Source organism: Acinetobacter sp. CIP 64.2 (genome assembly GCF_000369645.1).
Lineage (GTDB): Bacteria > Pseudomonadota > Gammaproteobacteria > Pseudomonadales > Moraxellaceae > Acinetobacter.
Genome location: NZ_KB850122.1, coordinates 736,405 through 790,213 on the forward strand (window position 1 = coordinate 736,405; position 53,809 = coordinate 790,213).

The 53,809-nt window shown below is 41.2% G+C and carries 53 protein-coding genes, 1 tRNA gene, 1 pseudogene and 1 riboswitch (1 of these 56 cut by a window edge); of the genes and pseudogenes, 30 read left to right on the forward strand and 25 right to left on the reverse strand.

Annotated elements, in window-relative coordinates; translation table 11 throughout:
• Both F895_RS07620 and F895_RS07615 read right to left on the reverse strand, forming a co-directional pair.
• A protein-coding gene (locus tag F895_RS07620) for a hypothetical protein (protein WP_005241976.1) crosses the window boundary here: on the reverse strand, positions 1-398 show its 5' portion. It extends 175 nt beyond the left edge of the window; only the first 398 of its 573 coding nucleotides appear in the window; the start codon lies at positions 396-398; its stop codon lies off the left edge, out of view.
• Between the two features lie 149 nt (positions 399-547).
• Positions 548-1,318 carry an SDR family NAD(P)-dependent oxidoreductase gene (locus F895_RS07615; protein WP_005241977.1) on the reverse strand — a complete coding sequence of 257 codons (771 nt, stop codon included), beginning with the start codon at positions 1,316-1,318 and terminating at the stop codon, positions 548-550.
• Between the two features lie 143 nt (positions 1,319-1,461).
• Between F895_RS07615 and F895_RS07610 the strand changes: the two genes are divergently transcribed.
• Positions 1,462-2,532, forward strand: a complete 1,071-nt coding sequence (locus tag F895_RS07610) for an AraC family transcriptional regulator (RefSeq protein ID WP_005241978.1) — start codon at positions 1,462-1,464, stop codon at positions 2,530-2,532.
• A gap of 3 nt (positions 2,533-2,535) precedes the next feature.
• Positions 2,536-3,168 carry an FMN-binding negative transcriptional regulator gene (locus F895_RS07605; RefSeq protein WP_005241979.1) on the forward strand — a complete coding sequence of 211 codons (633 nt, stop codon included), beginning with the start codon at positions 2,536-2,538 and terminating at the stop codon, positions 3,166-3,168.
• Here the strand turns inward: F895_RS07605 and prmC are convergent.
• Positions 3,165-3,983 (reverse strand): peptide chain release factor N(5)-glutamine methyltransferase, encoded by an 819-nt coding sequence (gene prmC, locus F895_RS07600; RefSeq protein ID WP_005241980.1) that lies wholly within the window; start codon positions 3,981-3,983, stop codon positions 3,165-3,167. The genes F895_RS07605 and prmC overlap by 4 nt on opposite strands.
• Positions 3,983-5,071: a peptide chain release factor 1 gene (prfA, locus tag F895_RS07595; protein WP_005212840.1), complete on the reverse strand. Its 1,089-nt coding sequence runs from the start codon at positions 5,069-5,071 to the stop codon at positions 3,983-3,985. The genes prmC and prfA overlap by 1 nt, the downstream gene beginning before the upstream one ends.
• 238 nt (positions 5,072-5,309) lie before the next feature.
• On the opposite strand from prfA, the gene yiaA reads away from it, so the two are divergent.
• The 8 genes from yiaA (at position 5,310) to F895_RS07555 (ending at position 12,141) form a co-directional block, all read left to right on the forward strand.
• Entirely contained in the window at positions 5,310-5,777 is a 468-nt protein-coding gene (gene yiaA / locus F895_RS07590) for an inner membrane protein YiaA (RefSeq protein ID WP_005241981.1), read from the forward strand.
• Positions 5,778-6,014: 237 nt separating this feature from the next.
• Positions 6,015-6,443 carry a hypothetical protein gene (locus tag F895_RS07585; protein WP_005241982.1) on the forward strand — a complete coding sequence of 143 codons (429 nt, stop codon included), beginning with the start codon at positions 6,015-6,017 and terminating at the stop codon, positions 6,441-6,443.
• Positions 6,444-6,588: 145 nt separating this feature from the next.
• Entirely contained in the window at positions 6,589-7,956 is a 1,368-nt protein-coding gene (gene yegQ / locus F895_RS07580; RefSeq protein WP_005241983.1) for a prephenate-dependent tRNA uridine(34) hydroxylase TrhP, read from the forward strand.
• Between the two features lies 1 nt (position 7,957).
• On the forward strand, positions 7,958-8,212 hold the full coding sequence (locus tag F895_RS07575; protein ID WP_005241984.1) for a YfhL family 4Fe-4S dicluster ferredoxin: 255 nt from the start codon (positions 7,958-7,960) through the stop codon (positions 8,210-8,212).
• 170 nt (positions 8,213-8,382) lie between these two features.
• Positions 8,383-9,318 carry an ABC transporter permease gene (locus F895_RS07570; RefSeq protein WP_005241986.1) on the forward strand — a complete coding sequence of 312 codons (936 nt, stop codon included), beginning with the start codon at positions 8,383-8,385 and terminating at the stop codon, positions 9,316-9,318.
• Between the two features lie 2 nt (positions 9,319-9,320).
• Complete coding sequence (locus F895_RS07565; protein WP_005241987.1) at positions 9,321-10,199, forward strand: ABC transporter ATP-binding protein; 879 nt, start codon at positions 9,321-9,323, stop codon at positions 10,197-10,199.
• A gap of 53 nt (positions 10,200-10,252) precedes the next feature.
• A complete protein-coding gene (locus F895_RS07560; protein ID WP_005241988.1) occupies positions 10,253-11,269 on the forward strand; it encodes an isopenicillin N synthase family dioxygenase in 1,017 nt (338 codons plus the stop codon).
• The gene (locus F895_RS07555) at positions 11,266-12,141 is read left to right on the forward strand and encodes a hypothetical protein (RefSeq protein ID WP_005241989.1); all 876 of its coding nucleotides are present in this window, start codon (positions 11,266-11,268) and stop codon (positions 12,139-12,141) included. The genes F895_RS07560 and F895_RS07555 overlap by 4 nt, the downstream gene beginning before the upstream one ends.
• Positions 12,142-12,260: 119 nt before the next feature.
• Here the strand turns inward: F895_RS07555 and F895_RS07550 are convergent, their stop codons facing one another.
• The 9 genes from F895_RS07550 to F895_RS07520 all read right to left on the reverse strand — a co-directional run bounded on the left by F895_RS07550 (position 12,261) and on the right by F895_RS07520 (position 22,220).
• Entirely contained in the window at positions 12,261-13,292 is a 1,032-nt protein-coding gene (locus tag F895_RS07550; RefSeq protein WP_005241990.1) for an ABC transporter substrate-binding protein, read from the reverse strand.
• A gap of 83 nt (positions 13,293-13,375) precedes the next feature.
• On the reverse strand, positions 13,376-13,813 hold the full coding sequence (locus F895_RS07545) for a CopG family ribbon-helix-helix protein (protein WP_004654007.1): 438 nt from the start codon (positions 13,811-13,813) through the stop codon (positions 13,376-13,378).
• Between the two features lie 10 nt (positions 13,814-13,823).
• Positions 13,824-13,940 carry a hypothetical protein gene (locus F895_RS20480; protein WP_005241992.1) on the reverse strand — a complete coding sequence of 39 codons (117 nt, stop codon included), beginning with the start codon at positions 13,938-13,940 and terminating at the stop codon, positions 13,824-13,826.
• Between the two features lie 174 nt (positions 13,941-14,114).
• Entirely contained in the window at positions 14,115-17,720 is a 3,606-nt protein-coding gene (gene uca / locus F895_RS07540) for an urea carboxylase (protein ID WP_005241993.1), read from the reverse strand.
• A gap of 9 nt (positions 17,721-17,729) precedes the next feature.
• Positions 17,730-18,374, reverse strand: coding sequence for an urea amidolyase associated protein UAAP2 (locus F895_RS07535; RefSeq protein ID WP_005241994.1), 645 nt, complete (start codon positions 18,372-18,374; stop codon positions 17,730-17,732).
• A 16-nt stretch (positions 18,375-18,390) separates the two neighbouring features.
• Positions 18,391-19,128 (reverse strand): urea amidolyase associated protein UAAP1, encoded by a 738-nt coding sequence (locus F895_RS07530; protein WP_005241995.1) that lies wholly within the window; start codon positions 19,126-19,128, stop codon positions 18,391-18,393.
• 46 nt (positions 19,129-19,174) lie between these two features.
• A riboswitch (guanidine-I (ykkC/yxkD leader) is annotated at positions 19,175-19,276 on the reverse strand.
• A 30-nt stretch (positions 19,277-19,306) separates the two neighbouring features.
• Positions 19,307-19,444, reverse strand: a complete 138-nt coding sequence (locus F895_RS20065) for a hypothetical protein (protein WP_005241996.1) — start codon at positions 19,442-19,444, stop codon at positions 19,307-19,309.
• A 38-nt stretch (positions 19,445-19,482) separates the two neighbouring features.
• Complete coding sequence (glyA, locus tag F895_RS07525) at positions 19,483-20,736, reverse strand: serine hydroxymethyltransferase (RefSeq protein WP_005241997.1); 1,254 nt, start codon at positions 20,734-20,736, stop codon at positions 19,483-19,485.
• Positions 20,737-20,981: 245 nt separating this feature from the next.
• Entirely contained in the window at positions 20,982-22,220 is a 1,239-nt protein-coding gene (locus F895_RS07520; protein ID WP_005241998.1) for an alpha/beta hydrolase, read from the reverse strand.
• Positions 22,221-22,454: 234 nt separating this feature from the next.
• Between F895_RS07520 and F895_RS07515 the strand changes: the two genes are divergently transcribed.
• The 11 genes from F895_RS07515 to F895_RS07465 all read left to right on the forward strand — a co-directional run bounded on the left by F895_RS07515 (position 22,455) and on the right by F895_RS07465 (position 31,220).
• A complete protein-coding gene (locus F895_RS07515) occupies positions 22,455-23,147 on the forward strand; it encodes a putative quorum-sensing-regulated virulence factor (RefSeq protein WP_005241999.1) in 693 nt (230 codons plus the stop codon).
• A gap of 140 nt (positions 23,148-23,287) precedes the next feature.
• The gene (locus F895_RS07510; protein WP_005242000.1) at positions 23,288-23,869 is read left to right on the forward strand and encodes a hypothetical protein; all 582 of its coding nucleotides are present in this window, start codon (positions 23,288-23,290) and stop codon (positions 23,867-23,869) included.
• 121 nt (positions 23,870-23,990) lie between these two features.
• Positions 23,991-24,066 (forward strand) — tRNA-Arg (locus tag F895_RS07505).
• A 138-nt stretch (positions 24,067-24,204) separates the two neighbouring features.
• Entirely contained in the window at positions 24,205-25,140 is a 936-nt protein-coding gene (locus F895_RS07500) for an ABC transporter ATP-binding protein (RefSeq protein ID WP_005242001.1), read from the forward strand.
• Positions 25,137-25,910: an ABC transporter permease gene (locus F895_RS07495; protein ID WP_005242002.1), complete on the forward strand. Its 774-nt coding sequence runs from the start codon at positions 25,137-25,139 to the stop codon at positions 25,908-25,910. Before F895_RS07500 ends, F895_RS07495 begins: the two co-directional genes overlap by 4 nt.
• Positions 25,907-26,722 (forward strand): NADPH-dependent 7-cyano-7-deazaguanine reductase QueF, encoded by an 816-nt coding sequence (queF, locus tag F895_RS07490; protein ID WP_005242004.1) that lies wholly within the window; start codon positions 25,907-25,909, stop codon positions 26,720-26,722. Before F895_RS07495 ends, queF begins: the two co-directional genes overlap by 4 nt.
• A 33-nt stretch (positions 26,723-26,755) precedes the next feature.
• Positions 26,756-27,415: a hypothetical protein gene (locus tag F895_RS07485; protein WP_005242005.1), complete on the forward strand. Its 660-nt coding sequence runs from the start codon at positions 26,756-26,758 to the stop codon at positions 27,413-27,415.
• A gap of 154 nt (positions 27,416-27,569) precedes the next feature.
• On the forward strand, positions 27,570-28,712 hold the full coding sequence (gene rodA / locus F895_RS07480; protein WP_005242006.1) for a rod shape-determining protein RodA: 1,143 nt from the start codon (positions 27,570-27,572) through the stop codon (positions 28,710-28,712).
• A 19-nt stretch (positions 28,713-28,731) separates the two neighbouring features.
• On the forward strand, positions 28,732-29,733 hold the full coding sequence (mltB, locus tag F895_RS07475) for a lytic murein transglycosylase B (protein WP_005242007.1): 1,002 nt from the start codon (positions 28,732-28,734) through the stop codon (positions 29,731-29,733).
• A 287-nt stretch (positions 29,734-30,020) separates the two neighbouring features.
• Positions 30,021-30,632: a septal ring lytic transglycosylase RlpA family protein gene (locus F895_RS07470; protein WP_004654033.1), complete on the forward strand. Its 612-nt coding sequence runs from the start codon at positions 30,021-30,023 to the stop codon at positions 30,630-30,632.
• A gap of 135 nt (positions 30,633-30,767) precedes the next feature.
• Positions 30,768-31,220 (forward strand): Mpo1 family 2-hydroxy fatty acid dioxygenase, encoded by a 453-nt coding sequence (locus tag F895_RS07465; protein WP_005242008.1) that lies wholly within the window; start codon positions 30,768-30,770, stop codon positions 31,218-31,220.
• A 40-nt stretch (positions 31,221-31,260) separates the two neighbouring features.
• Here the strand turns inward: F895_RS07465 and F895_RS07460 are convergent, their stop codons facing one another.
• Together F895_RS07460 and sthA are read right to left on the reverse strand one after the other, a co-directional pair.
• Positions 31,261-31,734, reverse strand: coding sequence for a DUF3465 domain-containing protein (locus F895_RS07460; RefSeq protein WP_005242009.1), 474 nt, complete (start codon positions 31,732-31,734; stop codon positions 31,261-31,263).
• A 78-nt stretch (positions 31,735-31,812) separates the two neighbouring features.
• Positions 31,813-33,228 (reverse strand): Si-specific NAD(P)(+) transhydrogenase, encoded by a 1,416-nt coding sequence (gene sthA / locus F895_RS07455; RefSeq protein ID WP_004806376.1) that lies wholly within the window; start codon positions 33,226-33,228, stop codon positions 31,813-31,815.
• A 189-nt stretch (positions 33,229-33,417) separates the two neighbouring features.
• Between sthA and lipA the strand changes: the two genes are divergently transcribed.
• Complete coding sequence (gene lipA, locus F895_RS07450; RefSeq protein ID WP_010589851.1) at positions 33,418-34,431, forward strand: lipoyl synthase; 1,014 nt, start codon at positions 33,418-33,420, stop codon at positions 34,429-34,431.
• Between the two features lie 61 nt (positions 34,432-34,492).
• Here lipA and F895_RS07445 read toward each other — a convergent pair whose 3' ends face one another.
• From F895_RS07445 to F895_RS07435, 3 genes are all read right to left on the reverse strand, one after another.
• Positions 34,493-35,599, reverse strand: coding sequence for a beta-ketoacyl-ACP synthase III (locus tag F895_RS07445; RefSeq protein ID WP_005242012.1), 1,107 nt, complete (start codon positions 35,597-35,599; stop codon positions 34,493-34,495).
• Positions 35,600-35,644: 45 nt separating this feature from the next.
• Positions 35,645-39,601 carry a DUF3418 domain-containing protein gene (locus F895_RS07440; protein ID WP_005242013.1) on the reverse strand — a complete coding sequence of 1,319 codons (3,957 nt, stop codon included), beginning with the start codon at positions 39,599-39,601 and terminating at the stop codon, positions 35,645-35,647.
• Positions 39,602-39,738: 137 nt separating this feature from the next.
• A complete protein-coding gene (locus F895_RS07435) occupies positions 39,739-40,050 on the reverse strand; it encodes a hypothetical protein (RefSeq protein ID WP_005242014.1) in 312 nt (103 codons plus the stop codon).
• A gap of 483 nt (positions 40,051-40,533) precedes the next feature.
• On the opposite strand from F895_RS07435, the gene ahpC reads away from it, so the two are divergent.
• Both ahpC and F895_RS0118975 read left to right on the forward strand, forming a co-directional pair.
• Positions 40,534-41,097 (forward strand): alkyl hydroperoxide reductase subunit C, encoded by a 564-nt coding sequence (ahpC, locus tag F895_RS07430; protein WP_005242015.1) that lies wholly within the window; start codon positions 40,534-40,536, stop codon positions 41,095-41,097.
• Between the two features lie 252 nt (positions 41,098-41,349).
• A complete protein-coding gene (locus F895_RS0118975; protein ID WP_005204416.1) occupies positions 41,350-41,559 on the forward strand; it encodes a KTSC domain-containing protein in 210 nt (69 codons plus the stop codon).
• A gap of 52 nt (positions 41,560-41,611) precedes the next feature.
• Here the strand turns inward: F895_RS0118975 and F895_RS07425 are convergent, their stop codons facing one another.
• Positions 41,612-42,805, reverse strand: coding sequence for an alkane 1-monooxygenase (locus tag F895_RS07425; RefSeq protein WP_005242017.1), 1,194 nt, complete (start codon positions 42,803-42,805; stop codon positions 41,612-41,614).
• Between the two features lie 122 nt (positions 42,806-42,927).
• Here F895_RS07425 and F895_RS07420 point away from each other — a divergent pair, with 122 nt between their 5' ends.
• Positions 42,928-43,977, forward strand: a complete 1,050-nt coding sequence (locus F895_RS07420) for a helix-turn-helix domain-containing protein (RefSeq protein WP_005242018.1) — start codon at positions 42,928-42,930, stop codon at positions 43,975-43,977.
• Here F895_RS07420 and F895_RS07415 read toward each other — a convergent pair.
• On the reverse strand, positions 43,954-44,541 hold the full coding sequence (locus tag F895_RS07415; RefSeq protein WP_005242019.1) for an O-methyltransferase: 588 nt from the start codon (positions 44,539-44,541) through the stop codon (positions 43,954-43,956). The two genes, F895_RS07420 and F895_RS07415, sit on opposite strands and share 24 nt — an antisense overlap.
• A 36-nt stretch (positions 44,542-44,577) precedes the next feature.
• Complete coding sequence (locus tag F895_RS07410; protein ID WP_005242021.1) at positions 44,578-44,796, reverse strand: DUF1653 domain-containing protein; 219 nt, start codon at positions 44,794-44,796, stop codon at positions 44,578-44,580.
• Between the two features lie 228 nt (positions 44,797-45,024).
• Here F895_RS07410 and ahpF point away from each other — a divergent pair, with 228 nt between their 5' ends.
• On the forward strand, positions 45,025-46,590 hold the full coding sequence (gene ahpF, locus F895_RS07405) for an alkyl hydroperoxide reductase subunit F (RefSeq protein ID WP_005242022.1): 1,566 nt from the start codon (positions 45,025-45,027) through the stop codon (positions 46,588-46,590).
• A 157-nt stretch (positions 46,591-46,747) separates the two neighbouring features.
• The gene (locus tag F895_RS07400) at positions 46,748-47,092 is read left to right on the forward strand and encodes a hypothetical protein (RefSeq protein WP_005242023.1); all 345 of its coding nucleotides are present in this window, start codon (positions 46,748-46,750) and stop codon (positions 47,090-47,092) included.
• A gap of 64 nt (positions 47,093-47,156) precedes the next feature.
• On the opposite strand, the gene F895_RS07395 is transcribed toward F895_RS07400, so the two are convergent.
• Complete coding sequence (locus F895_RS07395) at positions 47,157-47,768, reverse strand: glutathione binding-like protein (protein WP_005242024.1); 612 nt, start codon at positions 47,766-47,768, stop codon at positions 47,157-47,159.
• A gap of 206 nt (positions 47,769-47,974) precedes the next feature.
• Positions 47,975-50,416 (reverse strand): ExeM/NucH family extracellular endonuclease, encoded by a 2,442-nt coding sequence (locus F895_RS07390; protein WP_010590276.1) that lies wholly within the window; start codon positions 50,414-50,416, stop codon positions 47,975-47,977.
• A gap of 182 nt (positions 50,417-50,598) precedes the next feature.
• Here F895_RS07390 and trmB point away from each other — a divergent pair, with 182 nt between their 5' ends.
• The 3 genes and pseudogenes from trmB to F895_RS19530 all read left to right on the forward strand — a co-directional run.
• Positions 50,599-51,315, forward strand: a complete 717-nt coding sequence (gene trmB, locus F895_RS07385; protein WP_004662584.1) for a tRNA (guanosine(46)-N7)-methyltransferase TrmB — start codon at positions 50,599-50,601, stop codon at positions 51,313-51,315.
• Positions 51,316-51,501: 186 nt separating this feature from the next.
• Positions 51,502-51,906 (forward strand): transposase family protein, encoded by a 405-nt coding sequence (locus tag F895_RS07380; RefSeq protein WP_000669095.1) that lies wholly within the window; start codon positions 51,502-51,504, stop codon positions 51,904-51,906.
• A 37-nt stretch (positions 51,907-51,943) separates the two neighbouring features.
• Positions 51,944-52,336, forward strand: a pseudogene (locus F895_RS19530) (transposase family protein); the annotation flags it as partial.
• A gap of 12 nt (positions 52,337-52,348) precedes the next feature.
• Here the strand turns inward: F895_RS19530 and F895_RS07370 are convergent.
• On the reverse strand, positions 52,349-53,026 hold the full coding sequence (locus tag F895_RS07370) for a hypothetical protein (protein WP_005242027.1): 678 nt from the start codon (positions 53,024-53,026) through the stop codon (positions 52,349-52,351).
• Between the two features lie 303 nt (positions 53,027-53,329).
• Positions 53,330-53,809: putative type VI secretion system effector (locus tag F895_RS07365; protein ID WP_005242028.1), on the reverse strand; the 480-nt coding region annotated here is incomplete at its 5' end.

The window sequence follows — 53,809 nt, forward strand, 5'->3', positions numbered from 1 at the left end:
TTACAACGCTGCCATAACTGAGAAAATCTGGTTCGTTTATTTGCATCCAATTTTTTAAAGTCGGCATGTACAGAATAGCCGCGCATAGCTGAATTAAAGAACTGAGAAATCATGGTGACCGGTACACCGCCCCAATCAATGCTTTGACCAATCGGCAACCGAATATCGGTCAGTTTATTTTCTGACATGATCTCAGGCTGCTTACCTTGTTTGAAGTACTGTTCCTCATAAATCAAGGTTGTTCCTGCTGGAACATAGATCTTTTTAACCAACATCGGTTGCTGTGTCACATAGTATGGATAATTCGGGCTTGAATTGCCACCTGTCGGGTTCATATTGCCGACACAGCCTGTTAAGGTCAATGCCAATGTTATGGATAAAAAAATCATGGGTTGCATCGGTCTATTCCTTCTTGTTGAATCATTTTTATTATTTTTCGACCTTAAATCGAAATTGCTCTAGAAACAATATCCAATAGCGTAAACACCAAAGTATAAAAAACCGTTATGAAATGCTCTCCACAACGGCGTTTGCATAAAAGCTTAACTTATTTCGGCGCCATACGAATCGCACCATCTAAACGGATCACTTCACCATTGAGATAGGAGTTTTCAGCAATATGTGCCACTAAACGCGCAAACTCTTCTGGGCGACCTAAACGCGATGGATAAGGCACCATTTGTCCCAAGGCATCTTGCACATTTTGAGGCAAGCCTTTCAACATTGGCGTTTCCATAATCCCAGGGGCAATGGTCATGACACGAATCGCATGGCGAGCTAGTTCCCGCGCAATCGGTAGCGTCATTGCCACCACTGCACCTTTTGATGCTGAATAGGCCGCTTGTCCAATTTGGCCGTCAAAAGCAGCAACCGAAGCAGTATTCACAATCACGCCTCGATCTTCATCACCTTCTGCAACAGTATTTTTACTCATGGCGTCTGCTGCAAAACGCAGCATATTAAAAGTCCCCGTTACATTGATCTGTAAAGTTTTAGAGAACATCGCCAAATCATGTACGCCGTCTTTACCCACTACTTTTGCAGAAGGGCCAATGCCGGCACAATTGATCAGGCCATATATGCTGCCATGTTTCGCCAACATATCTTTAAAGAACTGCTCTGCCGCAGCTTCATCCGTCACATCTAGTTTTACAAATTCTGCTGCTGCCCCCAAGGCTTGCGCTTGTTGTTCTCCAGCATCGACATTCATATCGACCAATGTGACCGAAGCACCCTTTTCAACCAAGTATTCCGCTGTTGCTGCACCTAAACCTGAACCGCCACCTGTAATAACAAAATGTTTTCCCTGAATTTTCATTTACGTTTCCTATCAAATTAAAGATATAAATTTTTATCACTAAGCCTAAAGGCAACTTTTTTCCGATACAATTTCAAAAAGTAGCAAATTTAATGCAACTTTTGAGCATTCAATCTAATTACTCTCCTGTATTTTATTGATATATGAATAAAAACCTAAACTTTGATCTTAATTCAGCTAAGGACACCATTTCAAATGCTTTGCTTCGTGAAGCGTTGAGTGTCGCCGCAAGTCGTGGTTTAAATATTGTCAATATCGCCAATCGTGCAGGCATTTCAGCAGAATTACTAACCTCATCCAAAGCCCGTGTGCCCGTGACGCAATGTGCGCAGTTATGGGTCGAACTTGCAGAAAGCATGAATGATGAGTTTTTGGGCATGGATCGCCATCCCATGCGCCGAGGCAGTTATCGTCTATTGGCAAAATTAGCCTTCAATGCTGAAACCTTAGAGCAAGCCATTCAGGAGATTTTAAAATTCCTGAGTCTGGTGCTCGATGATATTCACGGTGAATTGGTACAACGCGGTTCCAAAGCCTATCTGATCTTGCACGATCGTGAGCATCCCAAACGGATGTTCACTTATTCTACCTATCTAATGCTGGTGCATAGTTTGATGTGCTGGTTGAGTGATCAGCGTATTGGCTTTCATAAAATGAGCTTTAGATGTCATTCTCCAGTCGAACTACAGGATTATCGGGTGCGCTTTTGCGAAGATATTCAATTTAATGCCGACCAGAATCAGATTGAGTTTGATGCCCATTATCTCAAGCATAAAATCAAAAAAGACAAACAGGCGCTCAATGATTTTCTAAGAAAAACCCCTTATAACCTGATTGTACGCTTTAAGAATGAGAACTCGTTAAGCTTACAAATTCGTCGCCAATTGCTGTTACAACCACCATCACAGTGGGATGAATTGAAAGAGATTGCACAACAACTCAATATGTCAACTGCCACCATTCAGCGTCGCTTAAAGCAGGAAGGTGTCAGTTATCAGCAACTTAAAAATGACATTCGCTGTGATATTGCGATTGAACGATTGTGCAAAAGTAATGATTCAATTCAAAATATCAGTGATGATCTGCATTTCCATGACCCAAGTGCGTTCCATCGCGCCTTTAAGAAATGGACAGGACTCAGTCCAGGCAGCTATCGTAAATCTTCACCATATAAAAAGGAACTTTTGGATCGCTCAGAACGCTCAAAGGAGTAAATGATGTATTTACCAGAAATATTTGAAGAAACAGATCTTGAGAAACTCTATCAATTGATTCAGGACTATCCTTTTGCGACTTTAATGAGCCATAGTGCTGAAGGCATAGAAGCCAATCATTTGCCCTTTCATTTATTGCGTGATGAGCAAAGCCAGACAGCGACACTGGTTGCACATATTGCCAAGAATAATCCGTTGCATACGCAAATTAAAAACGACACTGAAGTTCTTATTATTTTTCAGGGTGAGCAAGCTTATATTTCACCAAACTGGTATCCGAGCAAGCAGCAACACCATCAACATGTACCAACATGGAACTATCAAGTGGTTCATGTCAAAGGTCGCATTTATTTCTTACATGATGAAAAAGCCCTACGTGGCATTTTGGCTAAACTGACACGGGTTCATGAAGCCAAACAAGCAACGCCATGGAAAATGTCGGATGCACCAAGTGAGTATATTGCTCGGGAACTGCAAGGGATTGTTGGCATTGAAATTCAGATTTCGCACATTACAGGCAAGTTTAAGCTGAGCCAAAATCGAGATAAAGAAGATGCCTTAGGGGTTGTAAATGGACTGCAACAACAAGGTGACAACCGATTAGCCGATGCAGTACAGCAATATATTGAAGATTAAACGGGCTTTCGTCCTAGACTTACACGATCATTGCCGCCATAGTCCTGAATGGTCTTGATCTGCTCAAAACCTTGTTGCTCAAAAATATCTCGTACTGCTTGGCCTTGGTCATAGCCATGTTCAAGCACAATCCAGCCATTCGGTTTAAGCCAATTCTTGCCTTGGGTGATAATGATCTCAATATCCGCCATGCCTTGCTTATCAGCCGTCAAGGCACGCTCAGGTTCGGACTGGAGCTTTTGCATATGCACATCTTCAGGATCAATATACGGCGGATTCGACACAATCAGATCAAACCGTTGCTGTTCTAAAGCATCAAACCAAGCCCCACAGGCAAATTTCACCTGCATCAGCCCGTGTCGAACAGCATTGTCCTGAGCCACATCTAAAGTCGGGGCATAAATATCTGTTGCAGTCACTTGCCATTGAGCACGTTCACTTGCAAGCGCCAAAGCAATCGCACCTGTGCCCGTACCTAAATCGACAATATTGGCCTTTGCATCAAGTGGCAGTTTTAATACTGTTTCAACCAGAATTTCAGTATCTGGACGCGGCACCAAAGTGTCATGAGTGACTTTTAAATCGAGCGTCCAAAAGGGTTGTGAACCTGTGACATAGGCCAAAGGTTCACCTTGTTCGATACGAGCCAGACCATCCAGATAAGCCTGCTCCTGCATTTCGGTCAACTCTTGCTCAAGTCTTAATTTGAGTTCTAAACTATTTACACCCAAAAGATGTTCGAGTAACCATGCCGCCTCCTGACGTTCATAGCTATCAATTTCACCTTTGATTTCTAAGGCTTGAGCAATATTCATTAGCCGCCATTTTCCTGTGCAAGCATTGCCAACTGATCCGCCTGATATTCACGATGCAAGCTGTCCAGCAATTCTGTTAAATCACCTTCCATAATCGCATCTAACTTATATAAAGTCAGGTTGATACGATGGTCAGTCATACGACCTTGTGGATAGTTATAGGTACGGATACGCTCTGAACGGTCACCAGAACCGACCAAGTCACGGCGCATTTCTGAAGTTGCTGCATCAGCGGCTGCACGTTTGGCATTTTCTAAACGCGAGACCAACAACGCCATCGCTTTGGCTTTATTCTTATGTTGCGAACGTTCTTCCTGACATTCCACTACCACACCCGAAGGAATATGGGTAATACGTACCGCTGAATCAGTTTTGTTAATGTGCTGACCGCCTGCGCCGGATGCACGATAGGTATCAATACGTAAATCGGCTGGATTGATTTCGACTGTAGTATCTACATCGACTTCAGGCAGAATCGCAACAGTACAAGCCGAAGTATGTACACGACCTTGGGATTCAGTTGCAGGTACACGTTGTACACGATGGGCGCCACTTTCAAATTTCAAACGGCCATAGACGCCTTCACCATCAATACGGCAAATGATTTCTTTATAACCACCATGCTCGCCTTCATTTTCAGAAAGCACTTCAATACGCCAACCTTGTGTTTCAGCGTATTTGCTATACATACGGAATAAATCGCCTGAGAAGATCGCCGCCTCATCACCGCCCGTTCCAGCACGCACTTCAAGATAGGCTGCATTGGCATCATTTGGATCTTTCGGAATCATCAGAACATTTAATTGCTCTTCAAGTGCAACCAAAAGTGCTTTATTTTCTTTAATTTCTTCTTCTGCCATATCTTTGAAATCAGGATCTGATTTCATCGTTTCAGCAGTTTCGATATCTTCTTCAGCTTGACGATATTTGCTCCAAACTTCAGTGATTTCAGTTAAATCATTGTGTTCGCGAGACAGTTTACGAAAACGTTTATTGTCCGAAATTACTTCTACATCTGCAAGTAATGCAGTCAGCTCTTCGTGACGATCACAAAGTTGATCGAGTCTTAAACGGAGTGATGCTTTCATGGGCGGAATATCTCAAAATCTAAAGACTCAGTGCCGATGAAGCACGAGCAAAATCAAAAAATTGCGCATAGTTTACAGACTCCACCGCTTAAAAGACATAGAGAATCAGGGGAACTTACTATTCCTCACCCATTTCATCACAAATTGTTCAGTTTTAGTTTTCATTGCTTGTTCTCTGATCAACCCTTATATATAAATAATGAAGGACAAATAGAAAGATAAAACAATAGGATAATTTATGAATAATTTTATAAACCGCCCCACTTCAGCCTTTATCGCTGCAAGCTGGGTAGCCTTACTTGCAGGTGGCGTTGGCTTTATGATCGGTCTATGGAATACCAATATGCCATTGCATGAAAAAGGTTATTACCTCGTCATCTTACTCTATGGACTGTTTTCCGCCGCATCGTTACAGAAAACAGTGCGTGATCAACTGGAAGAGATTCCCGTCACGGCGATTTACTATGGCTTATGTTGGGCTTCAATGGCCCTATGCATCGGACTACTTTTAATAAGCTTATGGAATGCCGAACTCAGTATGAGCGAAAAAGGCTTTTACATCATGTCATTTCTATTAAGTCTGTTTGGTGTAGTGGCAACCCAAAAGAATATTCGTGACTTAAACTATCTACGCCTGCAAGCCGAACTCAATCCACGTCAGCCCAAACTCGAAGAACAAACAATAAAAGATGAACCATTAAATTAATCAAAAAATAAATGGAACCTTAAAATAAGGTTTCATTGTTTTTGTGCAGTTATTGACTATCTTGTTGTTTAATCGAACTTAACTCGCATTTTGCGCTATTTTAAGAAACAAAACACTACAATCCAGACACCAAAGAGTAATAATTCAGAAAAGCTTCTCCATACTTTCATACTCAAATTTTGTTACATTTGCAGCCATGAAAAAGAGGTCCGATGAATTGCGGACACGGAGTCAAAAATGAAATTAAATACTTGGTTATGTGCTGCTATTTTTGCAAGCTCATCATTGGTTACTGCTGCTCATGCTGATAATGCAACCCGTGTTGCTGCAACATCTGCACTTGGTAGTGTGGTTGGTACTGCAGTAGGTAAAGAAATCGGTGGTAATAACGGTGCAATGATTGGCTCTGCTTTGGGTGGCGCTGGTGGTGCAGCGGCAGCAAGTAGCAAACGTACCCGTACTGAAGCTGCTATTGGCGGTGGTCTAGGTGGTGTCGGTGGTTATACTGTTGGTAAAAACATCGGTGGTAGCACGGGTGGTTATATCGGTGCTGCAGCTGGCGCAGCGGGTGGTTCTGCTCTAGGCCGTAAAGTCGGTCAAGACCGTTATTATGACAATCAGCAATCTAAAAAATACAAGAAAAAAAGAAAGCATCGTCATCACTAATTTAAAAAGCACCTTCGGGTGCTTTTTTATTGCTTCAGTCTTTCCTAAACACCGATAAAATCCTGAGCAAAACACTAGGTTGAATCCATGTTCTGAACTTTAATAAAATAATTCCCTATTTTTTATATGCCTTTTATGCTGTATTATGAATACTGAATTACTCTCTCCTGCCGGTTCCCTTAAAAATATGCGTTATGCCTTTGCTTATGGGGCCGATGCTGTCTATGCAGGCCAACCACGTTATAGCTTACGCGTCCGTAACAATGAATTTGACCATGACAATTTAAAAATCGGAATTGATGAAGCCCATGCCTTAGGCAAAAAGTTTTATGTGGTGGTGAATATCCAGCCGCATAACAGCAAACTGAAAAACTTTATCCGCGATATTGAACCGATTATTGCCATGCAACCCGATGCGCTGATTATGTCTGATCCCGGTTTGATTATGTTGGTACGTGAACATTTTCCTGAGATGCAGATTCATCTCTCGGTACAAGCCAATGCTATTAACTGGGCCACGGTAAAATTCTGGCAAGACTATGGTCTAAGTCGGGTGATCTTGTCACGAGAACTCTCACTAGAAGAAATTACAGAAATCCAGAACCATGTCCCAGAAATTGAACTGGAAGTATTTGTGCATGGTGCCTTATGTATGGCCTATTCAGGCCGTTGTCTGTTATCAGGCTATATGAATAAACGCGATGCCAATCAAGGCGCCTGTACCAATGCCTGTCGTTGGGATTATAAAATCCACGCAGCACAAGAAGATGCCAATGGTGACGTGATTCCAGTTCAGCAAATCGCTACTCATCAGCAGTGTTGCTCACAGCCATCAAAAACGACGGATGCTGCGCAAATTGTTTTGGTGCAGCGTAATGATGAAGAGATGTTTGCCGCCGAAGAAGATGAGCATGGCACTTATTTTATGAACTCCAAAGACTTACGCGCGGTGCAACATGTAAATCGTCTAACTCAGATCGGTGTGGCCTCGCTCAAGATTGAAGGTCGAACCAAATCTTATTTTTATTGTGCCCGTACGGCACAGATTTATCGCAAAGCCATTGATGATGCACTCGCAGGCAAAGTGTTTGATCCAAGTCTCATGACCCAACTGGAAGGTTTGGCCAATCGTGGTTATACCGAAGGCTTCTTGCGCCGCCATGTGCATAGCGATTATCAAAATTATACCGATGGTTCATCGCATTTTGACTATCAACAATTTTGCGGTGAAGTGATTGGACGCAATGGTGACCATATCCGCATTGAGGTAAAGAACCGCTTTGTGGTTGGTGATTCACTTGAGTTAATGACACCCAAAGGCAATCTCCACTTTCACTTGGAACAGATGCGTGATCTTAAAGGCAATGCCATTAAAAATGCCAAGGGTTCAGGCCATATCGTGGAAATTCCATTTTCCCCAGACATCGATATTGAATATGCACTGTTGATTCGCAATCTGCCTCACGCCACAACTGGGTTACAATCTGCGGCTTTGGCCTATTCGGCAGATTAAGATGGCACTCATCATTACCAGTGCATGTATCAATTGCGATATGTGTTTGCCTGAATGCCCCAATCAAGCGATTAATGAAGGTGCAAAAGTCTATGAAATCGACCCACAACGTTGCACTGAATGCATCGGTTTCTACACAGCACCCACCTGCCTTGCTGTCTGTCCCATCGATTGTATTCAGCCTGATCCAGCATGGGTGGAAGCTCCTGATCAATTGCTGATTAAATTCAATAATCTGAATCTATTCAAACATTAAAGACTTCATCACAGATAGGCACAAACCCGTGAAAGGTATGGAAAAGTGCCTATCCCACCCTCAACGCAAAACAACTCATCATGATTTGACCCTTTAAGCTCAGTACTGGCATCAAACTTGCTAATGAGTATTACGTTTTATTCAATTAGTATTACTACGGGTGTGCGCCTATGCATCATTCAGTACTGTCGAAAAGGAAGAAGCTTTACTTAAGTTTGGGATCTTTTCTGATTCCCATCCTGATCTGGAGCTGTGTCAGTTACTTACCTTTTATCTGGCATCCACAAGTTCAAATTACCAATGCAGGCTCAGCCACTTATCTACAGGCAGGCACCCGAATAGATAAGCAAGCTTATTATGCTGAGGCTCAAGATGCAGTCAATCAAGGTAAAACACCGCCTACAGGTATTCTGGTCAATCCAATTTATTTGCCTGCCCCTCATCAAGTGGCGAAAGCGCTTTTCACTTCATTTACCACGCCCCCGCAACAGGCTGATGCGCCGTGGTTACATCAAAGCCTGTGGCACAGTATCAAGATTGTATTTACGGCGTTTTTTATCTCTTCATTAATCGGTGTGCCGTTGGGCATCCTGTGTGGTTTTTCCAATACCATCTCTAAGCTGACTGAACCCTTTGTCGAGTTCTTTCGCTACCTGCCAGCACCTGCCTTTGGGGCATTGGCAGTGGCGATTTTAGGCATTAATGATGCCCCGAAAATTGCCATTATTGTGATTGGTACTTTATTTCAACAAATTCTGATCATTGCCAATACCACTCGCATGGTTGATCGCGGTTTGGTTGAAGCAGGTTATACCCTAGGCACGAATAAGCTTAAAAGCCTGTTTCATGTGGTGATTCCTGCTGCACTGCCTGACATTTATCGAGATCAACGGGTGTTGCTCGGTTGGGCATGGACCTATCTGATTGTGTCGGAACTGATTGGTGCCACCTCAGGAATTACCTGGTTCATTACTCAACAAGCACGCTATCAAAACTTTGACAATGTTTATGCCGCCATCCTGATTATTGGGGTGATTGGACTGTTGTGTGATTTGATTTTAATGAAACTGGGCACATACCTATTTAAATGGAAAAAGGGAGTATAAATATGACGGATAATTTTGATGCCAAAGCCTATTTTGAGCATATTTATACACGTCCCGTGATGTTGGAAACCAAGCAACTGACGCAGATTTTTCAGCATGGCACATCTGAACGCACGGTGCTGAACCAAATTGATTTACGTATTCATAAACGTGAGTTTGTCTGTGTGATTGGCCCTTCAGGCTGTGGAAAATCCACCTTAAGCCGTGTGGTTGCAGGCCTAGATGACTATCATAGCGGTGAGGTTCTGGTTGAAGGACAAAAGATTAAAGGCCCGAGTTCAGAACGTGGCATGGTGTTTCAAGGCTATACTTTATTTCCATGGAAAACTGTCAAAGAAAATGTGATGTTTGGCCCCTTGATGAAAGGCATCAGTCAAACCCGTGCCGAAGAAATGGCACGTGAATGGATCAATATTATTGGTCTAGAAAAATATGAAAATCAGTTTCCACATGAACTTTCTGGTGGGATGAAACAGCGTGTCGCTATTGCCCGAGCTTTAGTCAATGAACCCAAAATTTTACTCATGGATGAACCTTTTGGTGCACTCGATCCCTACACCCGACAAAAAATGCAAAAGCATTTGATGGACTTATGGCAAAACATTGATATCACCATTTTATTTGTCACGCATGACATGGATGAAGCTATTTTACTGGCAGATCGTATTGTGGCCTTAAAAGCCAATCCGGGCGAGATCAAAGAGATTATTGAGGTGAATTTACCGCGTCCACGGACAATTGAGCTGGTGCATTCGCCTGAATTTAAACAACTACGGGAACGGGTTGATCTGTTGGTACATCACCAAGAGGAACAACTCGACCCTGCACTACAGGATTTACCTAAAATTCCACGTATGACTCAAATGAGTACACAGAAATAAAATAGCGTTTGGGACGACCCAATCTGCTTCATTTATTGCTGGACGACCAGCCAATGGTGAATCTCATGAACCATGATTATGTGTTGCCCTTAATTGATATTTCACTCCTCAACAGTGCGAGTTTAGAAGATCGCAAACAGGTGGTGAAGCAACTTGATCAAGCCTGTAAGGAGGTTGGCTTCTTATACATTCAAGGGGAACAATTTCAGCCCGAACTGTTCGATCAGTTAAAACAAACCGCACTGCACTATTTTAGCCAAGACCAAGCCACTAAAATGCAGCATTATATTGGTCTTTCCGAAAATCATAGTGGTTATGTACCAATCGGTGAAGAACAATTCAAAGCCAATATCTATGATTTAAAAGAATCCTATGACATCAATTATGACTATCTCGGTGAGCTGCATCGTCGTCCTTTACTCGGCCCAACGCTATGGCCAGAGGATGCAATCTTTAAGCAAAGCGTCCTAAATTATTATCAACATATCAAAGCCATCGGCAATCAGCTATTTAAAGCTTTTGCTTTGGCACTTGAGCTGAATGAAGATTTTTTTGAACCACATTTAAAGCATGCACCGAGCCAATTGAGACTGATTCATTATCCTTATAATCCTGAGGCACACGATCAATCGGGCATTGGTGCACATACCGACTATGAATGTTTTACCCTGTTATTTCCAACGGCGGAAGGTTTACAGGTTCTGAATAAACAAGGTGAATGGATCGATATTCCCTTAATTGAAAACACCATGGTAATGAATATTGGCGATATGATGGAGATCTTGTCCAATGGTCGTTATCTGGCAACCAAGCATCGTGTGAAACGCGTACAGCAAGAACGTTATTCTTTTCCGCTGTTCTTCTCCTGTGATTATGACTATCTGATTCAGCCACTGATTCCCAATGAAGCGCCGTTATATCCACCAATCAAAGGCGGTGAGCATCTATTCAATCAGACGGCTCAAACCTTTATGTACCTCAAGCAACGGATTGAGTCGGGTGAACTGGTACTTGTAAATGCCCGTCCACTGTACTCCTTTGGTTTAAATGAACAAGGAGCAAGTGAATGAATCTAATCAACTTACTCGCGCAACTGGAGCCAACCCCAATTGATGATCACTTGCCCTTACCCCGCTATTTACTGGGATGTTTTAGACGCAAAAGTATCAGCTTCTTTAATGGTATGACCGATGAAAAAACCATTGTGTATTGGTTTCAGTCCAAATCTTTCAGCATTGACCTACGACTGATCGATGCCAATCAAACCACAGTACATGATCGACAAGGATGGATTGGCGATACTCTATGGGATTCAGATCGCGAATTACTCTCTTGGCAGGTTCATCAAAACTATCAGAATCATATTCAATGGCCTGAACCTGCTAAGCTTTACCCAATAGGCAACAGTATTTTAGAGTTTTCACCTTCCCATGCCTATGTAGAAGATTGGCGGCAACAGGCTCAACAGGGCTTACTGCTCGGTTTACGCCTCTTTCAGATGCAACATATCGCAACACAACAGATGATAGCTATAGATGGCGGCTTGATGATCAGCGGTCAGCACATGGCTTATGCACAATCACGCCTTCCCCAACAACAAAATCAACTGAAAAATGGTTCAATTGATCATCCTGAAAATGATCCTGAAGTGATCGAAAGCTATGAAGTCTCAGTTGCTTTAAATGGTTCTTCTATTGATTTTAGTACAATCAGTAGTCGTTTGCAGCAATCGATTTCACTCGATGATTTTGAAATAGAAGATGCCAATACCCTGACCCAACTGAAACAGATTGAAGGTGAACTGTATCGACTTTATTTTCATCTGGATATCTATCAACCTGATTTTGTATTTAGTACCACAACCGCAACCACCACGGATACACAGCAATGGCTGGCTGCTGAACAAAAGCATTTATTAAAAAATGCCACACGAACTTACTAATCCTGTTTGTATGTGATTGATTCTAGAAAGGACTATCAATTATTTAAAAAGATTGTCCTTCAGATTTTAAAATCTGGAAATAAAAAATCGCTCTATGAGAGCGATTTTTTATAGATTAGCTATTTCAACTCATCCATCAAAGCTGGATAAATCAAGCCATCCACATCCACTGCCGTTTTATAAATGCCATTACTGAGATTGAATTGATTGACGTGATAGGTCGAACCATAAATCGAATCAAAACCAGTTCCCTTCTGGAACACTTTCTTATTCGCTGCGATATCCAGTAAATATGTCCCCTCAATAAATTGCTCATACTGTTGAGAATCAACGCCGACACGATTGGCCATGATCTTTACCGCATCGGCATGTGTGGCAGGGTCTTGGATATACTTCACCGTTTTATCCCACACTTGGATTAGCTTTTTCCAGTCCTCTTGATGCGCAGATAAATGACTTGGATTCACCGCAAGGGTATCGTAGATCAAACCCGGCTTGTCTTTGGAGCTATAAATAATCTTGGAACCTGCAACAGCTTTTAACGCTTGATTGGCCACAGGTTGCCAAACTGCAATCGCAGCAACATCCTGACTGCCAAACACTTGAGGAAGTTCATTGGTTACTGAATTGACCAGTTTAATATCTGAAAAAGGAATCTTGGCATCCTTTAAAGCCGTCGATAACAACAGGTGATCGACCAATCCTTTTTCTGTAGCAATGGATTTGCCTTTTAAATCCTGAATACTGTTGATACCATTCTTGGCAATAATGACATCATTACCCGCAGAATAGTCTGTCACCATAATGATCATGCCCTTGCTCCCGCCCGAGGCATTGACTAAATTATCGCCATTGGTAATAAACACCGCATCCAGTTGATTAGCCGCAAATGCAGAAATTGAAGCTGAATAATCGAACCATTTAAAATCAACATTTAAGCCTGCGTCTTTGAGCCAGCCCTTTTCAATCGCCACTTGCCAAGCAACCCAACCTGGCCAATCACTATACCCAATCGTAATAGGCGTGGTTGTCGTTACATCTTTGGCCTCGGTCGCTTTCTCCGCCGTTGGTACTTTAGCCGAATTATCACACGCGCTAAGTACCAGCCCGAACAGCACTGAAACAGATAACGTTGCTATTGCTTGCTTCATAATCACCCCATATCTTTTTTGAAAATTTTGCCCAGAGCACGTCTCAATCACGTGTTCAGCGACAATACCAATGCCGACGCTTCCTATTCATTTTGCTGTAAGGGTGGCATCACGGCATCCATGAGTTCCAGATGCCCTTTTATCACCCCTTTTAAGGCAGTAAATTGCTGACTAATCTGTTTAAGGTCATTACTGCCCCCTTGTAACAGCATGACTTCCAATATTTTTTGTTGATCCAGTTGAATATGTAATGAACTGATCACCTGTTCTAAAAATTTCTGCTGTAAGTCTAAGAGTTGCATCCGCAGCGGCATACAACTGGCGTCGTACAGCAAGGTTAGCGTGCCGACCATGACTGCATTTTGCTGTGCCTGTTCAGCAATGAGATGCTTATTGATCATGTCGACAATCGCCTGAGAGCGACTTTCATAATGCTCTTCGACAATGGTTTGATCTAAGGCCTCAACCGTTTTTTCAGGGACGGTAATACTGATTCGAGTCAGTTTAGGGCGTGCATTCATCATGATCAGACTACTGTTTAGGCAGCTGGGTTTGCTTTACATACAGACCTGCTCGGACGCTCAGTAAATTGGCAAAACAGCGCGCTGTAATTTTTAAATACTGAATTAGGATTGATTGCGTTTTCATAACCACCTCAGTCTAAGTAATACCAAATTTATAATTCGTAATATTTAATGCAGTATCTATGCCAGTTTTTTAGCCAAATAAAGTAGAAAAAACCGTTTGAATTGCTGAATAAATGCACATAAAAAAAGCCCTATGTTTCATCATAGGGCCTTTTCTGCATCATGAATTTAATCGCTATACGGCAGGTGCAAGCGTGAATAATGCCTGTCCTGTTTTTACCGTTTGTGCTTTATCAATCAAGATACTGTCAACTTTCATTTTTGCAGGCGCCAGGATTGGGATTTCAATTTTCATTGCTTCAATTACCGCCAAGGTTTCACCTTCTTCGATAATATCCCCCACGGTACATTCAATTTTCCAGACCGAACCTGGCATATGTGACTCCACGATCATGCCACCACTCGGAACAATTATTTCTGAATCATCCAGTACTACATCCATGTTTTCGGAAACATATTCAGCCAAGCCTGCTTCGTGCCAGCGACGGCGTTCTTCTTCAAAATTACTTTGTTGAACCTGTTTAAAAGCCTGAATACTGCTTTCATTGTCTTTTAGAAAAGCATTGTAGTCTTTGAGATTCAGCACCCCCTCTTCAATCCGTAATTGCAAACGTCCTGCTTTAAAATCTTCACGCATTTCCAACAGCTCAGATTCGGACACTTCATAGAAACGGATCTGGTCAAAGAATCTAAGCAACCACGGCTTGTGCGGTTCAAAATTCGGATTTTGACGATAACGGCTCCACACCTGTGTGGTACGTCCAACAAACTGATAGCCACCTGGCCCTTCCATCCCATAAACACACATATAGGCGCCGCCAATTCCGACCGCATTTTCAGGCGTCCATGTTCGAGCAGGATTATATTTGGTGGTGACTAAACGATGTCTCGGGTCTAGCGGTGTGGCAACAGGTGCACCCAGATAGACATCTCCCAAACCCATCACCAAATAAGCCGTGTCATAGACCACATCTTTTACTGCTTGCTTCGATGCAAGACCGTTAATACGGCGAATGAACTCGATATTATCTGGGCACCACGGTGCATCTGGACGAACCAATTGGGTATATTTTTCAGTTGCAAGCTGCGTTTGTGAATCTTCCCAAGCTAACGGCAAATACACAGTTCTAGACGGTACCTGCATATTTTCAATATCAGGTAATTCACTTTCAGCCACCTGTAACAAGCGCAGTAAATCCAGTTGCTCTAGAGCCGTTGAATCATAGTGAATCTGTAATGAACGAATGCCTGGGGTCAGATCAATGATGCCCTGAATATTTTGTTGCTGAACCCATTGCATCAAGGCATGAATACGAAAACGTAAATTGAGATCTAAGACCAGTTCACCATATTCGACTAACAGATATTGGTTGCCTGCGGGACGATAGCTCACCTTCGGTTTATCCGCGCCTTGATCCAAAGTCGCCAACACCGCATTTTTTAAAGTAATAGGCTCAGCTTTGAATATCGGTTCAAAATTAACCTGTGATGTGGTTTCATCCTGCAAGGCCGATTGATAGCGTTGTTCTAACTGTTGCGCCTGTGCATAACTAACAGGAATAAATCTGACTTTATCGCCTGCTTTGAGCTGTCCTAATTTCCATAACTCTGAGTTAATCACCACCGCAGGACAAACGAAGCCGCCTAAACTCGGACCATCAGGCCCTAAAATAATCGGCATATCCCCAGTGAAATCAATTGCACCAATCGCATAGGCATTGTCATGGATATTCGATGGATGTAAGCCTGCTTCGCCACCATCAATCCGTGCCCATTCAGGCTTCGGTCCAATCAAGCGGATACCGGTACGACTCGAGTTAAAATGAATCTCCCAATCTTGATCAAAAAACATGGCAACATCATTCGGCGTAAAGAAATCAGGTGCACCATGCGGGCCATACATGACCGCGATTTCCCATTCAGTTTTAAAGCTTGGGATTTGTTCAGATTTTAACGCAACTGTTTGCTCTATTTTCGCCTCAGTGATGGGCAACATATCACCAATCAGTAAGTTACGCCCTGCATGACCACCAAATTGTCCCAAGGTAAACGTGGCTAAGCTGCCCAAATAAGCAGGCAGATTTAATCCATGTTTAATCCCAATATAACTACGGCAACCCGTACTGATACGACCGCATTTTAACACCTGACCTTTACGAACATTAATGCTTGACCACATCGCAACCGGTTGACCATCCAGACTGACCTCCATCTCACCACCAGTGATGGCAATCTGACTATCACAATGAAATTTTAAAGTCGGCCCAAGTAAAGTACATTCTAGTCCAGAACTGTTAAACGCATTGCCCAACAATTGGTTGGCTACATTTAAGCTCAATGCATCCATCGCGCCTGAGGGCGGAACACCGACATCCCAATAACCCAAACGCCCTGTTACATCTTGCACTGCAGTTTGAATCCCTGCTTGCAACACCTCTATTTTCTGGGTTTTCCATTCAAAATGATTCAAGAAACGCGTGGTCTGTGTGCCTTGCTGAAACACCTCTCCACTGATAATTTCCTGTAAGTACTCGAGATTGGTTTCAATCCCTGCAATTTCCGTATTACTTAGGCTATTTTGCATGGCAGCAATCGCCTGCTCACGATCTGTCGCCGTGACAATAATTTTTGCAATCATCGGGTCATAGAATGAAGAAACATTCGAGCCTGTTTCTACCCACGTTTCCACCCGTGATTGAGGGTCAAATTTGACACTGGTCAATAAGCCCGCACTAGGTTGAAAGTTTTTGATCGGATCTTCGGCATATAAACGTACTTGAATCGAATGACCTTTGGGTGGCGCAATCTGTTGCGGTGTTTGCCAATCCCCGCTGGCCAAGGTCACCATCCACTCAACTAGATCAACACCATAAACCTGTTCCGTCACTCCATGTTCCACTTGCAAGCGAGTATTCACTTCCAGAAAGTAAAACTGTTGTGTGTCGGTATCCATCACAAATTCAACTGTACCCGCGGAACGATACTGCACTGACTGCATCAGTTGAATGGCGACCTGTTGAATATACCTACGTTGCTCTTCATTCAAATGTGGTGCAGGTGTTTCCTCGATCACCTTTTGGTTACGGCGTTGTACGGAACAATCACGCTCACCGAGTGCAATGACATGGCCCTGACCGTCTCCAAAAATCTGTACCTCAATATGCCGGGCATTTTCGACAAACTTTTCCAGATACAATCCGGCATCTTTAAAATTGGCTTGCGCCAGATAGGAAACAGTTTGATAGGCTTCTTTTAATTCCTGTTCGCTCCACACCAGACGCATACCAATACCACCACCGCCTGCGGTGCTTTTCAGCATCACGGGATAGCCAATTTGATCAGCCTGAATCAGTGCATCATCCAAGTCAATGAGCAACTGACTGCCTGGTAGTAAAGGCACATTGTTTTGAATCGCCAATGCTCGTGCGGTATGTTTTAGACCAAAATCACGCATTTGCTGTGAGGTCGGACCAATAAAGGCAATCCCCTGTTGCTCGCACAAATCACAAAATGCGGCATTTTCCGATAAAAAACCATAACCAGGATGAATCGCTTCGGCCCCAGTGTGCTGTGCTGCAGCCAGAATTTTTTCAATATTAAGATAGCTTTGCTGTGCAGCTGAATCACCAATAAAAATCGCTTCATCAGCTAAACTGACGTGTAAGGAATCCCGATCCGCTTCAGAATAAACGGCAACTGATTGAATCCCAAGTTTTTTTAAGCTACGAATGACACGACAGGCAATCGCACCACGATTGGCAATGAGTACTTTTTTAAACATTATGTCACCTCACGCGTCACGTATAACAAGCTGGATTTTAGTCGGATTATAGGCATTGCACGGATTATTCAATTGCGGACAATTTGAAATCAGCACGATCAAATCCATTTCGGCCTTGATCTCAACATATTTACCTGGTGCAGAGACCCCATCTTCAAACTTTAAATGGCCGTCTGCAGTCACAGGCACATTCATAAAAAAGTTAATATTGGGGCCAATATGACGAACATTAAGCTGATGCTTTTTGGCAATCGGATGTTGTGCCAAGGCGTACATAAAATTGTTGCGGCAACTGTGCATTGAATATTTATCATGTGCATAACGTACCGTATTACTTTCGCATGAACATGCACCGCCCAAAGTGTCATGTCTGCCGCAATTGTCATCGACAATCGTGGCAATGGGACGGGCAAAATTACTGAATAATGTCGTGCCTTTTTCCAGATAAAGCTGCTGATTTTGTGCCAAGGTATCGGTTGCGCTATAACGTTCTTCGGCATTGTTAGCGCTGAGAAACAAGGTATCAACTGCTTGGTTCCCTTCCAGATCAATAATCCGGAAATACTGACCTTGCTTCACTTCGCCCATCCATGCTTCGCCTGCAAGGCAAATCTGGTCTAAAACAATCTGTTCAATTTTTGCTGATGCTGTCATTTTCTTGCTCCCCACCTTAATTCGACAATGCGTAATAGCGTGTGTTATTGGCAAAACCACGTTGATTTTGAGCACATGAATCCCGACAAACATCTTGTTCAGTTAACGCATTGGCTTTGAATAGGCGAAGTTGGATATCGGCGGGTTGATACTGTGTGGATGAGTCGAGTGGATGCGGTGCCGCAGAAAGAAACACCAAACAATCCATTTCAAAGCGCAGTTCAATCTTTTGATTTTGATTATCGTCTGTGATGTAGCTTAATCGTCCATGATCATCAGGCTGGACTTTTGAAAATAAATTTACCGTTGCGCTCAAATCGGCTTGGCCTAGACCAAATTTGGTCAATTCCACCAATAAGCTATCCAAACCATTTTGATGCATATCATTACGCGCATCCTGAAAGTTTTTTTTGCCAAAATGTTGTGCAATGTGCTGTGCGGTACTCGGACCACAAAACACATCATTCCAGCCATGTTCATCTTGAACAATGGAGGCCATCACACGACCCAGATCAGAATACAAAACATGCCCTGTCGAGAGAAAAGCCGTGTGTTGGGCTTTTAGACTATCCGGCATATTAAAACGCTCCAGCTTGTCATCGGCATTGACACAATACAAAGACACATTGGCATGATGCTCAAGTGCTTCCAGTTGTAAAACTGCACCGCGTTGAATGCGACCAGACCAATGATGACCACCGGGTAATGTTTCTTCCCATAGTATTTTATTGTCGTGATAGAACGATTGATTCATAACAAACCTCTTGCGGATGCTTAACCTCGTTATGGCAATATGCCTGTCCTCCCGGGCTTTTATCCCTCCGTGTAGTTCTATCGAACCGTTATCTCTCGGACCAGTCATGTCTCCATACGGACACATCGGAACCCTAGACAACTTTATCTATCTTGTTATGAAGCAAAAGACATGCCAATTAAGTAATACGATTTTCAATATTCGTAATACCAAAATGATCGTTTTTAGCTTGTTCAGCGTGCATTTTTAAAAACAAAGCACCAATATGATGCTGAAAAATTAGAATGATTAATGCTTTTAGGTTTTCGTTATTCATAAAAAAAGCGCCTTACGGCGCTTTTTTTGATATACACATTAGTTTGCATATACTGGGAATTTTGCACAAACAGCTTCAACTTTAGCTTTTACATCAGCAATCACTTTCTCATCACCTTTGCTGTCAATCACGTCAGCAATCCAACCTGCAAGTTCACGTACTTCAGCTTCACCGAAACCACGAGTTGTCACTGCTGGCGTACCAATACGGATACCAGAAGTTACGAATGGAGAACGTGGGTCATTTGGAACCGCATTTTTGTTTACAGTGATGTGTGCTGAGCCTAACCAAGCATCAACCTCTTTACCCGTTACGTCTTGTTTAATCAAAGACAATAAGAATAAATGGTTTTCTGTACCACCAGAAACAACATCATAACCACGTGAAATTAATACTTCAGCCATTGCTTGTGCATTTTTCACAACTTGTTGCTGGTAAGTTTTAAACTCATCAGACATGGCTTCTTTGAAGCAGATTGCTTTAGCAGCAATCGCATGCATCAAAGGACCGCCTTGGTTGCCTGGGAATACAGCTGATTGAAGTTTCTTCTCGATTTCTTCATTTGCTTTCGCAAGGATTAGACCAGAACGTGGACCACGAAGTGTTTTATGCGTTGTTGTCGTTGTTACGTCTGCAATTTGCACTGGGTTCGGATAAACACCCGCAGCAACTAAACCAGCAACATGCGCCATATCAACAAAAAGGTATGCACCTACTTTGTCTGCGATGTCACGGAAACGCTGCCAATCAACGATTTGGCTATAAGCAGAGAAACCAGCAACGATCATGCGTGGCTTGTGTTCCAACGCTAAACGCTCTACTTCTTCATAATCAATTTCGCCAGTTTCAGTATTTAAACCATACTGAACAGCATTATACGTTTTACCAGAGAAGCTTACTTTAGCACCGTGAGTCAAGTGACCACCGTGAGCCAAGCTCATACCAAGAACGGTATCACCTGGGTTAAGAAGCGCTAGGTAAACCGCAGAGTTTGCTTGTGAACCCGCATGTGGTTGAACGTTTGCATAGTCTGCACCGAACAACTCTTTTGCACGATCAATTGCAAGTTGTTCAATCACGTCCACATATTCACAACCGCCATAGTAGCGTTTGCCAGGATAGCCTTCTGCATATTTGTTGGTAAGTTTTGATCCTTGAGCTTCCATGACAGCTGGTGAGCAATAGTTTTCAGATGCGATTAACTCGATATGTGCTTCTTGGCGTACACCTTCAGAAGCAATCGCTTGAGCTAATTCTGGATCAAATTCAGCAATAGAGATATTGGCAAACATTAGCGGAGGGTCCTATGAATTAGGGCTTTTAAGCCGTGCTAAAGATTGGTGCATATTGTAGCACGAAGTTTAGAGTTTCACAGATTGATATTTATTTAATTATTCGTGAATTTTATTCATTCTTACTCATGGTTTTAATAGATAAAAATCAACAAGCTATTTTTTATACATTTTTACATCTTAGAAGCTAAAATTGAAAAAGCCCAATCTTCTCAAACAGAAAATTGGGCCGCTGCTCTCGTCTCTTAATTATTCGCCGGCATTGCTGCTTTCACATCATTCACAACATTGCCAATATTCAGGACATACGCCGTGCCATGATCCCATTCAGTATTGGTAATGTACTGGATTTTTGACCCTTTATTTTGTGCAGTTGATACCAACACATCCGTTGCAGCTTTAGGGACCGTTGTATCTTTCGCACCTTGATAAATCACCACTGGTTGATCCAATTTCACCTGAGCTGGCTGCGAATCAGTATCCAAGAACGTTTTTACCAATGGAACCGTCATAAAATTTGCTTGTGTCCGAGGATAATTCGCTAAACTATTATTGTTTTTACTCGCATAATCTGTCATTTTATCAATAAATTTATTCTCAAGTGCATCATAACAATCTGATTCAGCTTGACTCGCTATGGTATCCGTTGGCGTCATAAAAACATTAGAATAACTAAAACTTGGATTAAGATTTCTTAATCCCGCCGTGATCAAGGCAGTAAAAGTATCTAGCTGTGCATACATCCCTATCTGTTGTGCAATTGGTGCATTTGCAACTGAGGCATTACCATTCACCAAAATTGCCCCTAGGTTAGAGGCAGGCGCAATAGCAACTGTCCCTTTATAATCCAGCTTAGCCCGACTTTGATATTGCGCTGCACCCAAAGCTGCTTGTCCGCCTTGAGAATGACCAACTGTCATCCATTGACGTGAAAGCAGTTTACCTTGTCCAGCTAAATAATATCGTGCAGCAACCACTGCATCGGTAATCGAATAAGCTTCACTTTTTACATTTAGGAATGGATGAAGTTCTCGCCCGCTTGGCTCTCCTAAACCTTCATAATCGGGTGCAACCACCACGTAACCTGCTGCCAGAAATTGGCTAATCATACTTTGAATGGCTGGATTAGTTGCATTGCGACTTGGCGCGCATTGATCTGCAACACCTGTGGTGCCATGTGCCCAAGCAACAATTTTCCAGCCGCCTGCAGGTGTTGGCCCACCAGGTACAAACAATAAACTGGTTGCCATGGTCTCTTTTCCATCCTGCCCCAACATCTTATAAGTCATGACTGAACTTTCAGCGGCTACGGCACTAAAGTCGGTCTTGGTATAGGCAACAGGAATACCCACCACAGGGTTTTTAATATTATTTTCTGGAATATCTGGCTTAGGTACAAACGAAATATTGTCATTATCGTCATTACAAGCTGTAAGCAACAAGCTTGAGCTAAGAAGTGCAACCGTTAATAATTTCATATTCATGTCATGTTTCCCTGATTATTATCATTTTCATTCTAAAGCTTAGTAATTATTTTACTAAGGCAATTAGTTACATAAGAATGCGCTTAATATCAAATTGTTCAAGTATTTTTTTATTTTGTTGCTTATTTATCCACTTTCTTAAAAATTTAAAGCCCCTCTCTCTCATTCAATACTGCTTGCCGTAAATTTCTTGTAAGATATCCCAGCACTCAATTCAAGCTAGGCGGCCTTTAAATGCAAGCAATCATCTTAGATACTGAAACACATACACTGAATGGTTTGCCAATTGAAATCGCCTATGCTCCAATTGAAATCGACAATGGAAAACTCAGTCTCGATAAAAAACAAATTTTTGACCAGCTTTATCAGGTTGGTCAACCAATTTCCTATGCAGCAATGGCTGTGCATCATATTCTAGAGTCTGATCTAATCGACCAACCTTTTTATAATGAGTTTCAGCTTCCTGCTGAAACAACTTATATCATTGGGCATAACGTTGACTACGATGTGGCCGCAATTGCGCGTTGTGGTGTCGACATCTCAAAATTAAAACCGATTTGCACCTTAGCTTTAGCTCGTCATGTCTGGGAAGATGCTGAAGCGCATAATATTTCCGCCCTGATTTATTTGATTTCAAAAGGGAGCGATAAAGCACGAGAAATGTTGAAAGGCGCGCATCGTGCAGATGCTGACATTATCCTAACCGCCAACATCTTGATGCATATCATTCATCAACTCAACATTCAAAATATCGAACAACTTTATCTTGCTTCAGAAGAAGCGCGTATTCCTAAAAGTATTACTTTTGGCAAACACAAAGGTACAGCCATCCAAGACCTCCCTGCCGATTACATTCAATGGCTGATGCGGCAGGAAGATCTTGATCCGTATTTACGGAAAGCTTTAGAGGCTAAACTCGTTAAATAAGGGATTATGTTCTCAGTTTTTAGATTATTTGCCACTTACTTTAAACAAGGCGATGATATTTAATAATTTGTTAACATAATTGTCATTTTTTAACCTTATCTTAATCTCCGTCTAGATCTTGATTTGGGGGAGATTAAGAGATGTCACATTTTTTTAAAACTGAGCTTGGGCAAACTGCGTTACAAGAACGTAATATTGCATTAACAGCACGTCAACGTCGTCTATTGCTTTTAATTGATCATGAAGATTTTAAAGACCTTGATCAAGACTATAAAGAACGTATCGCACCCACTGAACTGGTTCAGCAACTCATTGATATGGGCCTGTTAGCTGAACAAGCTCCCTCTCTGGTTAAACAAGCAGACCTAGAATCTATACTAAAAAATAATGATCACAAAACTGTATCAACACCTGTTGTAGTACAACAAACCATTACGCCTGTACCAACACCCGTTGTAACTGAGCCAGTAATAGAACCTGAAATCATCGAGCTAGAAAAATTACCTTTTGTGGAAATCCAGCAAGTCATGATTCAAACACTCACGACCTATTGCGGTCTAATGGCTCGCCCGCTCATCCAAAAGATTCAGTCAATTAGTTCGTTGCAACAACTTAAAGCTTGCCAAATGCAATGGACCACCTCTTTGCAAGAATCACGGATTCCGCCTGCTCAACTGAATCAAACGTTGAAATTAATTAATTATTCAGTGCAGCATTTATAGTTAGATGTGCAGAATCTTGATAAATCTAGAATAAAATTGATGTTTTAATAATCAAGAAGCACCTTTATTAGAAGGTATATATTTACCTGCCTGTGTTTTTTGCCTATGATGTGGCACGCATGCGCTCATAGCTCAACTGGATAGAGTACAGGTCTCCGAAGCCTGTGGCGTGGGTTCGAGTCCCGCTGAGCGCACCATTGCTTCTTCTTTTCTGCACTATTTCTCTTATTTTTATAATCGTTCTGTTTTTAACACGCCATAAACCTATTTTTCTACTTGGTTTATTTTTTCATATCGCTCAAAATACGCGTTCTATTTAACAACGTGAGACGTTTATGACTGATGCTTTGGTGTTGAGCGATTTGTCCAAAACCTATCGTAATGGTTTTCAGGCGTTAAAAGGAATTGATCTGACCGTTCCTGAAGGCGAATTCTATGCATTATTAGGGCCTAATGGTGCAGGCAAATCAACCACAATCAGTATCATTAGCTCTTTAACCAAAAAAACATCTGGTTCAGTTGAAATTTTTGGGCATAACTTAGATACCCATCCTTCACATGCAAAACAATGTCTTGGTGTTGTTCCTCAAGAATTTAACTTTGGTCAATTCGAAAAAACCTTCGATATTTTAGTGACTCAAGCAGGCTATTACGGCATTCCTAAAAAACTGGCCGAACAACGCGCTGAACACTATTTAGAAAAACTCGGTTTGTGGGAAAAACGCAATATTCAATCACGTATGCTCTCAGGTGGTATGAAACGCCGCTTGATGATTGCACGTGCCATGATGCATGAACCTAAATTGTTGATCCTTGATGAGCCAACCGCAGGTGTCGATATCGAGCTACGTCGTTCAATGTGGGACTTCCTCACTGAAATGAATGAAAATGGCACGTCGATCATTCTGACAACACATTATTTAGAAGAAGCAGAAATGCTGTGTCGTCGCATCGCGATTATTGACCGTGGTGTAATTAAAGAAGATACCACCATGAAAGGTTTCCTCAATCAGCTAAATGAAGAATCATTTATCTGTGATTTAGCTGAGCCAATTGAAGCCTTTGACCTCAATATTATTGGTTTTAAATTCAATCTGATTGATCCTGTTACTTTAGAAGTCACGATGGATAAAGCACATAACATGAATGACTTATTCTTGTTGTTACAGTCACAAAATATCCAAGTCAGCAGTATGCGTAATAAATCCAATCGCTTGGAAGAACTGTTTGTAAAAATGGTCGAAAAGAATCTTGCAGGAGCGGATCAATGAATTTCAGTCAATTACAAACCGCTCTCTGGACTTTAGTGGTTAAAGAAATTCGTCGCTTTATGCGGATTTGGCCACAAACCCTGCTCCCACCCGCCATCACCATGAGTTTGTACTTTGTGATTTTTGGCAATCTGGTTGGTTCACGTATCGGTGAGATGGGTGGCTTTAGCTACATGCAGTTTATTGTGCCCGGCTTGATTATGATGGCCGTGATTACCAACAGCTATGCCAACGTTTCATCAAGCTTCTTTAGTGCAAAATTTCAGAAAAGTATTGAAGAACTGATCATGAGCCCGGTACCTTTACATCTAATCCTATGGGGTTATGTCATTGGTGGTGTCAGCCGTGGCGTGTTGGTCGGCTTGATCGTCACGATAATGAGCCTGTTCTTTACCCATTTGGAAATTTATAATTTATTTGTGACCATATATACTGTCATTATTACTTCATTATTATTTTCACTTGGTGGTTTTATTAATGCCGTCTATGCCAAGTCCTTCGATGATATTTCAATTATCCCGACTTTCGTATTGACGCCACTCACCTATTTAGGTGGTGTGTTTTATGCCATTAGTGCACTCAGTCCATTTTGGCAAAATGTCTCTTTAGTTAATCCAATTGTATATATGGTTAATGCCTTCCGTTACGGTATTTTAGGACACAGCGATGTCAACGTTGCCTTCTCTTTAGCTGTCGTGACGCTTTGTTGTGTTGTCCTCTATGCAATTGCCTATCATTTATTAGCTCGTGGTTCAGGAATGCGTGAATGAGTGTTGAACATTCTTTATTGGGTAAAGATACCCAATACCCTACTCAATATCAGCCAGATGTTTTATTTCCAATTGCGCGTGCCGAGTCTCGCCAACACTATGCGCATATTGAAGGTATTACTCAAGGCAAAGACTGGTGGCATGTTTTTGAAATTTCATGGCTAAATAGCCTTGGTTTGCCTCAAGTCGCCATTGGTCGCTTGACCTTACCTGCCAGTTCGCCCAACTTAATTGAATCAAAGTCACTTAAACTTTATTTCAATAGCATGAACTTCACTCAATTTGAGTCTAAAGAGGCTTTTATTGAAACCGTTGAACGTGATTTATCTCATGCTGCTGGCGCGAAAGTTGAGTTACAGCTTTTTCAAGTCGACGATTTAGAGATTTCCAAACCACAAGGAATCTGTATCGATGATCTGACTCCTGAGCGTTTATCAGAACATCCTGACTCAAGCTTGCTGCAGTTAGATATAACTGCAGAAGATGAGGTTGAAATTGAGCTGTACTCACATTTATTAAGAAGTAATTGTCCTGTGACTGGTCAGCCAGACTGGGGCACTGTTTTTATTCGTTTGCAAGGTAAAAAGCCTTGTTATCGCAGCATTTTAGCTTATATTATCTCGTACCGTCAGCATAATGGTTTTCATGAACAATGTGTTGAGCAAATATTTGCAGATATCTGGCAACTGTTAAAACCAGAAAAGCTGATGGTCTATGCAACTTATACTCGCCGCGGGGGCTTGGATATTAACCCATGCCGAGTATCAGATTTGTCATGGATGCCCGAGCCAATTCGCTTGGCACGACAATAAAACGAATAAATTTGATATAGAGGACGTTCTTCAATGACCAGTTATTTCGGGATTCTTCCGTCAGCAAGTTTGAGCCAGGACATTCAACTTGCGCAAGCCAACCGTGACAGTAAAGAGCCTCAATACCCTTTACGTGACAAAATTTCTCTACAGCTAACTGATGAGTTAATTGACACTATGTTGGTTCACTTGGTTCAACAATTTCCACCAAGTGACAAACGAGATACAACCGAAGGTCTTGCAATTAAAATTCGTAGCATTGTTGAAACCTTAATGAAACAGCTACTGGGTAAAGCTTCTAATGAACAGGTGCTTGAATCTTTAGCCTTCATGGAAAAGAGCCTGTTTATTGATAATGATGGCAAACAACGTATTGGTACTGTGCTACCAGATAGCCTCGTAAACGATATGAAGAAGAGCTTTGCAGAAGTCGCTGCTGGAAACGGCAAAGAACAACGTGATGCTTTAACGCAACAGTTCAAATCCTTTGCTGATGCCTTAATTCACCACTTCATGACTGAATTCAATAAAACTCTTGGTCTGGGTATGGTGAAACGTGGTGTTGCGAGCGTAGCAACCAGTGGCGTAGAAACGGCTGTCCACATTGTCATTAAGAAATTGATCCCTAGCTTGAGCCAGGTTGAACTTGAAGTCTTTACCAAGCACTTCGACCAACTTTTGGTACAAAAATAAGCCAACCACGATCAGAAAGCGACGATTGCAAAATCGTCGCTTTTTTTATGCCAAAATAATCACCTCTAAATGTCACAATTTCTAAATTTGCATTGTCTAAATCGGTGTTTATGTTAGCATTCGCGAAGCGTTGATTTACTTGATTTAGAATCGCATGTCTCCAAGCTCACAATACAAATTTTTGCGTCAAGCACCACGTGATGGCTTGAGTACCGCTAATCAACCCTCTCGTTGGCAACAACTTCACCTCGACCCTTGGCTGTGTCTATTTTTAGTCCTGAATGCCACACTCGGCTTAACTGTTCTCTATAGTGCATCGGCACAAGATGTTGGTCTTGTAAGTAAACAGGCCATCAGTTTTGCGATTGGATTCGGGGTCATGTTCGGTTTGGCTCAGATTCCTCCCAAAGTGTATCAGGCATTTTCACCTTACTTTTATGTATTCGGTGTATTGTGCCTGATTGCAGTGATGGTCTTTGGTGAAGTACGTATGGGTGCCCAGCGTTGGATTGATATTCCAGGCTTTGGTAGCGTACAACCCAGCGAGTTTATGAAAATTGGCATGCCAATGATGGTGGCTTGGTTTTTGTCACGCAAAGCACTACCTCCCAGCTTCCCACAAGTCATAATGTCTTTAATGTTGATTGTTGTTCCTTTTCTTTTAATTGCTGAACAACCCGACTTAGGCACTTCATTACTGGTACTTGCAAGTGGTATTTTTGTACTGTTCCTCAGTGGCCTCTCATGGAAGCTAATCGCGGGTGCTGTGGGTGTAGCAGGTGTTATTATTCCAATTGCATGGGAATTCTTGCTGCATGACTATCAACGTCAACGAGTCTTAACTTTATTCAATCCAGAAGCCGATGCACTCGGAACAGGTTGGAACATTATTCAATCTAAAACGGCTATTGGCTCGGGTGGTTTCTCAGGCAAAGGTTTTTTGGAGGGAACGCAATCCCACCTGCACTTTTTACCTGAAGGTCATACCGACTTTATTATTGCAGCCTATTCAGAAGAGTTCGGCTTGATTGGTGTTAGCCTGCTTATTCTTCTCTATTGTGCAATTATTTTTAGAACCTTCCAAATAGGCCTTCAAAGCTTCCATAACTATGGCCGTTTGGTTGCAGGTGCATTTGGTTTGTCCTTTTTTGTTTATGTATTTGTAAACGCAGGCATGGTCAGTGGTATTTTACCCGTAGTAGGTGTGCCTTTGCCGTTCATGAGTTATGGCGGAACTGCAATTATTACTCTTATGTCAACTTTTGGACTGGTTATGTCTATTCATACACATCGATAATGAGGAATTTTATAAACTTATGTTTCTTCCTACTTTGAATAAAACTTTTAAATTTTTGACTTTAAGCGCTGGTTTATTCTTGAGCAGCAATTGGGTACAAGCAAATGAATTCTACACCCATCCCAATTATCCTGCATTCAAACAAAAAGCGATGGCAACGTATGGTTTAAGCAGCGAGCAAATTGATGCAGCCATGAGTGGCGCGCGCAACTTGCCCAATATTTTAAACATCATGACACGCCCTGGTGAAAGTAAACCATGGTACGAATATCGTTCAATGTTTTTAGCTGAAGGAACCATCCAGCGCGGCGTTCGTTTTAAAAATCAGTATGATGATGTGCTGAATCGTGCAGAACAGCAATATGGCGTGCCTAAGTCAGTCATTCTCGGGATTCTGGGAGTGGAGACAGGTTATGGCGCCAATAAAGGCTCTTTCATCACTCGAGATGCTTTGGCAACACTGGCCTTTGGTTATCCACGACGTGCTGATTATTTTAGTGATGAACTCGCAGCCTTGATTTCTTGGACCTATAAAGAAGGTTACCCAACCAACAGTATCGTGGGCTCTTATGCAGGTGCAATTGGTTACCCTCAGTTTATGCCAAGTAATATCCAAAAATTAGGTGTGGACTATGATGGTAATGGCCATATTGATTTAAGAAATTCTGCTGCAGATGCTATCGGATCAATTGCCAACTATTTAGCTCAACATGGTTGGCAACGTGATCGCCCAATTGGCTTCCCTGCACGATATACAGGTAACAATCCTGATAGCATCATTGCCAAGGATTTAACCCAACCAACACCTTATGGTGAGTTGAAAAGATTAGGGATCGCACCCGTCAACCCTTTGGTCAAAATTGATGATCTCGACTTGGTCAATGTCATTCAACTACAAGATCAATTTGGTCCCATCTACTATATTACTTATCCAAATTTTCAAGTCATTACGACCTATAACAGAAGCCGTATGTATGCAACTGCTGTATGGTTATTAGGCACAGAAGTAGCTAGCCGATAGGCTAGCTTTTTTTAACATAATGAAAAGTCAATAAATTTTTTATTAAAAAAGTACATAGATTCGGCATATTTTATAAATTGTTACAATATTGATTATTTTTTAACCAGAAACTGTAAGTTTTTGCCCTTTTTGTAACTATTTATCGTGAAGGACTAGACACACTTCGTAAGCGATGAATATTATCGCCGCAAGATAAAGTAATTGCAAAAGTGAATAATTAGACATGTGCACTATATTTCAAGGCGTTTTATTGAAATAGAAAAGCATGTTCTCTAGGAGTTTATACAATGCAGTTTTCGCTAAAATATATTCTAGCGCTGACGGCAGGCTTAAGTTTAAGCCCGTTACATGCTGAAATGGTACAGTCTTCATCATTATCAAATGATGTGGAAGGTTCTAATTTGGCTGCCCGCGTTCTAAGCAAAGATTCTCAAAATTTTAATTCTCGTTTCTCTAACGTTAATAGTCTTTCAATCACTGAGAGTTCAGGTGACAAAGTACGTCGCCAAACGATTGCTGCTAAGATCGATATCCCTGAAGAAGAGCCTTCAGTGATTGAAAAACTGAATACTGTTGCTTCGAACACCGTTCGTAAATTCAGCCAAAGTGGCGTTGCTTCATGGTATGGCCGTCAATTCCATGGTCGCAAAACAGCAAGCGGTGAAACATTCGATATGAATGCAATGACTGCCGCGCACCGTAGCCTTCCTTTGAACTGTTACATCCGTGTGACTAACAAAGACAATGGTAAAAGTGTTGTTGTTAAAGTTAACGATCGTGGTCCATTCCATGGTAACCGTGTATTAGACTTATCTTATGGTGCTGCCAAGCAACTCGGTATGTCGAGCGCAGGTACAGGTAATGTAAGTATCGAACGCGTTGATGGTCCTAACTCTTAATCGTTAAGACCTCAACTAAAAAGCCGCTTATTGCGGCTTTTTTTATTTTATACATGCTCATTTTTAATGCTTTGCGTCCTATCCTCTTCTTCGGTATATTGAACACATAAAAATGAATACAGCAAGGAGCGCGCAGTGAAATCGATCGACGAATGGTTTGACGAATATAGTGACAGTCACCAAAACCAAACCAACAAAAAAATCCATTGGGTCTGTGTTCCCGCAATTCTATTTTCAATCATTGGTATTCTGGCGCACTTTAGTACCTTGCTGACCGCATTACTCTTAGTATTAACGCTGGTCTTTTATGCCCATTTAGATATTGTTTTAGCTGTGGCGATGGCAGCGTTATTAGCAGTAATGGCGTGGTTAATTGTGATTTTACCTGTCGGCGTTGGCTTCTATATTGGCGTGTTTGTGATTGCATGGATCGGGCAGTTTTATGGGCACAAAGTTGAAGGTAAGAAGCCTTCTTTCTTTAAAGACTTGCAATTCCTTCTAATTGGCCCTGTATGGTGCATGGACGCTTATTTAGCTAAAGTCCTACCTAAATGGAAACTTCGTCAAAAATCAGCGATTACAGGCTAATTTAGCGCACATCTTGCAACTGACTGACTAGGGAAGAAAGTTATTGATACATTCTTCCCTGATATTTCAGCCAGCCATCCACATGTTTGCCACGTGGATCGTGATGGGTCCAGTGAACAACCCCGCCTTTCTGGCTGTATTCATATTCCCCAAAGAACTCAACTGTATCACCTTTTTTAAGACCTTCGATTCTTGGCGCCAAATCAATATTATGCGCAATTAAAACCGTTAAACCATTCTCCAGCTTGAGAATCATTTTTTGATGTCTTGAACCTTCGTTATCATCTGGCAAAATTGCTTTCACGATACCTTGTGCCTGTACTTGCACATTGCTCCGTTGTTGCTGGTAAGCCTGCATGATCTTCTGTTGATCATCAATAGAAACTTGATTACTTGAAGTCTGCGCAGGTGAATTACGACCTGAATTTTGTTTTTGCTTAAAATCAAAACCCAAATAAGCAGCAACTAACACAATGATGGCAATAATGATCAAATTATTTTTTTGAGAGTTCATATCTACTTTTCTCAAGCATAAGACAGCAAAATGCCAATCGATTTGATTGGCATTTTAATCATACAACGTCTAAACCAGTTAGAACAGACGATTCATACCATTCAACGCTGCAACGCGATAGGCTTCCGCCATGGTTGGATAGTTGAAGGTTGTTTCGACAAAGTATTTCAACGTATTGTTTGGGCTATGCATCACCACTTGTCCAATGTGAATAATCTCTGCCGCATTGTTACCAAAACAGTGAATACCCAAGACTTCTAAAGTGTCACGATTGAACAGAATCTTTAATTCGCCTACTGTATCACCTGTAATCTGCGCACGCGCCAAGTGACGGAAAGATGCCTGCCCTACTTCGTAAGGTACTTTTTCTTCAGTCAATTCCTGCTCAGTCTTACCAATCGATGAAATCTCTGGAATAGTATAAATGCCTGTTGGTACATCACGGATTGGCTTAACATTCTTTTCGCCTACCATGTTTGCACCCGCGCAACGACCTTGGTCATACGCAGCCGATGCTAAAGATGGCCAGCCAATGACATCACCCGCCGCATAAATATTTTCAGCTTCAGTTTGATATTGATCATTCACCATGAGCTGGCCACGACCATTTGGAACCAGGCCAACATTTTCCAAACCTAAACCATCAGTATTACCCGAACGACCGTTACACCATAAAATTGCATCAGCTTTGATTTTCTTACCGCTGAGCAAATGCAAGACCACATGGTCATCAAAGGTTTCTAAACGATCGATTTGTTCATTGTGACGAATCAATACGCCTTGTTCACGTAAGTGATATGACAATGCATCGGCAATTTCATCATCCAGATAACTTAAAAGTTTTTGCTGAGTGTTAATCAAATCAACTTTATGATCGAGTCCGATAAAGATAGATGCGTATTCACAACCAATCACACCTGCACCGTAAATGATGATTTTCTGGATTGAATAATCAAGATCAAGAATCTTGTCTGAATCAAATACACGTGGATGATTAAAATCAAGGCCTTTAGGCTGGTATGGACGACTACCTGTTGCAATCACAATTTGCTTGCAAATAATGGTGTCTTTAATGCCATCCTGACCAAAAATCAAAACTGTGTTTTTGTCTTGGATATACGCACGACCGTGGAAAACTTCAATTTTATTGCGGTCATAAAAACGTGTATGTGTGTCGACTTGCTGCTGAATCACTTTATGCGCATTACGCAACACCTGTTTCATCGTGAATTGTTTCCACTCACCGACTTTTTGAAACATTGGATCACGTTGATAACGAATAATACTTGAAACTGTTTGACGTAATGCTTTACTTGGAATTGTTCCTACGTGTGCGCAGTTACCACCGAGTTGATCACGAACATCAACGATTGCAACACGTTTACCTGCTTTTGCAAGCTTCATTGCCGCGCCTTCGCCAGCTGGGCCAGAACCGAGAATTACTGCATCATATTTAACAATATTCCCACCAACGACCTCTTTCTTACGTGGCATTCAAAGCTCCTTTGTTTCTAACCGTTTTTGCTTTATATATGATAACCAATATGCAGGCAGATGATGTATTTCACAACTATATATTTTTATATATTTACATTTTCAAAATGAATACCACTTTTCATGCTTTACTACGGCAAATTTGACTATAATAACGGGATATCTCAAGTCAAAGGCTGTAGAAATTATATGTCTGAACACCGTAAACCTGAACAGGGTATAAAACTTCGTGGCGCGGAAAAAGTCGCAAGAATTCCTGTAAAAGTTATCCCTACGGTTGAAGTACCTCGCAAACCTGACTGGATTCGAGTCAAGATGACCGCTCCAGAAGAAGTTCAGCGTATCAAAACAACCTTGCGCTCGCAAAAACTGCATACGGTATGTGAAGAAGCTGCATGTCCTAACCTACCTGAATGTTTCGGTGGTGGTACAGCAACCTTTATGATCATGGGTGACATCTGTACACGTCGTTGTCCTTTCTGTGACGTTGCACATGGTCGTCCAAATGCTTTAGATCCAGATGAACCTCGTCATATGGCAGAGACCATTTCCAATCTCGGCCTTAAATATGCGGTGATTACCTCGGTTGACCGTGATGATCTTTTGGATGGCGGTGCTCAACACTTCGTTGATTGTATCAAAGAAGCACGTGAATTGAGCCCTAAAACCTTATTGGAAATTCTGGTTCCCGACTTCCGTGGTCGTATGGATATTGCTTTACGCATCATGACAGAATGCCCACCAGACGTATTCAACCACAACATTGAAACTGTGCCGCGTTTATATAAAGCGATGCGTCCAGGTTCTGATTATCAGCACTCTTTAACACTGTTAAAAATGTTTAAAGAATACTGCCCTGATGTCCCAACCAAATGTGGCTTGATGGTCGGTATCGGTGAAACTGAAGAAGAAGTGATTGCCCTGCTTGATGATCTTAGAGCACATGATGTTGACTACGTCACCATTGGTCAATATCTACAACCCTCTAAGCAACATGCACCCATCGATCGCTTTGTTACACCAGAAGAATTCGAGCGTTATGCAGAACATGGTCGCAAACTCGGTTTTAGAAATATCTGGTCTGCGCCAATGGTTCGCTCAAGCTACTTTGCTGATCGCCAATACCATGGTGAACCTGTACCAGCAGTACGTCGAAAAGTTGATCCTGCCAAGAAAATTGCAGTTCAAACCATTGAAGCTTAACGTTTAGTTGGCAATAAAAAACACCACGATTGTGGTGTTTTTTTATTATTAAAACAAAAGCTTAAGCAATATGTTTTTGTACCACAATCGAACCAACAGAATAACCCGCACCGAATGAAGAAATCACTGCATACTCACCATCATTGACCTGCTCACCGGTACGATGCATTGCAATGATGACGCCCGCAGATGAGGTATTAGCAAACTCATCCAAGATGATCGGTGCACGATCAAGATCAGCGTCTTTACCTACCACTAATTTTAAAATCAGTTCATTCATGTTGGCATTGGCTTGGTGTAACCAGAAACGCTTGATTTGTTCAGGGGTTAATTCAAGTTTCTCTAATTGTGCCGTAATGATTTTCGCAACCAGCGGACAAACTTCTTTAAAGACTTTACGGCCATCTTGGCGGAACAGTTTGTCATCCACCACCGCATCTTCACTGCGGTTTAAGAAACCGAAGTTATTACGAATATTATTTGAGAACTGGGTAAACAAATGAATATCTAAAATTTCAAAGCCAGATTTGCTTTCCGTTTCCTCAATGATCGATGCAGTTGCAACATCACCAAAGATAAAGTGTGCATCACGGGTACGATAATCCAAATGGCCTGAAGTAATCTCAACATTTAGCAGCAACACACGACGAGCACCACATTTCACTGCATCATAGGCTTGTTTCAAACCAAATGTTGCCGCAGAACAAGCCACATTCATATCATAGGCATAGCCTTGAATACCCAAGGCTGACTGGATTTCAATCGCCACTGCCGGATAGGCACGCTGCATATTTGAACATGCCAAGATGACTACATCAATGTCTTCTGCAGTGACACCAGCATTTTCCATCGCTTGTTTCGCTGCGATCACACCCCACTCCGCTTGGAGTGAAAGCTCATCATTACTGCGCTCTTGTAAACGCGGGCGCAAACGATTCGGATCTAAAATACCAGATTTTTCGACCACGTAACGGCGTTTAATCCCAGAGGCTTTTTCAATAAACTCAGGGCTTGAGCCGCGTAAAGCCTCAATCTCGCCTGCTTCGATTTGAGCTGCGTGGTCTTGGTTATACTGTTCTACATAAGCATTTAAACTTTCAACCAACTCTTCATTGGAAATAGATTCGGTTGGGTGGAATAAACCTGTACCAGTTATACGGATGCCCATGTAAAACTCCTGTAAAGAATGCTTCTAACTTTCATATTTCTCAGTTTAACCGATTGCTAATCGATCCCATAGTTTTTGTAATCTAGTTGGTGAAATAGGCAGCTTTGTTTTCATCGGCTGAGAAAACAAGGAAATTCTGAGTTCTTCCAACATCAAATACAATTCTTTGATTCTAGGATCATTTTTAAATTTAAACACTTTGTCCATCCATGGATCGACATCATCAATTGCAGCAAGGTCTCGTTGTAGATTATTGGGCAAACGATCTAAACGCAATAGCAGTGCTTTTAAATAGCGCGGGTATTCCTGCCAAATCTCAGGTGGACGGCTATACACAAAGTTTGCCAAAGACATTAAATCAAGCTGATCTTCAATATCATCTACACTTCGGCCAAAGATCGTCTGATCCAAGACCAATAATTCACGGCGAATCTGCTGCCATTGGGTAAATATTTCAGTTAAATCACTTAATGTCTGTTGACCATTTGCTAAAAACTGCTTTTTGGTTTCAGTCAGTAGTTGCTGAAACTCATCTGAATTTTTAGGTAGCTCCTGAATCGAAACCTGTAAGGTTGCATAGACCAGCATTTGTTCCAGTTTGGCACGATCCCCCAACGGTGAATAAGCCAATGCCAACGGCTTGGAAATCTGCTTTTTCAATTGACGGATTAAATCTCCCAATTGCATATGCACCAGACGAATCACCCCTTCACGATGTTGCTTGATCGCTTCATCTTGATCATTGAAGGTTTGAATCACCACGCCCGATTCATCTTTGGCATCAAGCTCAGCAAATCGCTTACTTGGAACCAACGCCTGATATTGCTTAACGATCACGCCCGTCACTTTTTGTGAGGCTTCAAATACAAAATTCTCAGGGAAGGTCTGGAACTCACCGGCTTGCTGTTTCACTGGACGATGAGTTTCAACACGACAACGTGCTTTTAATTCGTCTAAGTCACGGCCTTGAGCAATGAGTTTACCTTTTTCATCTAACACCTTGATAAAAGGCACCAGATATTGATCAATCCGCTCAAAAGAAAAATCTTTTTCCGTGATCTGCTCGCCACGTAACGCAAAGGCTAAATAATTAAATAGATGCTCACGTAAATGTACCGCATCAATGCCTTGCATCAACTTTTTTGCCGTATCTGGAATCGGAACCAGATTACGACGTTTATCTTTAGGAAGTGCCTTCAGTAAAGCTTCAATTAAATCTTGTCGCCAACCTGGAATTCCCCAAGACCATTGCTTTTCATCCACTTGCGGTAAAGCCTGTACAGGAATTTTAACCGTTGCCCCATCTTCATCATGACTTGGATCAAAACGATAGCTTGCAGCCAAACGTAACTGACCATTATGCAGATAATCTGGAAATTGTTGCGTGGTCGGACGATCATTCATCCACAAAGCATCGTCTTCTACAAAAAGATAACGTGGATTTTCTGTTTCTACCGTTGCGCGCCAATCTTCAAAGCTACGACGACTGGCAATTTCCTCTGGCACTTTCTCGGCATAGAACTGGTAAATGGTTTCCTCATCGACCACCAAATCGCGACGACGCAACTTATCTTCTACCCGTTCAACTTCTTCGAGCTTCAACAGGTTGTGCTTTAAAAACGGCGGTGTAACACCTAAATTACCTGTAGTCAGAGCATCTCGTAGGAAGATTTCATGTGCCGCAGGCTGATCTACTTTCTCAAAATTCACCATGCGTTTCGGTTCAATGATTAAACCAAACAGCGAAATCTGCGCATAGGCATTGACGATGCCTGCTTTTTTCGACCAATGTGGCTCAAAGTAATGATATTTCAATAGATCGCGTGCTGCCAATAAAATCCATTCTGGATCAATTTTGGCCAAGGTACGTAAATACACCTGAGAGGTTTCCACCATCTCAAAGGCCATGACCCAAGCAGTATTGGTCTTATGTAAGGTACTGGCAGGAAAAACTTTGGCCTTCTGCTGGCGTACCGCCATAAAAGTATTACGTTCATCGGTTTTGTTGGCGATAAATGAAAGCAAGCCAGTTAACAGCGCACGATGTAAGTTTTCATAGTTGGCTGATTTTTCATTAAAACTGAGTTTTAAGCCTTCAGCCAGCTCTACTAACTGCTGATGGGTTTGTTTCCATTCACGTAAGCGTAACCAACTCAAGAAATGTTGCCGTGCAAACTGACGGCGCTTGTTTTCGGTTTGTGTATCTGGACTGGTTTGAATGGTATTCCAAAGTTTTAAATAGAATAGAAAATCAGAGTCAGCTTCTTTAAATAAAGCATGCTTTTGATCTGCCTGCATTTGTTTATCGGCAGGACGTTCACGCGGATCTTGAATGGCCAAGGCACTGACAATAATCAGCGTTTCTTTCAATACGCCAAAGTGCGCACCGCCAATCAGCATTCGTGCCAGTCGTGGGTCAATCGGCATACGCGCCATCATTTGACCGACTTTGGTTAAGCTATCTGGACTTCCCCCTTTGGTAAAGGGGGATTGAGGGGGATTATCTCTAGATGAATCTCCCTTGCGGAACATCGTTTGTTCCTCACCTCTTTGGGAAAGAGGGGCTTTTTTATCTGTTAATGCCCCCAATTCAATCAAGAGTTTGCGACCATCATTCACCAGACGAAAATCAGGTGGTTCAATGAAATCAAAATCTTCCAGACTGCCCAGACCTAAACTTTGCATCTGCAAAATCACGGAAGCCAAGTTAGTTCTTTTAATCTCAGGTTCGGTAAACTCAGGACGACTTAAAAAGTCTTCTTCGCTGTACAAACGAATACAGACACCCGCAGCAATACGACCACAACGGCCTTTACGCTGATTGGCTGCTGCCTGCGAAATCGCTTCAATCGGTAAGCGCTGTACCCGTGAACGGTAGTTATAGCGGGAAATACGGGCAAAACCACTATCAATCACATAACGAATATTCGGCACCGTCAACGCCGTTTCCGCCACGTTGGTGGCAATAATAATGCGCCGTCCTTTACCACTTGGACTAAAAATCTTTTGCTGTTCAGCCAGCGCCAAACGTGCATATAAAGGCAGTACCTCAGTATGTCGAGGACCATGCTTTTGCAAGGTTTCCTGTAATTCCCGAATTTCTTGCTCGGTACTGGCAAAAATCAGAATATCGGCATGTTCAGGATGACCACGACTTTCTGCATCGGCAAAACATTCTTCGACTGCTTGTACCACAGCACGTGGTAGATTTTCTTCAAAGTCATCGAACTCATCATCATCACTACCGACAATACTCAGCTCGGAGATGGGACGATAACGTACTTCAACAGGGAAGCTTCGCCCTTCCACTTCAAAGATTGGGGCATTATGAAAGTATTGACTAAAACGGTTTACATCTAAAGTCGCCGAAGTCACGATGACTTTTAAATCAGGACGCTTTGGCAATAACTGCTTGAGATAGCCCATGATAAAGTCAATATTGAGTGAACGTTCGTGCGCCTCATCAATAATGATCGTGTCGTATTTCGACAGGAAACGATCATTGGTGAGCTCTGCTAACAGAATACCATCCGTCATCAAACGGACGATGGAGTCTTGCGAACCTTGCTCATTAAAACGAATCTTAAAGCCAATTGATTCGCCAAGCTTCTCGCCCACTTCTTCCGCAATGCGTTGCGAGACACTGCGTGCAGCCAGACGACGAGGTTGCGTATGACCGATCATGCCTGTAAGACCACGACCCGCCAGCATCGCAATTTGCGGTAGTTGCGTGGTTTTACCAGAGCCAGTTTCCCCTGCCACAATAATGACTTGATGCTTTTGAATCGCAGCAATCAGGCGATCTGTATATTGAGTAACAGGCAAGTCTTGATTGAGCTTGATTTGCGGTATACGGGCTAAACGCTGTTTAACTTTATGATTGGACTGTTCAAATAGTTTTTCGATGTCTGCTTTTTCTGTTTTCTTATCCTTGCGCAGTCGATTTAAACGGTGACGGTCACGTGCCATAACCCATTGATCTACATTTAAATGACTCTGCACTGAACAGCTTTCCTGAAAATAAAAAGAATCGCCTATTTTACGCCTTAAAACCTTGCTATGCAAAGAAAGCTTTTCTAGACCTTAGCGACCGCAGAGGCTTAGCACTAAAAATTCAGATCTTGAATCAAGTTAAATAATTATTCATCCGAAGCTGAAACAATAAAAATAGACCTTAATTTTGATTCACTTACTTCGTTTGGATCAAAATCAACGACAAGATTAAGAAAAGTAGAGACCTGTAACCAGTGTTGATAACCTTTTCCTTTTAATACTTTTGGAATGAAAATAGCGCCTTCTCTTATTTCTTGCTGACTTTGTTTTGCATCCAATACAATCATCGAACATGAGAATAAATCAACTGCCTGACAATTTGGAATAAATATTGCCCCCTCTTTTGGGAGATAAGTTTTTGCTTGTGTAAGACTTACTAGACCACTATATGATTCCATTCCTTCACTCCTGCCAATTAATTCCTGTATTTTTATAGTAACAAATCAATAATCTCATCAAACTAATTTCTCTTCTCCTTATCGTATTCGTATTTTTTCTTTTGCAAATCTATCCTAACGCTCAAGGATCACGACCAGATAGTACTCAAAAACAAAACAGATAGCCGTAGAAAATTTAATCGTATATCTTGGTTTTTTATATATTTTTAGATTTTTTCAATTTTACCCTTGAATTTTAACAGCGTAGACTTCATGTTGTTATGCACATTAGTTTTGGATAGTTTGTCATGTTTGCTTCATCTGTATGCAGTCAAATAAGGCAGATATCCTTGGGTGAAAGTCGTTTTTGATTGAGTTATTCAATTTTCCGATTTTAGTCATGTAAAAATACTATTTCCCCAATAACTAAAAATTATTTATTCTTGACCTCGTAAACAAGTAAGGCGTTAGCCTCTCAATAAAACCTCAATCATGGAGACAATGATGAGCTTAATTAATACTGAAGTTAAACCATTTAAAGCAACTGCGTACCACAACGGTCAATTTGTTGAAGTATCTGAAGCTGATCTTAAAGGCAAATGGTCTGTTGTATTCTTCTACCCAGCTGACTTCACTTTCGTATGTCCAACTGAGTTAGGCGACCTTGCTGACAACTATGCTGAATTCCAAAAATTAGGCGTTGAAATCTATGGCGTATCTACTGATACTCACTTCACGCACAAAGCTTGGCACGACACTTCAGAAGTTATTGGTAAAATCCAATATCCATTGATCGGCGATCCAACTTGGACGCTTTCTAAAAACTTCGAGGTATTAATCGAAGCTGCTGGTCTTGCTGACCGTGGTACTTTCGTAATCGATCCAGAAGGCAAAATCCAAATCGTTGAAATCAACGCGGGTGGTATCGGTCGTGATGCATCTGAACTTCTTCGTAAAGTTAAAGCTGCTCAATACGTTCACGCTCACCCAGGTGAAGTATGTCCAGCTAAATGGAAAGAAGGCGAAGCTACACTTGCTCCATCTATCGACTTAGTTGGTAAAATCTAATTATCTAGATTAGACCTAGTCGTCTGAAACCACCCTTTTTAGGGTGGTTTCTTTTTGCCTGTTTTTTTCAAAATCGTAGATTAGTAATCCTATAATTTTATAGCTAATTTTTTACAATTCTTATACTTATAAGTTTATAGCAAGCTGCACATATGAATTGTCAGACCGTCCCAGTTGGAGTACTGTCAAATGAGGAAACACCAGAGTTATTCATTATGTACTAAAAGATCAAATCAATATGGGGACGAATATATGGAAAAACCGGTTGTTGTAACCTCTTGGAAATACGATGTTTCTTCACGCTATTTAAAAATTTTCTATAGCAATGGCTCAGGCGAGCTTTATCATCCTGTTCCAGAGTTTATCTACAATAATTTGCTTCGTACCAACGATAAAACAGCCTTTGTGCACAAATATCTTGAATTTGATCTACATTTTAAACGGCTCTGTATCTCAGCTTAAAATATAAAAAATCAGCCCAATTGGGCTGATTTGCATTGGATCTGGTTGAGCTTTAAGTGGCACTATGTTGTTCAGCATATTTCTCTAACATTTTCTGTCTGGCCTCAGGATAAACATTAATTCTGTCTAAATCACCTTTGTAGTGCTGTACCACTCGATCATCCATAATTTTTGACCACCACGATGGAATAAACGCAGGTAAAATCATTGCGCCATACCCTGCTGGTAATTGAGGTGCATCTTCAAAATGACGTAAGGTCTGGAAGCTTCGGGTTGGATTGGCATGATGATCCGAATGGCGTTGTAATTGATACAAGAACAAATTGGTCACCACATTATTATTGTTCCAACTATGCTCAGGTAAAGTACGCTCATATTGACCATTGGCCTTTTTCTCGCGCTTTAAACCATAATGTTCAATGTAATTCACTGATTCGAATAAAGTAATTGCATAAACGGCTTGCGTGACTTGGAACGGTACCGAACACATGCCAAACTTGCTAAACATAGCCGCATGATACACGGCAGACATCGCCCAGCCATGTATCAACTCATTTTCCTTACAGAAGAAAGACAACTTCTTACGTTCTAAACGATTCTTTTCAATTTCAATCGCGGATTTAAAGCTGCCAATGACAGTACGCGGTAAGAATTTCCAGAAAGTTTCGCCAAATTGTGACGATGCAGGATCTTCTGGTGTTGCAACACGACGATGATGCCCATATGGATGTTCGATGCGAAAGTGGTTATACCCCGATGGTGCCAAGGCTAAATGGGAAAGGTAATGTTCAAGCCGCCCAGTTTTATGGCTAAGTTCATGCGCGGTATTAATCGCAATCCCATTGACCATGCCCACCAAAGTTCCAAGTAAAACTTGATCCGCGACGGGTGTATTTTTACGACTGGCTAAATAAGCGCCATAAATATTGGTCGCATATTGTAATGGTATGAAAAGCTTGACAATACGTGAATAATAAGGATCTGCTTCCAAGTCTGCGATTGCATCTAATGGCGGATTTTCCGTGTCTTCACCAATTAGTTTATCCAGTGCAGGAATAACGCCATGAATAAATAATGGACCAAAAGAAGCGAAGAATTTTTTGGTTTTCTTCGGGCCAAATTGATAACCCGCCAGACCGCTCATTGCAATTGTAGGGACAGCCAACCCCAATAACCATAAATGACGTTTTTTATCTTTAAAGTTTGTTGTTGCCTGCTCTACATCAATTTGAGTATGCATATTCATTAGAATTTCCTCAATCAAACACAAAATGTTTTGCCTGAATTGAGTGTGTGCTTTTATCGCCCCTCTATATTATCATTTTAAGACTTGCTATTATCATTTTAAGACTTTAATGAACAATTCTTGTGCAAAAGCAGCAAATTCCCGTAATTCCATCGCGTTATTATTTGCGGCTGATTGAAATACTGATCAGTACACATCAATACGATAATGATTTGCTCATCCGTTTAAAAGATGAACTTGCGAAAACAGAACTGCTGTCAGTTCAACAGATTGAACAATTCATTGCGATTGGTTTAAGCCTACCCAATACCCAAGACCTCGCCTTTGAACTAGGGAAAAACCTAAAACTGAGTTCACATAGTTTGGTTGGTTATGCCCTGATGACCAGTCCTCATCTAGAGCATGCACTTAGACTGATTGCACAGTACTTTAGACTGATTATGCCGAGCTTTAAGCTGAGCATTCATTTTCCAGCAGAATCAAACAAGGTTGAACTATTATTTGAACCGATTTTACACATGAACAAGCAGTGTCTGGCCTTTCATATTGAAGCGATTGCGGTAGCCTTTTACTACAGCTTATTAGAGTTGGCTGGTCAGCAATTACAACGCTATCAAGTCTATTTAAGTATCCCAGAACCAGTTTATCAGGAACGTTATCTACATTTAGTCAAAGCCAATTTCCACTTTAACTACAACTGGATGTCAGGCATACGGGTTGTCATTGATGCACAACAATTGGCACTGCCCTTACCATTGGCAGATGCGCATAGTTTAAAAGTGGTTGAACAACGTTGTCAGGAACAAATTCAGAAAATCTATCACCAAGGTGAAATTGTGGAATGGGTCAGCATGATGCTCAAGCAAGCCAATCAAGTCCCTACCTTAACTGAATGCGCCAAGGTCTTGAACATTTCTACCAAAACCTTACAGCGTTATTTGCAGCAGCAAGGTGTTGAGTTTCAGGTATTAAAACAGCAGATCAGCACTGAACGTGCCATTGATTTGTTAGAGAATTCTAGCTTTACCATTACAGCGATTGCTTATGAACTGGGTTATTCCAACCCTGCCAATTTTACCCGTGCCTTTAATAAAGTGATGGGTTGTAGTCCACAAGCTTATCGCTTAAACCACCAAGATAAAATCAATTCACTTCAAGATCACCATACATAAGCCCGCGCCAATCGGCAAAGTTGTACTCATGTAATGTTCATCATGCTTGATCAATTCCAGAAAGGTTTTTACTTCGGCAGCATGAGAAATTACGTTATCAATAATCAAGGTACTGCCCGCGTTTTGTAATAAACGCTTTAAATCGGCCCAGTAACTCACGTAATGAATACGCTCTGCATCCAGTAAAATAAAATCAAACGGTTCACTGGCTTGAGCCAGAAAATCCGCTGCGTCTCCCACCCAGAAATCAATTTGCTGTTCTAACTCAAATTCTTCTGCATATTTTTTCGCTTGAGCACTGCGTAAAGGATCAATTTCTACAGTTTGAACGTTGCCATCTACCGCTTGGGCAGCTTCAGCCAACCATAAGGTTGAATAACCAGTAGAAGTACCGATTTCCAGAATACGTTTTGATTGCTGGCAACGAACCAACATTGCCAATAATTTTGCCGACTCAGCTTCAATATTCCGATAGCGACTCAGACGATCAGACTGTTGAGCATCATGTTGCTTGAACTGATCATATAAATCAGAAATACGTTGTAAGAATACACTACTGGTCATCTCTGCCCCTCCCAATACCAAGTCAGCAAATTACGCTTAAGTCGCTTGAATCAATTTAAAACGGGGCTGGATTTGTCCATCAGCCAGTTGAACCGTTTCACGAAACATCGCTAATGGACGTACCCACATGGAGTAATCCCCATATAGGCATTGGTAAACAACCAGCTCTTCTTCGGTTTCACTATGACGAGCCACATTGAAGACCTGATAAAGTTGTCCTTTATAGTGTTGATAGATGCCGCGCTGTAATGCCATATTGCTTACCCTTTTATGCCACGCAATGATTGCAGTTGTATAACAAGTTTGATTGTACTGTTTTTTTTATCGAAAGGTACATTTCAAAAATTCAACTGACATACCAAAATTCAAAAAACCGATTAAACTCATAAAAACATACTGTTTTACCTATTTAGTACTTTTGCGTACTATAGCCTCATTGAATGAATTTAGCTGATTTGAAAGTCTTAGCGTTTGGAGAAATAGATGTTAGATCAAAATATTAAAACTCAATTAAAAGCTTACTTAGAACGTTTAGAAAGTCCAATCGAGTTGGTTGCTGCTTTAGATGACTCAGATAAAGCAGACAAAATCAAACAACTCGTGACTGAAATTGCTGAGCTTTCTGACCAAGTTACGGCGCGTTTTGACGGTTCAAACGCTCGCCGTCCTAGTTTCGGTGTGGCCAAAGCAGGCGAACAACCTCGTGTGTTCTTTGCTGGCTTACCGATGGGACATGAGTTTACTTCTTTGATCTTGGCATTGTTACAAGTGTCGGGTTATGCCCCTAAGGTCTCTGATGAAGTAATGACTCAGATCAAAGGTTTAAATTTAACTGCAAACTTCGATGTATTCGTATCGTTAAGCTGTCACAACTGTCCAGATGTAGTGCAAGCTTTAAACTTGATTGCGATCAATAATCCAAATACCACGGCGACCATGATTGATGGTGCCTTCTTCCAAGACGAAGTTGAAGAACGCAAAATCTTGGCTGTACCCATGGTATTCCAAGACAATCAGCATATTGGCCAAGGCCGTATGACACTGGAAGAAATCGTAGCCAAACTGGATAGCAATTCAGCTGAGAAAGATGCAGCCGCAATCAATGCCAAAGATGCATTTGATGTGTTGGTGATTGGTGGTGGTCCTGCGGGTGGTACAGCGGCAATCTATGCAGCACGTAAAGGTATTAAAACCGGTATCGTGGCTGAACGCTTTGGTGGTCAGGTCATGGATACCATGGACATTGAGAACTTCACTACGGTTCAAAAAACGGTAGGTCCACAGTTTGCCCAAGATATGGAAGCCCATGTGCGTGAGTATGGGGTAGATATCATGAACCTGCAACGTGTCAGCAAGATCACGGGGGCAGATCAAACGGCCAATGGTCTGGTTGAAGTGGAACTGGAAAATGGTGCCAAACTTGAATCGAAAACCATCATTCTTTCAACGGGTGCACGTTGGAGAGAGATGAATGTCCCAGGTGAAGCAGAGTATCGGACGCGCGGTGTTGCGTACTGCCCACACTGTGATGGCCCATTATTCAAAGGTAAACGTGTTGCGGTGATTGGTGGCGGCAACTCTGGTGTAGAAGCAGCCATTGACCTTGCAGGCATTGTTGAGCATGTGACTTTGGTTGAGTTTGATACCAAACTTCGTGCTGACCAAGTATTGCAGGACAAATTAAACAGCTTGCCAAATACCACCGTGATCATGAATGCCTTGAGTACTGAAGTGGTAGGTGATGGTTCACAAGTCACGGCGCTGAAGTATAAAGACCGTGCCACTGATGTTGAGCATACTGTTGAACTTGCAGGGATCTTTGTACAAATTGGTTTATTGCCAAACACTGACTTCTTGAAGAACAGTGCGGTTGAACTGAGTAATCGTGGTGAGATCGTGATTAATGAGCGCAACGAAACCAATGTCAAAGGGGTATTTGCCGCAGGTGACTGTACTACAGTGCCGTACAAGCAGATTATCATTGCGACCGGTGAAGGCGCGAAAGCATCACTGTCTGCCTTTGATTATATGATCCGTTCTGGTGTTTAAGCTCACCTAATAGCTATGCACGCACTTACACGATCTGATGTAAGTGCGTGTTTTTACAAGTTATCAACAATTTTTCTACTTTATTATTCCTGTGGTTTATGTTTATATTTTCGCTATCCATTCCTATTGGATGCCACAAAGAAAAGGAAATATGACAATGAATAAATTACTCGTTGCTTTAGGTCTCGCTGCGACTGTTGCCCTTGTAGGCTGTAATAAAGAAAAAGCGCCTGAAACAGGTGCAACAACTGGCGAACATTTAGAGCATGCTGCTAACCAAGCTGGTGCTGATCTTCACAATGCTGCTGATGCCGCTTCAAGTGATGTTGCGACTGCTGTAGATACAGCAAGCAACCAAATTGATGCTGCTGCTGATCACACTGCGAATGCAACTGCTGAAGCTGCTGCAAAAACTGAGGCTGCTGCACGTGATGCAACTGCTAAAGTTGCTGGCGCGGTTGAATCAACGGCTGCTGATGTAAAACAAAAAGCTCAACAATAATTTCGATTATTGCTGAAATAAAAAAGCCTCTGTAAACAGAGGCTTTTTTATTGGAATGCATCAATTAGCTCAATAAGCCTTCATCACGCATTGCGATTTGCACAGACTGACGTTCAGCCACTTTATTACGCAACGCAATAATGTTGATATAAGGCGTCAAGTCATGTTCGATATGATTAGACCAATTGGTTAACACAAATAAATAAGCATCTGCTGGGCCAAAATTATCATCGACCAGATAATCATATTCAGATTCAGCTAAGTAGTTATCGATATAACTGAGTAAACGATCAACTTCGGCATAGGCTTTGGTCTTTTCATCGTCGGTTAATCGACCACCAAAGAAGACTGAATAAGCATCATGTAATTCTGAGTTGAGATATCCCAACCACTCTAGCACCTTGGCACGCCCCATACCTGAAGGCGGAATCAAATCCTGTTTTGGATCATGCTGAGCCAAGAAAGGTAAAATTGCTACATTCTCAGTTAAAATCAAACCTGGATTAATTTCCAAAGCAGGCACATAGCCCTTTGGATTAATCTCGTAATAATCTGCACCTTTAGAGGTTTTATGTGTTTTTAGATCAACTCGTTCTAAATCAAAATCTACGTTAATTTCATTTAAAATAATATGGGCTGCCAATGAGCATGCACCAGGTGAATAATACAACTTCATAATTGATCCTTGTTATCTAACGACTTATGCTCTAGAACGTTCCAACGAAACTCAAGAACAGAAATAACTAAAATTTATAATAGCTTTCATGCTAAGAACATCCACACCACTACTATTAATGAATTTTTTTCTGCCTTGCAAGTTATATTCCGTGACGATTGATTAATTTATGAAAAAACAAATTAAACAAGGTCACGGAAATCGTGTTACGCCCGACCAAAAATCTTGCCTAACCATTCAAATAATGAGTTTAAAAATTCAACGATAATATTCTTCGGATTGTTTGGTTCTAGTTGCGAATCCGAGCTTTTCATGTCCAGATCCACAATTACAGGATCGTGATCTGAAGAACGATAAGCATCAGCAGCAAAGAACAGTGCTTTTTGCTCATCGGTTTTATATTCCTCGTTATAGTCCAATACCGTTGGCTCATCAGCATTGATATGCCAAGCAAATGTTTTAATCACACGCTTATACAGATTGGCATCGGCAATGGCATGATCAAGGTTTCCTGCCCCACCATAACCATCGGCATCACTCGATACACCAAAGACATAGCTATAGGCCTTGCTGCCTTCACCTACTTTGCTATCATTCAACAAGACTTTATAGTTGGCTTTCTCAAAGGTCAGAATCGGATCTTCTTTGGCATAACTGTTCATATCACCCAAGAGCAAGATATTCGGATTTTTCACTTGAGTCGGATTCTTGGCAATCCACTGGGTGAGTTGTTCAACCGCTTTAACACGGGTTGGGTTCCAACAGCCTTGACCATCTCTTTGATCGGCATCGAGAGAGTTGGCATCTACGCCCTTACAGCCTTTAGATTTAAGATGGTTTGGAATGACCGTGAAGATCTGACCACCTTGTACCGGTTTAAATGATTGCGCAAGCGTTGAACGGTTTTTATCCCCCAAGTCCAATACTGCGGCTTTATTGACAGGCTGAACACGTTTGCTGTTATAAATAATCGCAACCGCAATCACATCAGTACCCAGCTGATTCAGGCCTTCTGGAATCACATATTTCCAGTCTGGTCCTAAGGCTTTAGTCAGATTGGCAACCGCACTATCACTCCCATAACCATTGTTGGCAATTTCCATTAGGCCATAAACGTCCGCATCAATCGATTTTAACGCATTCACGATTTTGGCATGTTGCTTATCAAATTCAGCCTGACTGTTGGCACCACGTTCTGTTGGGAAACCATTTTTACCGTTGTCATAGTTCAGCACGTTAAATGCCGCAGCACGGATATGCTTACTTTGTTTCGCTGCAATCGTTGTGCGTGGATTGGTGGTGGTCACGATTTCTGGCAAGTTTGCCCCTGCAATCGGTTGTACACGCCAAGCATTAAAACGATATTCTAAAATCCCTTGTGCATTCTTTAACTGGTAGCCAGAGCGCAAGGTATTAAGGGCGCTAAAGTTCTGTGGCAACCACGGTGCACGGTTTTGATTGCTATAGCCATCATCAAAAATAATCTTGGAAAGCAGATTTTGCTGTGCCAATGCTTTCGCTTCATTGGACAATGCTGGATAAAGATTGGTTGGAATGAATAAGCGACCTAAACTCAGTGACAATTCACCATAACGGCCAAAATTATAGTTTTCGCTCACCGTCAGCGTTTGTGGTAATTTTACCAGCATGCCCTGATAACGTTTTGGAGAGTTCCCAGATGCATCGGTTAAGCTGCTAAAAGGTAAATTCAAATCCAGTGGTTGAATCAGCGATGCCATATTCTGGTTACAGCTTTGAACATCTTGCTGTAACTGATCAATTTGCAGTTGGTTCTGATAACTGGTTAAACGACCACGCAGAATAACTTCATCGCCAACCTGCCCGCCTTTTACTGCACTGCTGGCAGGAATATAGACAAAGATGGCATTACTGACATTTGCGGTGGCTTTACTGTCAGGGGTTTGTACATAAAAACCAGAGAAACCATTGCTATAGCGATAGTCTGCCGTGATCACACCACGAATGGTATAGTTTTGATTCTGTGTCGATTGCGCTAGGCTGGCAATCGGCGTGTCACTGCTATTACAACTAACTGCATCTGTAATCGGTGGTGTGGTGGTTGAGCCAGTTAAATTCGAAAAGTCATTCCGATCTGTCCATGCCTGCCAAGATTGATCTAAATCAAATGGGCTGGTTGGATCAACACTGACGACAGGATTGTCAGTTTGAATGCGCTTAAAGCTATTGCCCATACTCAGCACTGTGGTGCCCCAACCATTTGTTGGACGTTCACCAATACGACCAAAACGATCTACAGGCGTACCACGATAGAGCAAGACAATGGCATCGTCACCATTAAAGGACAGGCCCGCCACCTGATTCACCTTACCTCCCAATTGCGTCTGTAATTCAGAACGACCAATCAAGAATTTTTGTTTACTGGCCAAAGTGCCCTGTAGTGGGAAAGCTACGGTTTTAACTGTACCGCTATTATTGAACTGCTGGATTTCATAATCGGCTAAGTTTACCGCTGTCGCATCGGGGTTATAAATTTCCAGTCCTTTTTTATTGCTGCTGCCATCGACATATTGGCTAAACATCAATTGTGCATGTGCAGCGGAAAAGATTGAAGATGCACCTAACAGGCCTAAACAAATGGCGATCGAATGGTATTTAAAATTGTTCATCATTTTTTACTTAGTGTTAAAATTGTAATTAGGCTATGCAATTTCTGTGACAGCTACATGAAGATTTTTTGACAAATTTTAATCAATTTCAGAAATGACTGGCTAAATAAAATCACTTAAAGTTTGACTTGACCACCTGAACACTTAAAATACGGCATTTCTATATTTATATCTCCAGAATCATGTCAAACGATCAGTTAGAAACGCAAATTACGGAACTCGACAATTTGCCTGAGCACCGTGAAATTGTGACGTTTATGCGTCGTTCAGCTCCGCTCAATACTTCACAACGTACTGCTTTAGAAGATTATCGTGATTTAATTTTGGAATACCCTGTTGGTGATTTACGTCAACACTTTGAACATCCTGAACGTCCGTTGACCGTTGAAATTGGTTTTGGTATGGGTCGCTCTTTGGTATTAATGGCAAAAGCCAATCCTGAACGTAACTTTGTCGGAATCGAAGTGCATGTGCCTGGTATTGCACAGTGCGTCTATGAAGCGGGTATGGCGGGCTTAAAGAACCTGTTTGTACTGGATGCGGATGCGATTCAAGTATTACGTGAAATGCCAGATAACAGCATTAACTGTGTACAGCTTTATTTCCCAGATCCGTGGCAGAAGAAGCGTCACTTTAAACGTCGCTTTGTGATTCATGAGCGTATGCAACTGGTTGAACAAAAGCTTGAGTTGGGTGGTACTTTTCATGCCGCGACAGATTGGGAACCGTATGCAGAGTGGATGCTTGATATCCTAGATAACCGTCCTGATATGGAAAACTTGGCAGGTAAAGGCAATAGCTACCCTCGCCCAGAATGGCGTCCAGTCACTAAATTCGAGCGTCGTGGTCTGGAATCGGGTCATAAGATTAATGACTTTATTTTTAAGAAAATTAAATAAGCTGATTTAGTTTTAAAGGAAGCCACTAATTGTTTAGTGGCTTTTTTTCTTAGGTTTAAATTTTAAATAAGGGTTCTACTGTACTTCTTCTTGCAGAATAGACTTCCGTCATAAATCAAAAAACGTACAATTTATTTGATCTTAAATTAATCAGCAAAATTATTTAATTCAAGAGATAATCCTTGGATGAAATTCAAAGATATTCAAAAATTATCAAACGTTAAGTTTCGTAGGCTTACCGGTGTTAGTTGGGCTACATTTAACCTCATGTTGGCCGAGCTAAATAAGCATTTACCTCGTCATATTGGTAAAGGACGACCGCATAAATTACCGTTGGAAGATCGTTTGCTCTTATGTATAGAATATTGGAGAGAATATCGAACATTTTTCCATCTTGGTATGAGTTACGGTGTATCTGAAACGAGTGCAATTCGTATCACACGTGTTATTGAAGATACCTTAATCCGTTCTGGAAAATTCAACTTGCCAAAACAACTTCCTAATCGAGATGAAGTGGATTGGGAAGTTGTTGTGATTGATGCCACTGAAATATTAGTTCAACGTCCAAAAAAAACAGAAGAAATGGTATAGCGGTAAAAAAAAGCGACATACCTTTAAATTTCAGCTATCTATGCACTATATAACAGGTGAAATACTGAGTGTATGTGGAAGTCATGGAAGCATGCATGATTTTAAAATATTTAAAAAAAGCATGAGGAAATTAAAATTTAAGCCCTTTTTTATCGTTGATAAGGGTTATTTAGGGATAAAGAAATTGGGTTTTGGATGCCTCATGCCATCTAAAGCAAAGAAAACTGAAAAACTAGATTCTGAATTAAAAAAGTTAAATAAAGAGATTGGTCGTAGACGAATTCAAGTAGAGCATGTATTTGGAAGGATGAAATGTTTTAAGATTTTATCTTGTGTATATAGAAATCGTCGTAAAAGATTAAACCTGCGGTTTAATTTACTTGCTGGCATATACAATTTAGATTGGGTGAAAGATAAACAATTAAATTGATTGAAAAATGATTTATGAAGGAAGTCTAATAATATAAGGTAAATACATTTTTAACCCCATATTATATAAAGCAAAACCTGAGATAAAGAAAAAAACACCTGGAATAATATAGAGTTCATAAGGAGCTGTAATTTTAAATATTCCTTTCAGAACAGCAACCAAAACCACTTGAATTAAAATAAAACCAAAAAATATTATCCACCCATTTATCTTATACTCATACCGAGTCAAAGAAAATATAAAATCATACAGCCCGCCTTCTTTTTGATTAAAATCCCGAGTAAGATCATGTAGATTTTTATTATTATTTTGAATAGTTTTCATTTCAAATCGAATAAGAATATGAAATAAGATATAAATGACGATATAACTCCAAAAATATATTTCAGCAACATTTAGTGAAATTGACAGAGCGATCAGCAGGAAAGAAAACGACGTCAAATAGCCACTCCTAAAACGATGCTGTGCATATAAAAGAGCATCAGGTTTAACCCTAGCCCGTATATAAAGAAAAATACAAAAATAGAAATAAAGTATATAAGAAAGAATAAATAAAATTTTTATAAAGCATGTACTTAAACTAAAAATCGTACTAAATCCAAAAAGAGCAAGGACACCTAGAGCAAAATTGAGTACAAAGTGTTTTTTCACAAAATAATTATAATCAAATTCAGATAACTTTAAATACATTTAAAAAACCTTAATTAAAAAATCATGACTAAATATCTTTTAGTCCTTAACCAAATCCTTAAGCATAGCCTTCTTCCTCTTTAAATCCATGCAGATATGAGCAATATATCAAGAAAGTAAACATTCATTCATCAACTTCTCCTCTTGCAGCCACAAGCATAATTGGAGCATTTTTCATCAATGCACTACTACTTGCTAAAGTACCTAGCATTGCCAAAACAACAACTTGCTTCTCTATATTTTTTAAAGAGTGAATTTTGGAATCTTCAATTTAGAGATTCCTTACACGATCTTCGATTTTTATCATTTTTTATCAAAATAATCTTCTGGATAAGGATCTTGACCTTTTAACTTATTACGATATTTCATTACACTAATCTGCACACCTTCATCCATTAAAAATTCATTATAAAAATCCTGTTCTTTTGGATATTCAAAACCTAGTTTTTTAAATATTTGCTCCGATAATGCTCCGAAATTTTCATAGGATTTTCTATAGCCAAAATAGTTAACAAAACCAGAAATTGCTACAGAAACAAATAAAGAAATTCCCACAATCTTTAGAAAGTATAAAATGGTGTTCATAGAGTAGGAAAAATTAAAAATAAAATAGAATAAAATAAAAATAAAGAGAAAACCCCATGACAACAATGTAAAATAGTAAGTCTGCATAATAATGGCTTTATAACCCATTTTTACTGAACGGCCCATTTCATAAATCATATAAAGCAAACCAGATTTAGGATCCAGAATGGCATAGACCTGATAACGTCCATCTACAGG

Bases quoted from the DNA above. Each gene is read 5' to 3' on its own strand.
- F895_RS07615 (WP_005241977.1), bottom strand. From the start codon at position 1,318: ATGAAAATTCAGGGAAAACATTTTGTTATTACAGGTGGCGGTTCAGGT.
- F895_RS07610 (WP_005241978.1), top strand. From the start codon at position 1,462: ATGAATAAAAACCTAAACTTTGATCTTAATTCAGCTAAGGACACCATT.
- F895_RS07605 (WP_005241979.1), top strand. From the start codon at position 2,536: ATGTATTTACCAGAAATATTTGAAGAAACAGATCTTGAGAAACTCTAT.
- prmC (WP_005241980.1), bottom strand. From the start codon at position 3,983: ATGAATATTGCTCAAGCCTTAGAAATCAAAGGTGAAATTGATAGCTAT.
- prfA (WP_005212840.1), bottom strand. From the start codon at position 5,071: ATGAAAGCATCACTCCGTTTAAGACTCGATCAACTTTGTGATCGTCAC.
- yiaA (WP_005241981.1), top strand. From the start codon at position 5,310: ATGAATAATTTTATAAACCGCCCCACTTCAGCCTTTATCGCTGCAAGC.
- F895_RS07585 (WP_005241982.1), top strand. From the start codon at position 6,015: ATGAAATTAAATACTTGGTTATGTGCTGCTATTTTTGCAAGCTCATCA.
- yegQ (WP_005241983.1), top strand. From the start codon at position 6,589: ATGAATACTGAATTACTCTCTCCTGCCGGTTCCCTTAAAAATATGCGT.
- F895_RS07575 (WP_005241984.1), top strand. From the start codon at position 7,958: ATGGCACTCATCATTACCAGTGCATGTATCAATTGCGATATGTGTTTG.
- F895_RS07570 (WP_005241986.1), top strand. From the start codon at position 8,383: ATGCATCATTCAGTACTGTCGAAAAGGAAGAAGCTTTACTTAAGTTTG.
- F895_RS07565 (WP_005241987.1), top strand. From the start codon at position 9,321: ATGACGGATAATTTTGATGCCAAAGCCTATTTTGAGCATATTTATACA.
- F895_RS07560 (WP_005241988.1), top strand. From the start codon at position 10,253: ATGGTGAATCTCATGAACCATGATTATGTGTTGCCCTTAATTGATATT.
- F895_RS07555 (WP_005241989.1), top strand. From the start codon at position 11,266: ATGAATCTAATCAACTTACTCGCGCAACTGGAGCCAACCCCAATTGAT.
- F895_RS07550 (WP_005241990.1), bottom strand. From the start codon at position 13,292: ATGAAGCAAGCAATAGCAACGTTATCTGTTTCAGTGCTGTTCGGGCTG.
- F895_RS07545 (WP_004654007.1), bottom strand. From the start codon at position 13,813: ATGAATGCACGCCCTAAACTGACTCGAATCAGTATTACCGTCCCTGAA.
- F895_RS20480 (WP_005241992.1), bottom strand. From the start codon at position 13,940: ATGAAAACGCAATCAATCCTAATTCAGTATTTAAAAATTACAGCGCGC.
- uca (WP_005241993.1), bottom strand. From the start codon at position 17,720: ATGTTTAAAAAAGTACTCATTGCCAATCGTGGTGCGATTGCCTGTCGT.
- F895_RS07535 (WP_005241994.1), bottom strand. From the start codon at position 18,374: ATGACAGCATCAGCAAAAATTGAACAGATTGTTTTAGACCAGATTTGC.
- F895_RS07530 (WP_005241995.1), bottom strand. From the start codon at position 19,128: ATGAATCAATCGTTCTATCACGACAATAAAATACTATGGGAAGAAACA.
- F895_RS20065 (WP_005241996.1), bottom strand. From the start codon at position 19,444: ATGAATAACGAAAACCTAAAAGCATTAATCATTCTAATTTTTCAGCAT.
- glyA (WP_005241997.1), bottom strand. From the start codon at position 20,736: ATGTTTGCCAATATCTCTATTGCTGAATTTGATCCAGAATTAGCTCAA.
- F895_RS07520 (WP_005241998.1), bottom strand. From the start codon at position 22,220: ATGAATATGAAATTATTAACGGTTGCACTTCTTAGCTCAAGCTTGTTG.
- F895_RS07515 (WP_005241999.1), top strand. From the start codon at position 22,455: ATGCAAGCAATCATCTTAGATACTGAAACACATACACTGAATGGTTTG.
- F895_RS07510 (WP_005242000.1), top strand. From the start codon at position 23,288: ATGTCACATTTTTTTAAAACTGAGCTTGGGCAAACTGCGTTACAAGAA.
- F895_RS07500 (WP_005242001.1), top strand. From the start codon at position 24,205: ATGACTGATGCTTTGGTGTTGAGCGATTTGTCCAAAACCTATCGTAAT.
- F895_RS07495 (WP_005242002.1), top strand. From the start codon at position 25,137: ATGAATTTCAGTCAATTACAAACCGCTCTCTGGACTTTAGTGGTTAAA.
- queF (WP_005242004.1), top strand. From the start codon at position 25,907: ATGAGTGTTGAACATTCTTTATTGGGTAAAGATACCCAATACCCTACT.
- F895_RS07485 (WP_005242005.1), top strand. From the start codon at position 26,756: ATGACCAGTTATTTCGGGATTCTTCCGTCAGCAAGTTTGAGCCAGGAC.
- rodA (WP_005242006.1), top strand. From the start codon at position 27,570: ATGTCTCCAAGCTCACAATACAAATTTTTGCGTCAAGCACCACGTGAT.
- mltB (WP_005242007.1), top strand. From the start codon at position 28,732: ATGTTTCTTCCTACTTTGAATAAAACTTTTAAATTTTTGACTTTAAGC.
- F895_RS07470 (WP_004654033.1), top strand. From the start codon at position 30,021: ATGCAGTTTTCGCTAAAATATATTCTAGCGCTGACGGCAGGCTTAAGT.
- F895_RS07460 (WP_005242009.1), bottom strand. From the start codon at position 31,734: ATGAACTCTCAAAAAAATAATTTGATCATTATTGCCATCATTGTGTTA.
- sthA (WP_004806376.1), bottom strand. From the start codon at position 33,228: ATGCCACGTAAGAAAGAGGTCGTTGGTGGGAATATTGTTAAATATGAT.
- lipA (WP_010589851.1), top strand. From the start codon at position 33,418: ATGTCTGAACACCGTAAACCTGAACAGGGTATAAAACTTCGTGGCGCG.
- F895_RS07445 (WP_005242012.1), bottom strand. From the start codon at position 35,599: ATGGGCATCCGTATAACTGGTACAGGTTTATTCCACCCAACCGAATCT.
- F895_RS07435 (WP_005242014.1), bottom strand. From the start codon at position 40,050: ATGGAATCATATAGTGGTCTAGTAAGTCTTACACAAGCAAAAACTTAT.
- ahpC (WP_005242015.1), top strand. From the start codon at position 40,534: ATGAGCTTAATTAATACTGAAGTTAAACCATTTAAAGCAACTGCGTAC.
- F895_RS0118975 (WP_005204416.1), top strand. From the start codon at position 41,350: ATGGAAAAACCGGTTGTTGTAACCTCTTGGAAATACGATGTTTCTTCA.
- F895_RS07425 (WP_005242017.1), bottom strand. From the start codon at position 42,805: ATGAATATGCATACTCAAATTGATGTAGAGCAGGCAACAACAAACTTT.
- F895_RS07415 (WP_005242019.1), bottom strand. From the start codon at position 44,541: ATGACCAGTAGTGTATTCTTACAACGTATTTCTGATTTATATGATCAG.
- F895_RS07410 (WP_005242021.1), bottom strand. From the start codon at position 44,796: ATGGCATTACAGCGCGGCATCTATCAACACTATAAAGGACAACTTTAT.
- ahpF (WP_005242022.1), top strand. From the start codon at position 45,025: ATGTTAGATCAAAATATTAAAACTCAATTAAAAGCTTACTTAGAACGT.
- F895_RS07400 (WP_005242023.1), top strand. From the start codon at position 46,748: ATGAATAAATTACTCGTTGCTTTAGGTCTCGCTGCGACTGTTGCCCTT.
- F895_RS07395 (WP_005242024.1), bottom strand. From the start codon at position 47,768: ATGAAGTTGTATTATTCACCTGGTGCATGCTCATTGGCAGCCCATATT.
- F895_RS07390 (WP_010590276.1), bottom strand. From the start codon at position 50,416: ATGAACAATTTTAAATACCATTCGATCGCCATTTGTTTAGGCCTGTTA.
- trmB (WP_004662584.1), top strand. From the start codon at position 50,599: ATGTCAAACGATCAGTTAGAAACGCAAATTACGGAACTCGACAATTTG.
- F895_RS07380 (WP_000669095.1), top strand. From the start codon at position 51,502: ATGAAATTCAAAGATATTCAAAAATTATCAAACGTTAAGTTTCGTAGG.
- F895_RS07370 (WP_005242027.1), bottom strand. From the start codon at position 53,026: ATGTATTTAAAGTTATCTGAATTTGATTATAATTATTTTGTGAAAAAA.